The sequence below is a fragment of the Acidovorax sp. NO-1 genome, from assembly GCF_000238595.1.
Lineage (GTDB): Bacteria > Pseudomonadota > Gammaproteobacteria > Burkholderiales > Burkholderiaceae_C > Acidovorax.
The window spans coordinates 1-56,067 of sequence record NZ_AGTS01000145.1 but is presented as its reverse complement, the minus strand read 5'-3'; the positions used below and the strand labels follow the sequence as shown (position 1 = coordinate 56,067).

Below are 56,067 nucleotides of genomic sequence, written 5' to 3'. Positions count from 1 at the left end.
ACCCACCGCCAGCAGCACTGCGCTGCCCAGCCCCCACAAGGTCCAAGTTACGGCCGTAACGCCGCTGGCTACCGAGGGCGCAGCCTGCAGGAATCCGGCCAGCAGGGTCCACGTTTCGGTCAGTGCCACGATCAGGCCCTGAATCGCCTCAACGGGCAAAAACTGCAGCAGCCACGCGGGCATGGGCACGGACGAGAGGTCGGCCGCCGGCCCGGTGAGCGAGGGCGCCACGGTTAGCGCCCAGACCACCACGCCATGAAAGGCCCAGGCCGCGAGCGACCACAGCGCAAACAGCAGCATGACAAGGGTCCAGTTGGCGATGTAAAGCATGTGTTGTTCCTCTTCTTCGAAATAGGTCAGATAGTTGGTGCGAGAACCCGTAGTCTGGCGAGGGAATGGCGCTGGATAAACCAACCCTGCCCGCAACTAAGATGCGGTTTTCCCGAAGCTGATTCGACATGTTGAACTACCGCCACCTCTATTATTTTTGGGTTGTCATCAAGGAAGGTGGTTTTGCGCGGGCCGCCGAACGCCTGGACATGGCGGTGCAGACCATCAGTGCCCAGGTGCGCGAGCTGGAAAAGCAGCTGGGGCACCAGTTGCTCAAGCCGGCGGGCAGGGGGGTTGCGCCCACGCCTGCCGGGCAGGCCGCATTTAAACGTGCCGAGGAAATTTTCACCCTTGGGCAGTCGCTCCCGGACGAGGTGCGCGAGGCCGCCACAGGCCGCGCGGCGCAGCTTTCGGTTGGGCTGTCAGACGGGATTTCGAAGCTGGCCGCGCATGCGCTACTTGCGCCAGTGCTCGAAACCCCCGATCTAAGGCTGGTGTGCCATGAAGGCGAAGTCGAGCAACTGCTGGCGGAACTGGCCCTGCACCAGCTCGATGTCGTGCTGGCCGGCCAGTCGGCACCGCGCAACCCCAACCTGCGGCTGACCAGTGAGCGGCTGGTGGATTCGGGCGTGCATTGGTATGGGCCAGCCAAGCTGGTGGGCAAGGCACAGCGCGAGGGGTTTCCCCTGTCACTGAACAACCTGCCCGTGCTGTTGCCCACAGGTCACTCTGCGCTGCGCATGGCGCTTGACCACTGGTTCGACACGAAGGGTATCCAACCGCGAATCGTCGGCGAATTTGAAGACAGCGCACTGCTGGCGGTGTTTGCCGCGCGGGGTATGGGAGTGTTTCCGGTAAGTCAGCTCGGTGCGGGCGATGTAGGGCAGATGCGCGGCCTCAGGTTGCTGGGACAGTGCGAGGATGTGCGCGAGGAAATCCACGCCATCCGCTCGCGCCGCGGGCTGCACCATCCGCTGGTCAAGCAGATCCTTGCTGCCAGCGCGCAGGCCTGACGCCCGGGCGGCCTTGTGCCCCATGTGCTGCATATGGCGCGTGCGCCGGATCACGGCACGGTCATCGGCTTGGGTGTCCACTGGCGGCTAGCCGACGCCATCACCCGAGCTTCGGCCTCGGCCAAATGGCGATCTGCCTGTGCGGCCGCTGCGGCGAGGCGCAAGACTTTGTGCTGCAAGGGCTTCGCACTGATCGCCGACATCATCGATGTCAGCATATTTTCATCCAGGTGAGCGGTCATGGAGCGGTTGCTGTGTGCGCCCATCAGCAGATCTTCGCAGAGGTCCCTGACCACGCGGGCGAACGCACCAGGCGCGATACCCAGTTCTTGTTCAACTTCCATATCCCTGAGCGTATCGATCTCCGAACGACAGACGTTGCCGTCTGATATCAGGACCAGGGCCACGATGCGGGCCGCGGCCTCAGGACTGTTGTGGGGGTAGTTGCGCATGAAATCCTCCTGTGCAGATTCGGGAGCAATGGCGTGTGGGGAGAGATGGCTAGTCGTAGTGGCGATAGCGGCCGGGCAGGTGGCCGGCCCGCAGGCGGCGTTCGGCCTTCGTCTGGATCCGTACTGGCTGCAGGGCAGACCTGGCCGGTGCAGCTAGAAGAGTCCGTACGGCTTCTAGGACGTGGTGGAATTTGCCCAGCAGCGCGGCGGCGAGCGTGTATCGGATTTTCATGATTGAGTTCTTTCGGGGTCGTGTTGCAGACACTGCAATCTAGGTGCTCCACGCTTGTGGAAAAACCTGTTTAAACCGTAGCTACACGTAGATAAAACCGATGCTTATTTGCTCAGTCCGGTGCGAGGTTAGGCTTCCGAAAAACCTGCTGTTTCCGGCGCTGCCCTCATCCTAGTCTTGAGGCTTCCTTCAACCAGGAGACATGTCATGCAAGTGCTTTTTCTTACACGCGACCCCGAAGGCTCCAACATGCGCGATCAGGCCGAGCGTCGGGTGCGATTTGTGTTCCGCCGCCTCGGCTGGCAAGTGCCCCGTACTGAAGTCCAGCTGTCGGACCTCAACGGTCCGCGCGGTGGGTGCGACAAGCGCTGCCAGCTTTCAGTGAAAACAGAAGGGCGTGGACTGGTGGTGGTTTCCTCGGTGGCCAGGGACTGGCGCACCGCGCTGGACGAGGCGCTCGCACGTGCTGTCCGCACGGTATTTCGCAAGATCAAGCGCACCTCGCCATCCAGGGTACCGCGCTCGGCCGGTTTGCAATAAGCATGACGCAGGCGCCGGGACCCGTTGCGATGTGTCGCGCGCCGCCCTTGGTGCATAAGGCGGTGCGCTCACGTTACGGCAAGGGCATTGGGCACTTGCCGCACGCCCCGGTCATCACGATCTGGTGTTGCCGCGGAAACGTTTTTTTGCCGGGGCAACGCAGTGCAGCGGCGAGAGAGGCGGCGTTGAGGCCGCGGACGTGGGTTATCGCAGGCAGGGGAGCTATGGAATCGATAGCTACGAGTTCACGCGGATAAAGCGATGAAGTCCTATTTGTCTAGAGAGGCCGCTGCCGCTGCCAGCCAGCCGGTGGCTGCCAGGACCGTGCCCAGCCGATGAAGTCGTGCAGGGGCATGGGCCGGGCGATGCAGTAGCCCTGCGCCTGCGCGCAGCCCAACTGCAGCAGCATCTGGCCTTGCTCCACGGTTTCCACACCCTCCGCGATCACCCGGTAGCCGAACGAGCGGGCCAGGCCGATCACGCCCTGCACGATGGCCAGATCGCCGGGGTCGCTCATCATGCCGTGCACAAAACTCTGGTCGATCTTGAGTGTGTCCATGGGCAGGCGGCGCAGGTAGGTCAGCGATGAATAGCCGGTGCCGAAGTCGTCCAGCGAAATGACAAGCCCTTGGGCACGCAGTGCGGTCAGGGTCTGGGCCACCGCGCCCAGGTCGTACAGGGCGGCGCTCTCGGTGATTTCAATTTCGAGCCGATGGGCGGGCACGCCGGGGTGGCGCGCGATGCAGCGGGCCATCCACTCTGAAAACTCGGGGTGCTGCAGGTGGGGCGCAGCAATGTTGATGCCCACGGGCAGATGCAGGCCCTGCGCAGAAAGCTGCTCCAGAGTGGTGAGTGCGGCCTCCACCACCCACTGACCAAAGCTGATTTCCAGTTCGGTACCTTCGAGCAGGGGCAGGAAATCGCCGGGTGGCACCACGCCGCGCTCGGGGTGGTTCCAGCGGGCCAGCGCCTCTGCGCCCACCACTGCGCCGCTGCGCATGTCCACCTTGGGCTGCAGGTACAGCGTGAACTGCGACGCCGTCAGCGCTTCACGCAGGTGGCGGCCCTGTTCGCGCAGCACCTGCAGGGCACGTTCCTGCGCGGCGTCGAACTGGTGAAACCGGTTGCGCCCGGCCTGCTTGGCGGCGTACATGGCCTGGTCGGCGTGGCGCAGCAGGGCGTCGGCGTCGGCGGCGTCTTGCGGAAACACCGTGTAGCCAATGCTGGCCGTGACCACGACGCGCTCGGTATCGAGCGTGTACGGCGCTGAAACGCTTTCCATCACCCGGTGGAGCAGGCGTTCGCAGTCGTCGGCTGTTTCCAGTTCGGGCATGAGGATCACGAATACGTCACCGCCCAGCCGGGCCACGGTATCCAGCGGGCGCAAGGCGCGCGTGAGGCGCCCGGCCACCACCACCAGCAGGCGGTCACCCGCGCCGTGACCCAGGCGGTCGTTCACGGGCTTGAAGCCGTCGAGGTCAAGATAGGCCACGCCCAGTTGCTTGCCGGTCTTGTGTGCCTTGTCCATGCACTCCTGCAGTTTGCGCGCCAGCAGCACCCGGTTGGGCAGGCCGGTGAGGGCATCAAACAGCGCCAGGCGCTGCAGCAACACCTCCTGCTCCCGCTGGGGGGTGACGTCGATGGCCACGCCCAGCATGCGTTCGGGGCGCCCCGCGGCGTCAAAGCCGACGATCTTGCCCAGGTTGCGCACCCAGCGCGCCGGGTCACCGGGCGGGTTGACGCGCCAGGTGGCATCAAACGGTGTGGCCGGGTGTTCGGTATGGCGCGCCAGTTCGGCGGTGATGCGGTCCATATCGTCCGGCGGTACGCCTGCGGTCCACTGCGTCGCGACGGGGCCGGTGGGCGCCTGTTCGTCATCGGCGGCAATCCCGCGCATCGCGCGCCATCGGGTGTCGCCGGTGATTTCGCCAGTTTGCAGGTTCCAGTCCCACAGGCCCAGGGAGGCGGCTGAAATGGTGAGCGACAGCAATTCCTCGCGTTCCCGCACCCGCTCTTCACTGCGCTTGCGGTCGGTGATGTCGTGCACCGAGAAAAGCCAGCAGGGTTCTCCGTCAAATTCGGTGGCCCGCATCGACTGCAGCACCGTGCGCGGCGGTCCGTTGCGCACGTTCAGGATGACTTCGTAGCTGGCAAGGTGGCCCGTGCGCTCCACCTCGGCCACCAGGCGCTCGCGCACGGGCGCGGGGAAGATGCCCAGCTCCACGGCCGTGCGGCCCAGAGCTTCCTCGCGGGGGATGCCCAGCATCTCCACCCAGGCGGCGTTGATGTCCACATAGCGCCCGTCACTGCGGCGGGACAGGCCCATGGGGTAGGGCATGAGGTGAAAGATGCGCGAGAAGCGCTCTTCGGACTGGCGCAGTCGCTGCTCGGCGCGTTTGGTTTCGTCGATGTCCTGCACAACGCCGCGCAACCGGGTTACGCGCCCGTTCTCGACCACCGGCTCGCCCCGGGCACGCACCCACACCAGGCGGCCATCGGTGCGTACGATCTCCATCTCCATGCTCCAGTCGGTGCACGTGAGGATGCTCTGGCGCACGCGCTCCCGCAGGGCGTCCCGGTACGCCGGGGCCACATGGTGGTTGATGTAGTCGTGCGGCACGGGAGAGCCCGGGGGCAGGCCGTGGATGTCCCGGCACACGTCGGACCAGTACACCAGGCCCTTGCCGCGTTCGTCCTCCCAGACACCCAGCCGGGCAAGGCGGCCGGCCTGCTGCAAGAGGCCGTTGAGGGCGCGCAACTCTTCACTCGCGCGGTGGGCTTCGGTCATGTCGTGGAAAACGAAAACAAAACAGTTTTCGCCATCCACAAGCACGGAGCGTGCCGACATCTGGCCGGGTATGCGGACACCGTCGCGCTGCGCCACCAGTGGCAGGCGGTCCACCTTGCCCTCGCGCAGGAAGGTCTCCACCAAGCGGGTGCGCTCGTGTTCGCTGGCCCAGATCCGTAGTTCGGTGGAGGTGCGCCCGATCACCTCCTCACGCGGTCGCCCCAGCAGTTCGCAGAATGCCGGATTCACGTCCAGATACCGGCCGTCAGCGATGCGCGAGATGCCCGCAGGGTCGGGCAGCGTCTGGTAGAACGTGGTGTATTTCAGCTCTGAGGTGCGCAGCGCGTCCTGCACCTCGCGGTGCGCGGTGATGTCCACGTCCATGCCGATCAGGCTGGTGGGCCGGTTGGCTGCATCGCGCGTGGCCACGGTGCCGCGCGACATGAGCCAGTGCCAGCGGCCCTCGTTGTCCATCACCCGGAACTCGGCTTCGTAGCTGTCTTCCAGCCCGTCCATCGCCCGCGCCAGCCTGGCGGCGTTGCGTTCGGCGTCCTGGGGGTGGCGCCGGGCATACCAGCGGTCCCACAGGTCGGGCGCATCGGCATCGGCCGGTGTGATGCCAAAGGTCTCGTAGAAACTGCCATGGCAGCGAAATCGCCGCTCTGCCACGTCCCATTCCCAGCGCCCGCCCGCCATCGAATCGAGCGCCAGCTGCAGTTGCTGCTCCTGCTGCCCGAGCGTGTGCTGGATGTCGGTGCGCGCAAGCTCGGCACGCGCCTTGGTGGCCAGCAGCAGGCGCCCCACGCCCAGCATCAACACACCGGCGCCGTGGTGCCAGGGCAAGGGCAGCAGCGCATCGGCCCCGCCGCTGCTGGCCCACAGGCCGATGGCCACTGCCAGCGGCAAGGTGAGGGTCAGGCCCACCACCGCAGCCCAAGGGGGTACGCCGCTGCGCGCGACCACCATGCGCCACAGCATTCCACTGGTGACCGCCATACCAAGCACCACGGTGGCTGGCAGTGCGCTCTGCGGGTCGGCCCAGACCACCGCGGCCAGGGCCATCAGTGCCGTGACGATGGCGGCCGGTGCGCCGAAAAAAAGTGCCAGAAAGCTGGCCGCAGTAGGGTAGGCCGCCACGCGCAGTTCCGGGGCATTCCAGCGCAAGGCCGCAAAGGCCAGCACCGAGACAATGCCACCGGCCACGCCCAGCAGCAGCAGGGTGCTGCGCGACGGGGTCAGCGCCTCTTTGGGGGGCAGCCATGCCAATACCAGCAGCAGCGACATGACCGCCGTGCCCGCCAAAAGGGTGTTGTTACCCATGAAAGAACGCCCGCACAAGACCTGCCGACAAAACACGCGCAGGCCACCAAGCGCGTGGGGCGCCGCCGTTGGTGTGGGTGGCAGGGCCCCACCCCCTGCCGCAGGCGGACTCGGTCAGATGGCAAACGCCCGGTGAGAAACCCATGCGCCAAGTTTAGGGCCGTTCAGGGGCGGGTCGCAGCAGGGGAAGCGTCCTGATAAGTCCGGTTGACAACAGGGTGCCGCACACGATCACCAGGGCGCAGCCCATCATCCAGGGGGTAATCCGCTCGCCCAGGAAGAGCGCGCCGTACAGCACCGCAAACACCGGGGTGATGAAGGTCACGGCCAGAGCCCGGCTGGGCCCGGCGCTGGCGATCAGGCGGAAGTACAGGATGTACGCAATGCCGGTGCACAGCACGGCTATGGCCAGAATGGCGCCCCAGGCGCGCAAACCGGGCATCTGCGCGGGCCAGAACCACAGCGTGGGCAGGGCCAGGCCCAGCGCCGCACCCAGCTGGCTGCCGGTGGCAGTGGCCAGCGGTGGAATGCCGGTGAGATAGCGCCGCGCAAAGCTGGCCGACAGCCCATAGAACGCCGAGGCCAGCAGGCAGGCGGCGATGGCCCAGTGGGCGCTGTCGGTCTTGAAACCCGTGCCCGATGGCGCCCGCCACGCCAGCAGGGCTACGCCCACAAAACCCAGCGCCAGCCCCAGCCAGCGCAGGCGGTTGATGCGGTCGCCCAGCCACGCCCAGGCCACCAGCGCGCCAAACAGCGGCACCGTGGCGTTGAGGATGGAGGTCAACCCCGTGGCAATGTGCAGCACCGCCCACGAGAACAATGCAAACGGAATGGCCGAGTTGATGACCCCCGCGAACAGAATGGGGCGCCAGTGCTGGCGCAGCGCGCCGCCGTGGCCCTGGCGCAGCATGATCGGCCAGAGGAACACCGTAGCCAGGGCCACGCGCAACCCGGCCGTGGGCAGGGGCCCGAACTCTGAAGCGCCCAGCCGCATGAACAGAAACGATGCGCCCCAGAGCGCCGCCAGCGCAATGAATTCGCCGATCCAGGTGGATACGGGCTGGTTGCCGGGGCTGTTCATGCGAATCCTTGCGGTGGAAAGTTGTAGGCGGTGGCAGGCCCCGCATTCTCCAGCCTCAGCAAGGCCGTCTTCCGGTCGAGGCCACCGGCATAGCCCGTCAGGCTGCCGTCCGAGCCCACCACGCGGTGGCAGGGCACGACCACGCTGAGGGGGTTGCGCCCCACGGCGGCGCCCACGGCGCGCACGGCCAGGGGGCGGCCCAGTTGGCGGCCCAAGGCGCCATAGCTGGTGGTGGCGCCCCGGCCGATCGCCAGCAGGGCCTGCCACACGGCCTGCTGGAAGGGCGTGCCGCCCGAAAAGTCCAGTGGCAGGTCAAACCCCGCCCGTTGACCGGCAAGGTATTGCTCCAGCTGCTGGGCCGCCTCCTTCAGCAGCGCGTGGCCGGGCACGCACGGCCAGGCGGCGGGGCCGTAAAGCTGCATACCGGGTTCGTGCCGCTGGCCCTCAAACCAGACGCCCGCCAGGCCGGTAGGTGATGCCGCCAGGCGCACGGGCCCGAGCAGGGTGGAAGTGCGCAACTGCACGGTGTGGGGATGAAATTGCATGGTTGAAATCTGGATTTTTAGATGAAATTGGCCTCCAGCGCTTGCTGGATATGCGCTGGCAGCTATGTTTTTGATAGTTGTGAAGGCGCTGGCGCAGCTGCACCTGCCGCCCAGGCGCGCAGCACCGCATAGCTGCGCCACGGCCGCCAGGCCTGCGAGGCCTCGGCGGCGGCGCGGGCCGGGTTCTTGTGCCCCTGCACGCCCAGGGCCTTGTGCAGCGCCACATCCCCGGCCGGAAACGCATCCGGCCAGCGCAGCACGCGCATGGCGATGTACTGGGCCGTCCAGTCGCCAATGCCCGGGAGCTGGCACAGCGCGGCCGTGGTGCTGGCCACGTCGGCACCCGCGTGCAAGGCCAGTGTGCCGCCCTCCACAGCGCGGGCCAGGGCCACGATGGCCGCCTGGCGCTGGCGCACGATGCCCAGCTGGCCCAAGGTATCTCCGTCGGCCGCTGCCAGCGTGGCAGCGGTGGGGAACAGGCGGTTCAGGCCGGGCCAGGGCGTTTCGATGGGCTCACCCAGCCGCTCCACCAGCCGCTGGCCCAGGGTGCGAGCAGCGGCCACGGTGATCTGCTGGCCCAGCACGGCGCGCACGGCCAGCTCGAAGCCATCGAACGCACCGGGCACGCGCAAGCCGTCGCCCTGCGGAAAGTGCGCGTGCAGCACGGCGTTGATGGCCGCGGGGTCGGCGTCCAGGTCGAGCATGGCGCGCACGCGGCGGATCACGAGCGGCAGCACGGGGTACAGGCTGTCGCTGGTCTGCAGCAGCACCTGGTGGCGGGCCGTGTCAAAGCGTGCGCTGAACCAGCCCGTGGTTTCGCCCGTCAGGCCGGTGCAGGAGGCGGGCAGACGTACCGTGCGCCGCAGCGTGGCCTCCTGCGGCACCACCCATTCCACGCCGTGGAACTGCCGCCGTTCAAAAAATGCCAGCAGCGCAGGCACATCCAGCGGCGGGCGCCAGGCCAGGCGCAGCGTGCTGGTGGATTGCGCCCCTGCGGTGGTGCCGCTGCGCCGCAGCTGTGTGGGGTTCAGGCCATAGTGGCCCGAAAACGCTGCATTGAAGCGCCGCACACTCGCAAAGCCGCTGGCCAAAGCGACCTGGGTAACGGGCATGGGGGTGTCGGTGAGCAGCTGTTTGGCCGTGAGCAGCCGGCGTGTCTGCAGGTATTGCAAGGGCGACACGCCCAGGGCCGCCTCAAAAATACGGCGCAGGTGCCGGTCGCTCACACCCAGGCGTGCGGCCAGCCGGGCCACGGTGGCGCTGCCTTCGCCCGGCGCGGTCGGCGCGGGCCACAGGTCGGGGGCATCCAGCAGGCGCACGGCCTGCTGCACCAGGATGTTGCTCGCGTCCTGCACCGACCACACCAGCGCCTGCGGGGCGACTTCGGGCCGGCAGCGCAGACAGGGGCGAAACCCGGCGCTTTCCGCCTGCGCGGCCAGCACAAAAAACGGCAGTTCTCGCGCCGGGGCGCACGCACGGCGCACACCGGGCGGCAGTAGATGCCGGTGGAGGTCACGGCCGTGAAGAAATGCCCGTCAAACCGTGCATCACGCGCCAGCACGGCCAGGTAGCGGCCTTCGTCCCGGGCGGTATCGGCGGCAAGGGGCAGGGCAGGCGAGGTCATGCGCCCAATGATAGGAGGCCGGCGGCCGTGCACTGGCCGTTTTCGGACATGTGCCCAGCGGCGGCCAAAGTGCCACGCCTACAATGCTGCGGACTTCAAGACCGTGTCAACCCATCGCGAAAGGCCCCTGCGTGCAGCCCACACCCGCCATTTTCAAAGCCTACGATATCCGCGGCATTGTGCCGTCCACGCTCAACGAAGAAGTTGCTCTCGGCCTGGGCCGGGCCTTTGGCACGGCAGCCCGCGCCGAAGGCCAGACCACCGTGGCAGTGGGGCGCGATGGGCGCCTGTCAGGCCCGGCCATCTCGGGTGCGCTGATCCAGGGGCTGGTGGAGGCGGGCATGGAGGTGATCGATGTGGGCCTGGTGACCACGCCGCTGCTGTACTTTGCAGCCAGCACGCTGTGTGCCAGCGGTATTCAGGTCACGGGCAGCCACAACCCCAGGGACTACAACGGCTTCAAGATGGTGCTGAACGGCCGCGCCATTTATGGCGAAGAAATCCAGCAGCTTCGCCGCACCATGGAGCAGGAAACCTGGCAGCTGCTGCCCGGCGGCTCGGTGCGCCCTGTGGACGTGCTGCCCGCGTACCGCGAACGCATCGTGGGCGATGTGAAACTGGCCCGCCCGATCAAGATCGTGGTGGACTGCGGCAACGGCATTGCCGGTGCCTCGGCGCCGGACATCTTCCGCGCCCTGGGCTGCGAGGTGATCGAGCTGTTCTCCGAGGTGGACGGCAACTTCCCCAACCACCATCCCGACCCGAGCAAGCCCGAGAACCTGCGTGACCTCATCGAGGCCCTGAAGGCCAGCGACGCCGAGCTGGGCCTGGCGTTTGACGGCGACGGCGACCGCCTGGGCATCGTGACCAAGGAAGGCACCAACATCTTCCCCGACCGCCAGATGATGCTGTTTGCGCAAGACGTGCTCTCGCGCGTGCCCGGCGGCGAAATCATCTTCGACGTGAAGTGCACCCAGCGCCTGGCGCCTGCCATTGCGGCCGCGGGCGGCGTGCCGGTGATGTTCAAGACCGGCCACTCGCTCATCAAGGCGCGCATGAAGGAGACAAACTCCCCGCTGGGCGGCGAGATGAGCGGCCACATCTTTTTCAAGGAACGGTGGTACGGCTTTGACGACGGTACGTATGCCGGCTGCCGCCTGCTGGAGATCTTGAGCAAAAGCGCCGACCCGAGCGCGGTGCTCAATGCGCTGCCCACCAGCCACTCCACCCCCGAGCTGAACGTGGCCTGCGCCGAGGGCGAACCACATCGCCTCACGGCTGAATTGCAGGCCCTGGCCGCGGAGACCTTTGCCGCGCCTGCCGCCATCAGCACCATCGACGGTCTGCGCGTGGACTGGCCCGATGGCTTTGGCCTGATCCGCGCCAGCAACACCACGCCGGTGCTGGTGCTGCGTTTTGAAGGCCACACCCCCGAGGCCCTGGCCCGTATCGAAGCGGCCATGCTGGCCCTGCTGCACCGGGTCAAGCCCGATGCGCACGTGGGCGCCGCCAGCCACTGACGCCAAATCGTCGAACCCGTCGCGCCCCTCTTTCTGTATTTGTTGTTGAACCGCCCCGCATGAAACCGTCACTGTCCACCCCCTTGCGTGTTGCCGCTGCCCAGTCGCCCTCGGCGCCGGGTGATGTGGCGCGCAACGTGCAAACGCACCTGGCCTTTGTGCGGGCGGCGGTGCACGAGCGTGTGCTGGTGCTGGTGTTTCCCGAGCTGTCGCTCACAGGGTATGAACCGAACCTGCTGGCGGCCAACGTGCTGTCGGCCGACCATGCCGCTCTGGCTCCCTTGCGGCAGTCTGCCCAGCAACATGGCATCACCCTGGTGGTGGGCGCCCCGGCTGCGCCGGTGGTGGCGGGCGCCTTGCCCGCCATTGGCGCCTGGGTGCTCGGGGCCGACGGCAGTGTGGCGCTGTACCGCAAGCGCCACCTGCACCCCAGCGAGGAGCAGTTCGCCAGTGCTGGCACCGACGACGCCCAGGTGCTGCTGCTGGCCAGTGAACCCACGGCGCTGGCCGTGTGTGCCGACATCACCCACCCCGAACACGCCCTGGCCGCCAGCAATGCGGGCGCTGCGCTCTACGCGGCGGGCGTGCTGATTTCCGAGAAGGCCTATGGGACCGAATCGGCCCTGCTGCAAGGCTATGCCCACGACCACGACATGGCGGTGCTGGTGGCCAACTACAGCGGGCCCTCTGGCGGCTACGTGAGCGCGGGACGCAGTGCCTTCTGGTCACCCGGTGGCCACTGCGTGGCAGCCGCGCCCGATGACAGCCCCAGCCTGGTGTGGGCGGCACGGGGCGACAGCGGCTGGATGGGCGGGGTGGTGGAGCTGGTCGGCTGATCTGCTGGTCGATCCCCCGCATGAACGCTGCCCGCGCCCTGTATTCACTGGTGACCTGGTGCGCGCAGCCCTTGCTGCGCCGCAAGCTGCGCCGCCGCGCCGTGGCCGAACCTGGCTACGCCCATGCGGTGGACGAGCGTTTTGGCCGCTATCCAGTGCCCATGGACAGCATGGTGTCGCACCACAGCGTCGATCCGATAGGCCAGTTTGTCTGGGTCCACGCCGTATCGCTGGGCGAAACCCGTGCCGCCGCCATCTTGCTGGCCCAGCTGCGCGAGCAGCTTCCGGGCATGCGCCTGCTGCTCACCCATGGCACGGCCACCGGGCGGGCCGAGGGCGAAAAGCTTCTGCTGCCCGGCGACGTGCAAGTGTGGCAGCCCTGGGATACACCGGGCGCCGTGGCGCGCTTTCTGCGCACCTTTCGCCCGGCCATCGGCATCCTCATGGAAACCGAGGTCTGGCCCAACCTGGTGGCGGGCTGCCAGCAGCGTGGCGTGCCGCTGGTGCTGGCCAATGCGCGTTTCAACGCCCAATCGCTGCACAAGGCCCAGCGCCTGGCAGCGCTGGCCCGGCCCGCCTATGGGGGGTTGACCGCTGCCTGGGCCCAGACCGAAGACGACGCCACCCGCCTGCGGGCCATCGGCGCCCCGGTGCGCGGCGTGTTTGGCAACCTCAAGTTTGACGTGGTGCCCGACACCCGCCAGATCGCCCAGGGTCGGGCCTGGCACGCCCACACCGGGCGCCCCGTGGTGCTGCTGGCCAGCAGCCGGGAGGGCGAGGAGGCGATGTGGCTCGAAAACTTCAAGCCAAAACAGGCGTCAGCGCTTGATGGACAAGCGCAAATAGCTATTAATAATATAGCGAACGGCGTGCAGTGGCTCATCGTGCCGCGCCACCCCCAGCGGTTTGACGAGGTGCAACAGCTGCTCCAGCGCGCTGGGCTCACCGTATCGCGCCGCAGCCACTGGGCGGCAGAACCCGAGGCGGCCGATGTGTGGCTGGGGGATTCACTGGGCGAAATGGCGCTGTACTACGGTCTGGCCGATGTGGCCTTGCTGGGTGGCAGTTTTGCGCCCCTGGGCGGCCAGAACCTGATCGAGGCCGCCGCCTGCGGCCGCCCCGTGGTGCTGGGGCCGCATACCTTCAACTTTGCCGAGGCGGCCGAGCTGGCCTGCGCGGCAGGTGCCGCGCAGCGTGTGCCCGACATGGCCGCAGGCATGGCGCTCGCGGCCCATTTGGCGACGGATGCCCCGGAGCAGGCCGCGGCCAGCGAACGTGCCAGCCGTTTTGCCACGGCGCACCGGGGAGCGGCCCGGGCTACGGCGCAGGCGGTGCAGGCCGTGCTGCAAGCCGCCGGGTAGCTCCGCGCGGCCCGTCCGCCAACCCCGTCAGGGCTTGATGAGCAAGGCGTTGATCGCCTCAATGTCCTGCTGCGTCAGCGTGCCCGCCGCCTGGCGCAATTTCAGCGTGCCGAGCAGCACGTTGTAGCGGGCCTGGGCCAGATCGCGCTTGGTCTGAAAGAGCTGGCTTTGCGCGTTGAGCACGTCAATGTTGATGCGCACACCCACCTGGTAGCCGAGCTTGTTGGCATCCAGCGCACTCTGGCTGGAGGCCTCGGCGGCTTCCAGGGCCTTCACCTGGCCCAGCCCCGACTGCACACCAAAGAACGCGGCGCGGGTGGCCTGGGCCACGTTGCGGCGGGTGGTTTCGAGGTCGGCGGCGGCTTTTTCTTCGAGCGCCAGCGTTTCCTTGACGCGGTTTTGCACCGCAAAGCCCGCAAACAGGGGAAGGTTGAGCGCCACGCCCACGCTCGCGCTGTTGGTGCGGCTGTTCAGCCCTGGCGACTGCACCGTGCCGTTGGGATTGCGCGTGACGTTGTAGCCCACCTGCAGATCCACCGTGGGCAGGTGGCCGGTTTCGGCCTTCTTCGTTTCGAGCCGGGCAATGTCGAGCGCGATTGCGGCCTGGCGCACGCCGGGTTGCTGGTCGCGCGCAGTGTCCACCCAGGTGGTGACGTTGTCGGGCTGTACCGTGGGCAATGGCACGGGCAGCGCAAGGGGGCGGGGGTCGGCGCCGCTGATGCCCACCAGCTGATCGAGCGCCAGGCGCTTGACGCGCAGGTCGTTCTCGGCGGCGATCTCCTGGGCAATCACCAGGTCGTAGCGGGCCTGGGCTTCACGCGAATCGGTGACGGTGGTGGTACCCACCTCGAAGTTGCGCTTGGCGAACGACAGCTGCTCGGACACCGCCACCTTCTGTGCGCGCACGAAGGCCAGGGTGTCCTGCGCCGCCAGCACGTCAAAGTAGGCCTGGCTCACGCGCACCAGCAGGTCTTGTGTGGCGGCGTCCAGCTGGGCCTGGGCCACATCGATGCCGCGCTGGCCCTGCTCGAAGCCGATACGGTTGGCCGGGCGGAACAGGGGCTGCGATGCCTGCACGCCCAGGGTCTGCTGGGTACCGGTGTTCTCCACCGGTGGGCGGCTCAGCTCCACATTGGCGCGGCTGAGCCCGGCCGTGAGCCCGGCACTGGGCAAGAGGCCCGCGCGGGCCTGGTCGGCACGGCGCGCTGCGGCATCGAGCTGGGCGCGGGCGGACTGCCAGGTGGTGTCATAGGTGCGGGCCGATTCCACCAGCTCCAGCAGGCTCTGGGCATGCGCCGGAGCGCACAGCGCGGCGCCAAGCGCCAGCGACAGAAGGGACAGGAAAAGGGGCCGATGCGGGGTCATGGAGGTCCTTCGGAAGAGTCTGCGGATCGAATGGGGGCCAAACGGGTGGTGAGCGCGTGGTGAGCGGCGTGGTCAGAGGCGGCGAATGGCTGCGCTTCAATAGCGCGGCACAGCGGGGTCGCTTTCCTGCGACCAGGCATCGATGCCGCCCGAGATATTGGCCACTGTCTCAAACCCGTGGTGCTGCAGGAACCCGGCCACCCGCAGGCTGCGGGCGCCGTGGTGGCACAGGCAGGCGATGGGGCGCTGGGCCTGGCGGGCGGGCTCCAGCTCGGCCAGCCGCGCAGTGAGCTCGCCCATGGGGATGGCCACCAGCTCAAAGCCGTCGGGGCGCACGCTGGCGGTCTGCAGCTCCCAGGGTTCGCGCACGTCCAGCACCAGGGGCTGGCTGCCGTCGGATGCGGCGGCAAACCAGGCCAACAACTGTGCGGGGCGGACGTGATCGATCATGCAAAACTCCGAAGGGGCGGAACCAGACTCAGAATGTGAAGCCGGAAGGCTCGGGGAAGTTCACCAGACGCGGCGCGATGGTGTCCCACGGGGAAGTGGTCTCAAAGCGGTCGCCGGTGCGGCGGGTCAGGGTGAAGCGCATCACGGGCTCGCCGCCCACGATGGCACCCAGGCGGCCACCGTCGCGCAGCAGCGCAAGCAGGGCGGTCGGCACTTCGGCCACCGAGCCGCTCAGCACGATCACATCGAACGGGCCGTCGGGAATGGCATCACGGGCGCCGTCGTTCAGGCGCACATCGGCGTTGTGCACGCCCGCGTCGCGCAGGTTCTCGCGGGCCATTTCGGCCAGGACGGGGTGGATTTCGAGCGACACCACACGCTCGGCGCGGGCGGCCAGCAGGGCTGCCATGTAGCCCGAACCTGCGCCAATCTCCAGGACACGGTCTGTCGGCTGGATCTGCAGGTCTTGCAGGATGCGCGCTTCGACGCGCGGCTGCAGCATGCTCAGGCCCAGCCGCACGGCCTCTTCGGCGTCGTTGCCGAGCAGGGGGATTTCAATGTCCATGAACGCCATGCTGCGGTAGGCCGGAGGGACAAAATCCTCGCGGCGCACCACCGCCAGCAGGTCCAGCACATCCGCGTCCAGAACGTTCCAGGGACGGATCTGCTGCTCGATCATGTTGTAGCGCGCCTGGGCAACCGGATCGTTGATGTTGGCAAGCGAGTTCAGGGGCAGGTTCATGGTTTCTCCGTGGGGCAGGTGCAGGGCCGATCGGGGCGATCAGGACAAACCTTCGATTTTAGGCGCTGCCGGGGCGCGTCCCATCTTGCGTAGCGCCCACTGGGCCAGGTCGTCCATGTAGCAGTACACCACCGGCACCACCACCAGGGTCAGCAGCGACGAGGTGATCACCCCGCCGATCACCGCCTGGCCCATGGGCGCGCGCTGCTCGGACCCTTCCGACAACGCGAATGCCAGCGGCACCATGCCGAAAATCATGGCCAGCGTGGTCATGAGAATGGGGCGCAGCCGCACCCGGGCGGCCAGCAGCAGGGCGTCGGCACGGGGCAGGCCAGGCACGAGGCGGCCCTGGTCATCCGGGTGCTCTTCGCGGGCGCGGATGGCAAAGTCCACCAGCAAGATGGCGTTCTTGGTGACCAGGCCCATCAGCATCACCACGCCGATGATCGAGAACATGGACAGCGTGGAGCGGAACATCAGAAGCGCCAGCACCACGCCAATCAGCGTGAGCGGAAGCGATGTCATGAGCGCCAGCGGCTGCAAGAAGCTCTTGAACTGGCTGGCCAGGATCATGTAGATGAAGATGATGGCCATGACCAGCGCCGAAATGGCATAGCCAAACGATTCGGCCATGTTCTTGGTGGAGCCGCCAAACTGGTAGCGGTAGCCGGGCGGGAAAGCCACGGTATCCAGCGCCGTCTTGATGTCTGCCGATACCTCGCCCGCAGAGCGCTGCGCGACATTGGCGTTCACCGCCACTTCGCGCGTCAGGTCGCGCCGGTTGATCTGGTTGGCACCGGTGGACTCGGTCACGCTGGCGACCTGGTTCAGGCGCACGATGCGTGTGCTGCCGTCGGCAGCGGTCAGCGCAAAGGGCAGGCGCTCCAGGTCGGCCGGCTGGGTGCGCGCCTCGGGCGCCAGACGCACATTCACGTCGTAGGTCTGGTCGTCGGGCGCACGCCAGTTGCCCACGGTGGTGCCCGCCACCAGGGTGCGCAGCGATGCGGCCATGGGCGCCACCGACAGCCCCAGATCGAAGGCCGCATCGCGTTTGATTTCCAGCGCGATCACGGGCTTGTCAGGCTTGGCGCTGGTGTCCAGGTCCACCAGGCCGGGGATGTCGCGGATCTTCTCGGTGACGATCTTTGTAAGGCGCTCGAGCTCCTGCAGGTCGGGGCCCTGCAGCGAAAACTCCACCTGCTTCTGGCCGCCCACTGCATCCAGCAGCCCCACGTGGGTGACGGTGATGCCGGGCACGGTCTTGAGGCGTTCGCGCAGCACGTCGGACATCTGGTCCACGCTGCGGCTGCGGTCCTTGCGGTCCACCAGGCGCACGTAGATATTGGCGTAGATCTTGCCCTGGGCGCTGCCGGTGTTGATGGTGGCGAGCGTGTAGCGCACCTCGGGCATCTCGCGCAGGATGCCTTCGACCTGTTTGGCCTTGGCCTCGGTGGCTTCGAGCGACGAGCCCACAGGGGTGTAGAAGTTGAGCGAGGTTTCCGAAAAGTCCGCCTTGGGCACGAACTCGGTCCCCAGCAGCGGCACCATGAAGATGCTCAGCACAAAAATGGCCAGCGCAATGGCCATGGTGCTCAGCTTGTGCACCAGAGACCAGCGCAGGATGTGCTGGTAGCCCTCGGCCAGCGCATCCGTAGCGCGGTCGAACCAGCCCGTGACGCGGCCAATGGTCTTGTCGTAGAAGGTGACGGGCACCGCCCTCTGGCCGTGGGCGTGGATGCTCGGGTCGTGCCAGATGCTCGACAGCATGGGGTCGAGCGTGAAGCTCACAAACATCGAGATCATCACCGCCGCGACGATGGTGATGCCAAACTCGTGGAAAAACTTGCCGATGATGCCGCCCATGAAGCCGATGGGCATGAACACCGCCACGATGGACAGCGTGGTGGCCAGCACCGCCAGGCCAATCTCCTGCGTGCCGTCCATGGCGGCCGCGTAGGCGCCTTTGCCCATCTGCACGTGGCGCACGATGTTCTCGCGCACCACGATGGCGTCGTCGATCAGCAGCCCCACGCACAGGCTCAGCGCCATCAGCGTGATCATGTTGATGGTGAAGCCGAACATGTTCATGAACAGGAACGTGCCGATCAGCGCAATCGGCAGCGTCAGCCCGGTGATCACGGTGGAGCGCCAGGAGTTCAGGAACAGGAACACGATGAGCACCGTGAGGATCGCCCCCTCGATCAGCGTCTGGCGTACGTTGTTCACCGCCACGCGGATGGGGCGGGAGCTGTCGCCAATGGTCTCCAGCCGCACGCCGGGGGGCAGCTGGTTCTTCAGCTCGACGACCGCAGCGTTCAGGCCGTCCACCACCTCGATGGTGTTTTCGCCCTGCGACTTCTGCACCGACAGCAGCAGCGTGCGCTGGCCGTTGTACAGGGCCAAGCTCTCCACTTCCTGCGCGCCGTCGTTGACGCGCGCGACCTGGTCCAGGCGGACCGGCGCGCCATTCTTGCGGGCGACGATGATCTTGCCGAAGTCCTCGGGCCGCTCCATGCGGGCGTCGATCTGCACCACGCGCTCCTGCGCGAGGGACCGGATGGAGCCCACGGGCAGGTCCTGGTTCTCGTTGCGCACGGCCTGCGCCACCTGGTCGGGGGTCACGCCAAACGCTTCGAGCGCCTGCGGGTTGAGGTAGATGTTGATCTCGCGCTTGGTGGCGCCCACCAGGTTCACCGCGCCCACACCGCGCACGTTTTCCAGGCGCTTTTTCAGCACCTGCTCGGACCAGGTGGTCAGCTCCACCGCGCTGCGGCCGGAGTTCTCGTCCGGCAGCACGGCCAGGGACCAGACGGGCCGGCTGGCCGGGTCAAAGCGCAGCACGCGCGGCTCCTTGACCTCGGTGCGCAGCATGGGGCGCACAGTGGCCACCTTCTCGCGCACATCCTCGGCGGCCTTGCGGCCGTCGATGTGGAGCTGAAACTCGATGATGACCACCGCCGTGCCTTCGTAGCTGCGCGAGGTCAGGGCGTTGATGCCTGCGATCGAGTTGACGCCTTCCTCGATCTTCTTGGTGACTTCGCTCTCGACGATTTCCGGCGACGCACCGGGGTAGTCCACGGTGACCACCACCACCGGGAAGTCGATGTTGGGGAACTGGTCGACCTTGAGGCGCTGGTACGAGAACAAGCCCAGCACGACGATGGCAAGCATCACCATCGTGGCGAACACGGGGTTTTGGAGGCTGACTTTGGTGAACCACATGGCGGGTCGGGGTCGTCAGGGCAATCAGGGCGCGGCGCGGGATGCTGCTGCCATAGCAGGTGCGGGCGCAGCAGCGGGCGCGGCCGTGGATGCCGCCACTGCGACCGCCGTGCCCTCACGCAGCTGGCCGATGCGGCCCGCGATCACCGCCGTGCCTTCGGGTATGCCCTCTACCGCCACCAGGGTCTGGCCGTCCACCACCGCACGGTTGCCGGTCTTGACCTCGGCATAGGCCACGCGGCCGTCTTTGAGGACTTGCAGATAGGGGGCGGGCTTGTCGGTGCGCACGGCGTCCAGCGGCACGGCCAGCACATCGGCCCGCCCGGTATCGAGCGTGCCCTGCACGAACAGGCCTTGCCGCAGCGGCGTTGCGCTGGCGGGCTGCCCCACCCGCAGGTACACGGGCACCGTGCGGCTGCCAGCCTGTGCGCTGGGATTGATGCGCACCACGGTGGCCGGCACCGGAGCGCCAACGCCCTCGATGGTGAGTTGCGCCTTCTGGCCCACGCGCACCGCCACGGAGTCAGCGGGGTTGAGCAGCGCTTCGAGCTCCAGCCGCGACAGGTCCACCACCTCGATGATGCGCGCGTCCACCGCCACACGCTCGCCCGGCTGGGCCAGGCGCTGCGCCACCATCCCGCTGATGGGGCTTCTGAGCACGGTGTCTTCCAGGGCCTTGCGGGCCACGTCAGCCGCCGCCACGGCGGCCTGGTAGCTGGACTGGGCCGCCTCCAGGCTGGCCTGCGAGTTGACGAGTGCCGTGGCGGAGATGAAGCCCTGGTCCACCAGTGCACGGTTGTTGGCGTACTGGCGCTGGTTGATGTCTACCTGGGATTTGGCAGCCTCGGCCTGCTGTTGTGCCTGGCGCAGGCGCGCGCGGGCTTCGGTGGGGTCGATGCGGGCCACTTCCTGGCCGGCTTTGACGCTGTCGCCCTCGCGCAGGGTGAGGCCTTGCAGTTCGCCACCAGCGCGCGCCTTCACCATGGCCGAATCCACCGCACGCAAGGCCCCAGACACCGGAACCCCTACCGCCAGATTCTGGCGCCGCACCTGCAACACCTCGTCCGCTGCCAGCTGCAGCGGCGCCTGGGCCCGCTGCGCCGTGGCATCGGCCAGCGCCTTTTGCTGCACCTGCCGCGCGGCCATGGCGCGCCAGACGCCGCCGCCCAGCAACACAACAACAACGGCCGCCACCAGCCAGGGAATCCAGCGTTTCATGATCAGGAGCCGCGGGAGGGCGGCACAGAGGAAGAGAGAGGGGAGGGCAAGGGAGGCGGCTCTGCGGAGCGCACCAGCAACCCGTGGAGCACGTTGTCGATCTGCGCGGTGATGTACAGCTCGGGCCGCAGGCCCAGTGAATCAGGAATGCACGCCCCAAGGGAGTGCTTCCACATCATGAGGAAGATCATGGGCGCCAGCACCACATGCACGATGTAGTCGAGCGGCACGGGGCGGAACTCGCCGCGCTCGATGCCACGCTCGATGATGCGCCGTATCAGCATCTGCCCCGGCAGGATCACCTCCTGCTGGTAGAACACGGTGATCTCCGGGAAATTCTGGGCTTCGCTGAACATCAGCTTGGTGATGCCCGATGCCTTGGTGCAGCCAATGCGCTCCCACCACACCTGATAGCAGTAGCGCAGAAGCTCGCTGGTGGTGCCCTCGAAAGCTTCAAGCTCTTCCCGCCACTCGTCAAAGCGCCCCGCGATGTTGTGGCGCACCACTGCCTTGAACAACTCTTCCTTGCTGGGGAAATACAGAAACAGCGTGCCCTTGGACACCCCTGCGCGCGCCGCCACCTCATCCACCCGCGTTGCGGCGAAACCCTTTTCGACAAAAAGGTCCAGCGCAGCCTCCAGCAGCTCGCCAGGGCGGGCTTCCTTGCGGCGCTCGCGTTTGGTGCCTGGGGGGGCGGTGGAGGGTGGGGAGGTGGGAGACAAGGGATCGCTTTGTTAATGACTGACCGGTTAGTAATGTAGCAAGCGCCGGATGGGGCGTCAATTCATAATGACCCCGTTTGAACCCCAAGGACCACCATGACATTGCAAACCATCACCCTGGGCGGCGGCTGCTTCTGGTGCACCGAAGCCGTTTTTGACCGCGTGCGCGGCATCACCGATGTGGAAAGCGGCTACACCAACGGGCACACGCTGAACCCCACTTACGAGCAGATCTGCCGGGGCGACACCGGCCATGCCGAGGTGGTACGCCTGACGTTTGATGCCGATGAGATCAGCCTGGAAGAAATCCTGGAAATCTTCTTCCACACTCACGACCCGACCACCCTCAACCGCCAGGGCAACGACGTGGGCACGCAGTACCGCAGCGGCATCTACTACGACAACCCCGGGCACGGCGAGATCGCGAACGACATGATCCGCCAGATGTCGCAGGACAAGCTGTTCGGTGCGCCCATCACCACCGAGGTCAAGCCACTCGCCAACTACAGCACGGCCGAGGCGTACCACCAGGATTATTTTGCGAACAACCCGAATGCCGGGTACTGCGCGTTTGTGGTGGGGCCGAAGGTGGAAAAGTTCAGGAAGACGTTTGTGAAGTACCTGAAGGCTTGAGCGGGCACGGCGCGAACGTCCGTGCCGCCTGTAAATTCCTGTAGGGGAAAGTTGGGGTGTGAGCGCCTGATTCTGAAAGGCGCAACTTGAGAGGGCATAATGCAACCCGTTTGCGTTAATTCCGTTTTAGCCTATCGCAACACCTGATGCCTGCACCATCACCGCCATCCCCGCAAAGCCCTGCATGGGCACTCCCCCCAAGCATGCGCGCCACCCGTGCCACGCGGGCGTTGGCGGCGTTGTATGAGTCAAGGCCGGATGCGACCCTGTCCGAACCCGAGGTTGAAGCGGCCCTTGCCGAAGCAGGCGTTGCCGTCAACAAGGTCACCGTCTACCGCATGCTCGACCGCTTCGCCGCCGCTGGCCTGCTGCACAAGCAAGTCGATGCCGCCCGTGTGACCCGGTATGCACTGGCGCCACAAGGCGAAGAGGGCGACGCACCGCGTTTTGAATGCGACGATTGCCACCGCCAGTTCCGCCTGTCGAAGGGTTCGGCCAAGGTGCAAAAAGCCCTCCAGCAGGTGCTGCAGGCACTGGCCACGGCGGGGCATGAGAGCCTGGCGGTAGACATTGCGGTGCACGGGCGCTGTGCAGACTGCGCCCACCCAGCCGAGGGCGCTGCCGCATGATCCGCACACGAGGCCTTTCCTACACCTATGCCACGGGCGGCGCCGCGCCGCTGCGCTTCCCCGATGTGGACCTGCGCCAGGGCGGCACCTTGCTGCTGCGCGGGCGCTCGGGCTCGGGCAAGTCGACCTGGCTGTCGTTGATGGCCGGGCTGCGCGGGGCCAGCGGGGGCGACCTGTTTGTGGCGGGCACGCAGCTGGGCACGCAGCGCGGGGCCGAGATTGATGCCTGGCGCGCGCGCAGAATTGGTTTTTTGCCGCAAAAGCTCTACCTCAGCAGCGCGCTCACGGTGGCCGAGAACCTGGCGCTGGTCTACTTTGCGGCCGGGCTGCCGCGCGACGATGCAGCCATCATGCGCGCGCTGGCGCAGGTGGGTGTGGCCGAGCTGGCCGCCCGCAAGCCGCACCAGCTCTCGGGCGGGCAGGCGCAGCGCGTGGCGCTGGCGCGGGCCGTGTTGCTGGCACCTCAGGTGTTGCTGGCCGACGAGCCTACGGCCAGCCTGGACGACGAGGCCGCCGCCGATGCTCTGGCGCTGCTGCAGCACAGCGCCGCCGCCTGCGATGCCAGCCTGGTGATCGCCACGCACGACCAGCGTGTGGTGCAGGCCCTGGCGGGCGTGCAAACGCTGGATTTGAATGAAATTGGCGTCCAGCGCCTGATGGATAAGCGCGAGCAGCTATGAATTCAGGAGTATTCAAACTCGCCCGCCTGTCGTGGAGCTACCTGTGGTCCCGGCCCTTGGCGGCTGTGCTGAACCTGTTGGTGCTCACGCTGGGCCTGGCCGCCATCACGCTGGTGCTGCTGGTGGCCACGCAGCTCGACAAGGCGTTCGAGCGTGATCTGAGCGGCATCGACCTGGTAGTGGGCGCAAAGGGCAGCCCGCTGCAGCTGATCCTGGCGGGCGTGTTCCACATCGACGTGCCCACGGGCAACATCCCGCTGCAAGAGGTGCAGGCACTGCATAAAAATCCGCTGGTGGCGCAGGTCATCCCGCTCAGCCTGGGTGACAGCTACCAGGGGTTTCGCATCGTGGGCACCACGCCCGACTACGTGGCGCACTACGACGCAAGGTTTGCTGAGGGCGCACTGTGGCAGCAACCCATGGACGCGGTGTTGGGCGCCAGCGTGGCGCGCGGCATTGTCAAAAGCAGCCATGCGGGCGCGCCGCTGGTGGGCGCCACCTTTGTCGGCAGCCACGGCCTGGGTGGGGGAGGGCATGCGCATGGCAACCACCCCTACCGTGTGAGCGGCGTGCTGGCGCCCTGCGGCTGCGTGCTCGACCGGCTGATCCTGACCAGCACCGAATCCGTCTGGATGGTGCACGAGACGGCCACGGCCAACGACGCCGAAGACCTGGAGATATTGAAAGAAGAGCGCGAAGTGACCGTGGCCCTGGTGCGCTACCGCACGCCCATGGCCGCCATCACGCTGCCGCGCCAGATCAACAGCGACACATCAATGCAGGCGGCAGCGCCCGCCATCGAGGTCACGCGCCTGCTGCGCCTGCTGGGCGTGGGGGCCGATGTGCTGCGCGCCTTTGGCGGCGTGCTGCTGGCGGTGGCGGCGCTCAGCGTGTTCATTGCCCTGTGGAATGCCGTGCGCGAGCGCCGCGCCGACCTGGCCATGCTGCGCATGCTGGGCGCGCCCCCGGGCCGCGTGGCCGGGCTGGTGCTGTGGGAGGCCCTGTGGCTGGCTGCGATGGCGTCTGTTCTGGGCCTGCTGCTGGGCCACGGCCTGGCCCATGGCCTGGGTTGGGCACTGCAGGCGCAGGGGCTGCTGCCCGTCACCGGCTGGATCTGGCTGCCCGCCGAGGCCGGTGTGCCCCTGCTGGCGGCGGGTGTGGCGGCGCTGGCGTCGTTGTTGCCTGCCATGCAGGCTTACCGCACCGAAGTGGCAGATTTGCTCAGCGAAGCATGAAAGCGCCCCTGTGCCGCTTCGCGTCTTCCCCGGTGGGGGACGCCCGGGGCCTGGCAAAGCCAGTTCCCCGGCGGCGCTGACTTTGGCCGCGCCAGTTTTATCACCCTTTTTCTCACCACCACCTGAAAGGACACACCATGAAAGAGCTCCTCACTGCACTGGCCCTGGCCCCCATGCTGCTCGTTGGCTCCCTGGCACACGCCCAGGCCCACAGCGACAAGGAAACCAAGGCCGACGCAGAGCGCCACCGCGCCATGGCTGCTGCACACGAGGCCGCAGCCAAGTGCCTTGAATCCGGCAAGGGCCACGATGTGTGCCAGAAGGAGCTCCAGGCCGCGTGCAAGGGTTTGGGCATCGGCAAGTACTGCGGCATGCGCCACGCGCACTGATCGCCGGTCCCGAGCTTTTGATTGTGTGCAGAGGTTGCCCACCATGTCCCATACCGTGATCCCCCCATCCGTTGCCGGCCGAGCGCACCGCCTGGCTTGCTGGGCCGCCGCGCTGGCGCTTGCAGGCGGCGCCCACGCGCAGCAGGGCAGTTCTGCCCAGCCGCTACCGGGCGCTGCCGAGCGCACCAAGGAGGGTGCGACGGCAGCGCCTGCGGTACTCTCGTCGCCGCTGCCCCAAGGCGCGGGCAGGGTGGTGACGCCGGGTGCACCCGGTGCCGGATCGGGCGCGGGCTACCACAGCCCCGACAGCCCCATTGCGCCTCTGCCGCAGCGCAGCGACGTGGTGCCCTGGTCGGTGCTGGCAGACCTCACCAAGAAAACCACCAAGGATCGCGTCCTGCCCGTGTTCAACGACACACAAAAAGGCATGGACCAAACCATCCAGCGCATCCAGGGCTTCATGATGCCGCTGGACGCCAAGGCCACGCAGACGCACTTTCTGCTGACCTCGGTGCCGCTGACCTGTTCCTTTTGCATCCCCGGCGGGCCCGAGAGCATGGTTGAGGTCAAGGCCAGGACGCCCGTGCGCTACTCGCTCGAGCCCGTGGTGGTAGAGGGCAGGTTCACCCTGCTTGCCAATGACCAATACGGTCTGTACTACCGCATGGTGGATGCTGTGCCGGTGAAGTGAACCGGGCTGCTACCTGACCCGCTGATTGGCAGATGCCACCCGCCCCATGACCCGCGACCACCGACCCAGCCCCATGGCATGGCTTGCCCCCTTGCACGCCACAGCCTGCAGGGCAGGGCTGCGTGCGCGGGGCAGGGCCAGCACAGGCAGCAGGCTATGGGCACAGGCCGCACTGGCGTGGCTGCTGCTGGCGCTGGTGGTGGTGCCCACGCTGGGGCGCCTGCACCAGGTCATGCACGCCCCGGCGCTACAGGCGCATGCGCTGTCGGCCCCGGGTGCACTGTCCTTTGCAGCACCTGGCCTGGCGGCTGGCGCCATAGCCGGGCAGGGCTCGGCCCCCGCCCACGCGCACGGGCTGATCGACACCTTGCTGGCGCACCACGCGCCGGTGGACTGCCTGTTGCTGGACCAGCTGGCTCTGGGCGACGCATTGCACAGTGCCCCGGTGGCTTTGACCGCGGCAGTGCCAGCGCAGGCGCCGCCGGGGCAACCGGGCGCCACCGCTGCGGCCGGGCCTGTTGCGTTTTTTCAGGCCCGCGGCCCACCCGGGCCGGGGTGACGGGTAGAGCCGGTAGCGGCAGCTGCCGCCGCCGTCTGCAGCCATTGCGCTGCGTCGCGGCCGGATGAATTGGCATCGTTTCGTTCACCGAACCCGCGCGGCGTGACCTCCGCACGGTCAGCCTCTTTACCGCCGCTTCTCCAGCAACGGGCTCAACCCGTTGCGCACGCTGCTGCGCTGGGCTGTCACGCAAAAACTCCTGATTTCATAGCTGCCAGCGCTTGATGGATAAGCGCTGGAGCCACTTTGTATTCATATTTTTGTGGGTGATTTGTGTTGGCCGCCTTGCGCAGCCCACCGCATGCCGCACGGCACACCCACGCATTTCTCATTCAGCCATGACACACCAAAGTAGCAATACCACCCGTAGCGCCCGTCACCTTCCAGCCCTGCAACCGGTGGCTCTGGCCGCCATCCTCGCGCTATCGGGCACCGGCCCGGCGCATTCGCAGGCAACGCTCTCGTCCGCCGCCAGCCTGCCCCCGATCACCGTTTCTGCCAGCGGCCTGCAACTGGGCGTCAACGATATGACCGCGCCCGTCACTGTGCTCGAAGGCAATGAACTCGTGCGCCGCCGCGAGGCCACACTGGGCGAGACGCTGAACAGCGAGCCTGGTATCACCAGCAGCCACTTCGGCGCCGGTGCCAGCCGCCCCATCATCCGTGGCATGGACGGCCCGCGCGTCAAGGTGCTGAGCGACGGCGCCGAGCTGCACGACGCCTCCACCATCAGCCCCGACCACGCCGTGGTGGCCGAGCCCCTGCTCGCCACCCAGATCGAAGTGCTGCGCGGCCCATCGGCCCTGGTGCATGGCGACGGCGCCGTGGGCGGCGTGGTCAACGTGCTCGACGGCAAGATCCCCACTGCCGTCCCGCAAAAGGGCTACGAGGGCAGCGCCGAGTTGCGCGCCAACACCGGCGCGAGTGAAGCGGCAGGTGCCTTCTCGCTGACCGGCGGCGCCGGCAACCTGGCCGTGCATGTGGAAGGCGTGGCGCGCGATGCGGGCGACTACCGCGTCGGCAAGGGCTGGGCGCCCGAGAGCGAACCCACCCGCAAGGTGCTGGGCAGCTTCAACCGCACCGACACCGGCAGCGTCGGCCTGTCGTGGGTGGGAAGCAGCGGCTACCTGGGCGCCGCCTACACCCGCCAGACCGCGCGCTACGGCCTGCCCGGCCACAACCACGGCTTTGAAGGCTGCCACACCCACGGCAACCACCTGCACTGCGGCAGCCACGGCGAAGACGACGGCCACGACCACGGCCATGAAGACGAACATGGCGACGTGCCCGTGGTTCAACTCGCCAGCGAACGCCTGGACATCCGGGGCGAGCTGCGCAACCCCTTTGCCGGCTTTTCGGCTCTGCGCCTGCGCGCGGGCATTACGGACTATGTGCACGACGAAGTCGAAGACGGCGCCATCAGCACCACCTTCAAGAACAAGGCCTACGACACCCGGATCGAGCTGCAGCACGAGCCCATCGCTGGTTTCAAAGGCGTGATTGGCCTGCAGACCTCGCAGCGCAAGTTCAGCGCCGACGGCGAGGAGGCCTATGTGCAGCCCACCGTGACCCGCAAGACGGGCCTCTTCGTGCTGGAGGAATACCTTTGGGGCGACTGGCGCTTCGAAGCCGCCCTGCGCCACGACCGCCAGACTGCCGAGGCCCAGACCAGCGGCATCGAACGCAGCCACAACGGCACGTCCGCATCGCTGGGCGCGGTGTGGAGGTTCACGCCCGGCTACCAGGTCGGCACTTCGTTCACCCGCGCCAGCCGCGCCCCGTCGGCCGAAGAGCTGTATGCCAAGGGCCTGCACATGGCCACCAGCACGTATGAACGCGGCAACGCCAACCTGAAGTCCGAGATCTCGCAGAACATCGACGTGAGCCTGAAGAAAACCAGCGGCGACACCACCTTTGGCGTCAGCATCTTCCGCAACCGCATCAACAACTACATCTACGGCCGCACGCTCGATGAAGTCGATGGCCTGCAACTGCTGCAATACAGCCAGGCCGACGCCACCTTCACCGGCATCGAAGGCCAGGTGCGCCAGCGCCTGAACCGCCACGTGGGCATCACGCTGTTCGGCGACACCGTGCGCGCCAGGCTGGACGGCGGTGGATTGCTACCGCGCATCCCGGCAACCCGCGCCGGTGTGCGGCTGGACGCCAACTGGCGGGCCTGGGAAGGCCGGGTCGAATGGGTGCAAGTGGCCCGCCAGAACCGCGTGGCCGAGTTTGAAAGCGCCACCCCTGGCTACGGCATGCTGAACCTGGGCGTGAGCTACAACGGCCAGTTCAGCAGCGGCACCCCCTGGCAGGTGTACCTGAAGGCCAACAACCTGACGGACCGCCTGGCGTACGCGCACACCTCGTTCATCAAGAACGCAGCGCCGTTGATGGGGCGCAATGTGACCCTGGGGGTGAAAGTGGCGTTCTGACGGGTGATGCCGTCGTGATGTGAGCGAGCCAGCGGCGGGGGAGGGCGTTGCTGGCTTGCGCAGCCGTTGACAATCATTTGTGGATGGCCAGGCAATGCGATTGGGCCGCTATCGACCCAGTGCAGCCGATCGATGCTCCTCAGGCAATGACCGGCTTGCAGCGTTTGCTGTCATTGGTCACTGGCTGCTTTCTGGAAGTTCAACTTCAAAGTTTTGCCGACTCGTTGAGGGCCATTTTTGGCGACGAATCAGTTTTGATGACTTGGCAAACCTTGCAAGAGCCCGATACCGGGGTGAGCCTTCAGTTTCGCTTTTTGTACGCCAGATATTGCCGAAAAAAGCTTTGATCTGTCGCTACTTCCGATTGAGATTCCTTTCAGAGCACTCAATAAAACTACGTAGAGTAGGTGGGTAGTAAGCTGGATTCCATATCAACATTGCAGATGCCAACACTTTTTCGCCTGTAATTCTTATGAATTTCACACCGTAAACGCGCGAGCGAGCCAATGTGCTGGGGACAACAGAAACGCCAAGACCATTTGCGACCATTGCCACAATAGTCAACCACTGACGGGTCGCATGAGCAATTTGCGGGTGTATCCCGGCACGAGAGAAGATGGCAATCACGTTGTCATAGTTTGCGGGAGCAACATCCCTGGAAAACATCACAAAACGTTCATGGGCCAGTTGTTTCAGTTCAACTGAATCGCACTGCGCCTTGGGATGATCTTCCGGCAAGCAGATTACAAATTCATCTTCTCCCATGGGCAGAGATGCCAACTGAGGCGGAACCGTCGAGGCATTCACAAACCCGGCATGAATTTGGCCACGCAGTAGCTCATTGACCTGGTCTGCACTGGACATCTCTCTGAGCACCACATCCACATCAGGCATTTCCGCATTGAATTGCCGAACAATGCCCGGAACCTCCCGGTAGATCAGCGAACCAGTCACACCAATCTCAAGTCGTCCACGCATCCCCCTGGCGACGATTTTTGCCACATTCGAAGCCCGAGCCACTTGTTCCAAAATCTGGCGCGCTTCCTCCAAGAAGGCCTCGCCGGCCTGGGTCAGCTCGACATGCTTGCTATCGCGAATCAAAAGCCGAACATCTAACTCCTCTTCCAGCGACTTGATGGCGCTGCTCAACGGCGGTTGAGTAATCGCAAGCTTGCTGGCTGCGCGCCCGAAATGCAACTCTTCGGCCAGGACGACAAAGTAGCGAAGAAAGTGAAGCTTCATGGGTACAGCAAAGTGATGATGAATGAGGCTGATTGTCCCTCAATGATTCATTAAATGTATTGCTCTAGCCAAAAATAGGATTGGACGCGAATGATTGCGCCGGGGAAGATTGGGGTGCATTGATTGACTCGACGATGCACATTCCAATTACAACCGGAGACGCCTCATGAAAATTTTTCCTCGTGTCTTGACCCTGGCGGCCAGCTTGTTGGCTGCTTCAGCGGCGATAAGCCAGACATACCCTTCTGCTCCGATCACGATGGTCGTGCCTTTTGCTGCCGGCAGCGGCACGGATTCCGTAGCGCGCATTGTTGCCAAGAAGCTCGGTGAGCGCCTGAAGCAACCTGTGCTGATCGACAACCGGGCTGGCGCCAACGCGCAGATTGGCGCCCAGTTCGTGGCCAAAGCCAAGCCTGACGGTTACACCTTGTTCATGACGACCAATACGTCGCACTCAGCCAATCCCAGTCTGGTCCTCAATCTTAAATACGACCCGATCAAGGATTTCACACCGGTCGCCCGTGTGGGCGAACTGCCGTTCGCGTTGGTTGTGAACAAAAACGACCCCGCCAAGTCCCTCAAAGGGTGGATTGATCAGGTGAAGGCAAACCCCGGAAAGTTTTCTTACGCCACACCGAACAGCACCTCGCTGGTGGCCTCTGAAACCATCAAGCGGATTGCCGGCCTGGATGTTGTTGCGATCCCCTATAAATCGAGTCCCCAGGCCCTCACCGATCTGATCGGTGGGTCCGTGCAAATGTATGTCGTAGATCTGGGCTCGGGCATGGGCATGATCAATGCGGGCAGCGTCCGGGTTTTGGGCGTCACCACCAAGGAACCGCTGAAGTCGATGCCTGATGCGGTACCCATCGCCAAGGAAGTCCCGGGATTTGACTTGACATCCTGGAACGGAATCTTCGGACCTGCTGGCATGCCCAAGCCTGTCGTGGACAAGCTGAACCTGGAGCTGCAAGAGGTCTTGTCAGACAAGGAAGTGCAAAAAGCACTGAGCCAGCTGGGCTTTGAAACCTGGCCGACCAAGACGCCAGAGGAGTTTGCCAAATACGTGGCTGACCAGCTGACTCACTGGAGCACCCTCATCAAGCAGGCCGGTATCCGTCCTGAATAAACATGACTGCTCAGTATTCAGTTTCCACCTCCGGTCCGCTGGCAGGTGTGAAGATTCTCGACCTGACCTCTGTCGTCATGGGGCCTTTTGCGACCCAGATCCTGGCGCAACTGGGCGCAGAGGTCATCAAGGTGGAGACCCCGGAAGGCGACAACATGCGCCATGTCGGCCCCATGAACCATGCTGGGATGGGGCATATCTTCTTGCATGCCAACGCAGGCAAGAGAAGTATCGTTCTCAATCTCAAGCATCCTGACGGCCGTGAGGCCGTCTTGAAGATGGCCGAGAGTTGCGACGTGTTCATCAGCAACGTGCGGCCACAGGCTCTGGCCAGGTTGGGATTGGACTATGAGGCGGTGCGTCAGCGCAACCCACGCATCATCCATGTGAGTTGCTGTGGATTTGATCAAGACGGGCCCGATGCCGCCCGGCCCGCCTACGACGATCTGATCCAGGGCGCCACCGGCGTTCCGTGGCTGATGGGGCAATACGGATCACCCGAGCCCGCCTATGTCCCCACCACGCTGGCGGACCGCGTGACGGGCTTGCACACTGTTTACGCTGTCACGGCTGCGCTATATGCCCGCAGCCAATCAGGCGTGGGGCAGGCCGTGGTGGTGCCGATGTTTGAAGCCATGGCGCAGTTCATTCTGGGGGATCACATGGCCGGCCTGACCTTCGAGCCGCCGATTGGAAAACCCGGCTACGCACGATTGCTGACGCCACACCGCAAGCCGTATCTCACCAGCGATGGCATGTTGTGTGTCCTGATCTACAACGACAAACACTGGAAAAGTTTTTTTGAAGCCATCGGCGAGGCCGAAGGGCTGGCGCGTGATCCACGTTTTTCAACGCACAGCGCTCGGGCGGCCAACATCGATGAGGTTTATGCCGAAGTCGCTCGCCTCATGCGTACCCGCACCACCGCGCAATGGCGCGCACTGCTCGACGCTGCCGACGTACCCAATATGCCGATGAACAGTCCGGAAGACCTGCTGGTCAATCCACAACTTCGTGCCACGGGGTTTGTCAGCGACACGGTGCATCCGACAGAGGGGCCCATGCACACGCTTGCTCATCCAACGAAGTGGTCGGCCACGCCACCAGCGAGGAGCTTTTCACCCGCGCCACGGTTAGGTGAACACACCCGGCAACTCCTGGAAGAGGCCGGCTACACACCGGAGCGCATCAACACCCTGCTCGAGCAAGGCGCTTGCCAGACTGACACCTGAAAGGAATACCAACATGCAACCAAGTTACCTGGTCCGCACTGCCGATGTGCCGGCCTATCAGCCCGCCAATCACCATCACACCCACAATCAACGACTGATTGGACCCGAAACCGTCGGCGCCAAACAGATGGAAGTGTTGATGGGAACGCTGCACAAGGGTGGTGGCGCCCTGCCCCATGCCCACCCCGGTATTGAACAGGCATGCTACCTGCTGGAAGGCACCGCCCATGTCGAGGTGGCCGGTCAGTCTTTCGAGATGGTGCCAGGCGATACCTGTTTTTTTCCGGCCGACCAGATGCATGTCTTCACCGTCACCAGTGACACCCCGGTGAAGCTGCTGGTGATTTACAGCCCACCCTACGGCGAATCGCCTGACAAGGTGATTCGCCCCGGCAATACCATTTCGAACGGATCCGCCCAATGAACTTCGCCCGTACCCCTGATCAGGAACAGATCCGCGACGCCATTGAGCGTGTCTGCGCGCCCTTCGATGCAGACTACTGGCTGCGCAAGGACCAGGAAGGCGGTTTTCCGGATGATTTTCACCATGCGCTGGCCGAGTCTGGCTGGCTGGGTATCGCTATGCCCGAGGCGTACGGCGGTGCAGGCCTGGGCATCAGTGAAGCGGCGCTCATGATGCATACGATTTCTGCAACAGGTGCCGGTTTGTCCGGTGCCTCTGCGGTCCACATGAATATTTTTGGCCTGCACCCCGTGGTGGTATTCGGCACTGACGAACAAAAGCAGCGCTGGTTGCCCCCGCTGATTGCAGGTACGGACCGGGCTTGCTTCGGGGTGACCGAACCCAATACCGGGCTGAACACCCTGAAGCTCAAGACGCGTGCGGTGCGTGAGGGCGACCACTATGTCGTGCACGGCCAGAAAGTCTGGATCAGCACGGCCCAGGTGGCCAACAAGATATTGTTGCTCGCACGCACGACACCGATCGAAGAATGCAAGGGCACGGAAGGCTTGAGCCTGTTCTATACCGACATGGATCGCAGCAAGGTTGAAGTCCGTGAAATTGAAAAGCTGGGTCGCAAGTGCGTTGACTCCAACCAGGTGTTCATTGATGGTCTGCGTATTCCCGTGGAAGACCGTGTCGGAGAAGAAGGCAAAGGCTTCAGCTACATCCTGCACGGCCTGAATCCGGAGCGCATCCTGATTGCCAGTGAAGCAGTAGGCTTGGGTCGCGCGGCACTCAAACGCGCTGCAGGTTATGCCAATGAGCGCGAAGTGTTTGGTCGCCCGATTGGTCAAAACCAGGGTATTCAGCACCCTTTGGCCAAGTCCTGGATGGAGCTGGAAGCAGCCGACTTGATGGTCCAGAAAGCAGCGTGGCTTTATGACCAGCATTTGCCGTGCGCTGCCGAAGCCAACAGCGCCAAGTACCTTGCCGCAGAAGCTTGCTACCACGCTTGCGAAAACGCCATCTTCACCCACGGCGGCATGGGCTATGCCAAGGAATACCACGTGGAGCGCTATCTGCGCGAGTCCTGGATTCCCCGCCTGGCACCCGTGAGCCCCCAGCTCATCTTGTGCTTCATCGCCGAAAAAGTGTTGGGTCTGCCCAAGTCCTACTGAGTCCGGGAGAACCACATGCCAATGAGCTTTCAAAACCTGGAAGTGGAAATCCAAGGTCCTGTGGCCACGGTGTGGCTGAATCGGCCGACCGTTCGCAATGCGCTGGACGAAGTGCTGCTGTCTGAAATCACTCAAGCGGTTAAACGTCTGGAACAGGATGATGCCGTTCGTGTGCTGGTGCTGGGCGGTCGAGGCAAGGTCTTTTGTGCTGGCGCGGACCTGAACTGGATGAAGCGCATGGCGGGGTACAGCGACGAGCAAAACCAGGCCGACGCCATGGGTCTGGCCACCATGCTGAAAACACTCCATCGGGTGAGCAAACCCACCATCGCCCGCGTCCACGGCGCCGCCGTTGCAGGAGGCATGGGCCTGGCGGCCGCTTGCGATGTGGTGGTGGCAGAACCCACGGCCGAATTTTGTCTCTCCGAAGTGCGCATCGGATTGATTCCATCGACTATTTCACCCTACGTCATCCAGGCCCTGGGCGTCCAGGCGTCCAAACGCTACATGCTGACGGCAGAGAGCATCAGCGCCCAAGAAGCCCATCGACTGGGGTTTGTGCAGGCCTTGTGCGAAGAGGGCTCCATCGACGCCGCCGTCGCGCAGATCTCGCAGGCCTTGGTCGCCGGGGGGCCACGGGCGCTGGATCAGACCAAGGCCTTGATCAATACAGTCGCCAACCGCTCGCTGAATGACGAACTGATCAAGGAAACCGCTGGTTTGATCGCCAAGGTCAGGGCATCCAGCGAGGGCCGCGAAGGTGTGTCGTCTTTCCTGGAAAAGCGTAAACCCGCTTGGGTGAGTTGAATCGATTGATGCAGTGATATTGGGGACATACTGATTTATGAAACCACGTGTGAAGATCGTGGAGGTCGGCCCCCGTGACGGCCTCCAAAATGAGGGCAAGATCGTCCCGACAGCGATGAAGCTGGACCTGATAGAGCGTCTGGTCAAGGCGGGATTGAAAAATATCGAGGCCACCTCGTTCGTATCCCCAAAGTGGGTTCCGCAGATGGGGGATCACCTCCAGATCATGAGTGGGCTCCCGCAGTATCCGGGTGTTTTCTATTCGGTGTTGACCCCCAACCTGAAGGGCTTTGAGGCTGCCGCGCAAAGCGGCGCAACAGAAGTGGCCGTCTTTGCTGCGGCCTCCGAGGCTTTTTCAGCGCGGAACATCAACTGCTCCATCGCCGAGTCACTTGAACGCTTTGAACCTGTGATGCAAAGCGCTCAGAGTCTTGGCATCAAGGTGCGGGGTTATGTGTCTTGTGTGGTGGGGTGCCCGTATGAAGGAAAAGTAGACCCTGAACGTGTGGCCGACGTGGCCGAGCGTCTGTTCAACATGGGGTGCTACGAAGTCTCCTTGGGCGACACGATTGGCATCGGTACTCCCGTGGACGTGCAGAAGGTGCTCGAATCTGTGGCGAGGCGGGTTCCTGTTCACGCATTGGCTGGTCATTTTCACGACACTTACGGCAGGGCGTTAATGAACATCTATGCCTCCTACCAGTTCGGCGTCAGGGTGTTTGACAGTTCGGTGAGTGGTTTAGGCGGCTGCCCTTATGCCAAAGGAGCCAGCGGCAATGTTGCCACTGAAGACGTTGTGTTCCTGATGAACAGTCTTGGTGCCCATACTGGGGTTGATCTGGAAAAGCTTGTCGATGTTTCGGCATGGATTTCCACGTTGCTACATAGGACTCCGAACTCAAAGGTAATCGGTCCCGTGTTGGCCAAGCGCGCATCCGAAGTGCTGTGCATTTCCTGAGGAATGCCGCTGGTAATGCCCTGCGGCCATCGCAAGAATTCGTTTTTTTACGATGAGCGACCAGTATCCATAATTTGGCCCGACGACGGGCGTTTTGGACTTGATCTCCCATAGCCAGCCGTCCGCACTGACCGGTATGGAGCAAGCAGTTTTGGATCACTCTACAGCCGCTATCAGACTGAAGCGGGCGGCCGTCCCGGCACTTCGAAAGTCAGCTCCTGGCCGATACCCGACAGCGATCAGTCGCACACCTTCTTCATCTAGGGATGTCCTGCATAACCCTCGCGAGTCGGTGGTAGTGCGGATCGGGATAGGCCGCAAGGCGTCTTTTTGCAGCCAATAGCCGGGCTATTGGCAAGAAATGCAACGCAGCGGATTGCCCGAGGCCGCGCTATCACAGACCGCAGGGAGTTATGCAGGACATCCCTAGACGGTCGCGCCTTTTATGGGGCGCAATGTGACGATGGGGGGGGTGTAGGTGACGTTCTGAGGGGGCTGATGCCGTGATGTGGGCGGGCCAGCGGCGGGGGGCGGCGTCGCTGGCTTGCACACTTTCGCCACCCCAAACCAACGAAACCAAGGGGGGCTCAGGTGCCCGAAACCCATGACATACTTGGTCATCACGTGGATGATTTTGCTATCCGTCGGATGTATCTGACCCCTTTTCGCGACAGCCCTGCATGCCCACCCCTCCCACGCCGTCCGAAAAACTGCTGCAACTGCTACCCGAGGCGGTGGTGCAAACCGATGCGCTGTGGGAGATCACTTATCTGAACCCGGCGTGGCACAAGCTCACCGGCCATTCGGTGGAGGCGGCGCTCGGCAGGTCTCTGCTGGAGTTCGTGCATCCCGACGACATCGGCACCATGCGCTCGGGCATGCCTGTGTTCCGCTTGCGCTTTGCCGACGCGGACTATCGCTGGGTGCGTCTGCAGCTCCACCCGGAGACAGATGCGGCGGAGCGGGTGATCAGCCGCCAGGGTGTGCTGATCGAGATCACCGAGGTCACCGAGCAGGTGCTGGTGGAGGTTCGCCAGCGCTTTCTGCGCTTGCTGGAAACCATTGATGGCGTGGTGTGGGAGGCTGAAATCGGCGTGGGCAACACCTTCCTGAGCCCGCAGGTCGAACGCTTGTTCGGTTATTCCGTGGAGGAATGGCGGGCCGACCCGGGCTTCTGGCGCGCGCATGTGCATCCGGATGATCTCGAGCAGGCCCTGGAGATCGACGATGCCGCCTACAACGCCACGCACAGCCATGCCTACGAGATGAGCTACCGGCTGATTGCCAAGTCTGGCAAGGTTGTGTGGGTGCGCGATCTGTGCCGCGCGGTGGTCGAGCCGGGGCGGCCGAACCGCATGATCGGCCTGATGATCGACGTGACCCAGCAGAAGAACACCGAACTGGAGTTGGTGCGCTCGGAAAACCGCTATTTGCTGGCGACGCGCGGATCCAATGACGGCATCTGGTATTGGAACTTGCGCACGGACGCCCTGCATGTGTCCGGGCGTTTTGTCCAGATCGTCGGGATGGGTAGCCGCGATCACGTGTTTGACGGTGGCTGGCGCTTTCTCGAGCAACTCATCGATCCCGAAGACCGCGTGCGCGTGCAGGCGACCTACCGCAGGCACCTGTCAGGGTTCAGCCCGAACTTTTCGGTGGATTTCCGCGCGTTCCACGGGGCGGGGCGGCTGGTGTGGGTCAATTGGCGCGGGCTCGCCGAGTTCGAGGATGGTGTTCCCGTTCGCATGGCGGGGTCGTTGAGTGATCTGGCCGAGCGGGGCAGCTCCTACGACGCGCTGACCAACTTGCCCGGTCGGCCGTTGTTCCGCGATCGCCTCGCGCATCTCATAGCGCTGCACCAGAACGAGGCGGTGAACGGCGATGGCGTGCCGGTCCGCGATGGCGCCACGATGTTCGCCGTGCTCCTGCTGGATCTCAACGGGTTCAAGGCCGTCAATGACAGCTACGGGCACCATGTGGGCGACCAGCTGTTGCAACAGGTGGCGCGGCGGCTCGAATCCTGCGTGCGCGCGGTGGATCTGGTCGCCCGCATGAGTGGCGACGAGTTCAATGTGCTGCTGGAGTCCATTGATTCCGCTGAAGCCAGCCAACGCGCGGAGCAGATCGCCGTCGCCCTCGCAGCGCCTTATGTGATCGGCGAACACACCGTGATCAGTGGCGCGAGTGTGGGGCTGGTCAGCAGCGCAGCCAGGCTGGCAACGGTGGACGACTACCTGCGCGCTGCAGATACCGCCATGTACAGGGCCAAAAGCCAGTCATTGGGCGTGTGTGTGGCGCAATAAAGCTGTGTGCGGGGGATAAGGCTTGCTCGGGGAGCGGCGCCCCGTACTTCAGGGGTTTGGGCAGGCCACGGTGCACAAAAAATGCGCACTGTTGTAAAATCCCCGGTTAGCCGAAAGAACCGTCATGGCCGCAGTCATGAAAGGCTTTCATTCTTGAAACCACAGGTGGTGAAGATGAACAAGCCTTTTATAGCTCTGTGCCCAGAGATTACCCGCGCCAACGCGCTGACCCTGATGGACTGGTTGGAAGACGAGGATGTGACCCGCTACCTCAGCGATTCGCGCCATGTCTCCCGTTTCATCGAACAGGTCATCGGCCGGGTGCAACTTCCCATCCTCACACACCTGTTCAACCAGGGCGGCCGATTTTTCATGGCCTACGACGAGCGTGACGTGCCCGTCGGCTTTGTGCGCCTCGTCAAGGCGGGTACAGACTGTGAAATGGTGCTGGTCATCGGCAACCGCGACAACTGGGGCCGCAAGCTCGGCGCCAGTGCCATCCGCGAAGGCATGAAGCTGGCCTTTTTCGACATGCGGGCCGAAAGGCTCATCGCCAAAATCCATCCCGACAACGCACGATCGCTCAAAGCCTTCCTGCACAGCGGCTTTGTGCTGCACAGCGAAACGCCTTCGGTGAAGTCGCTTTCCATGAGTTCGCAACGCTATCTACGGCTGTTGCGCGAAAGCCCGGCGGTCCATACCGCAGACATCTACATCACCGAAGTCGACAAGGCCCGGCTCAGAAGCCTCGTCGCGGTGGAAAACGGCCCGGACGTGTTTGAGCTGGAGCACGAGATCGAACGCGCCATCGTGGTGGACCCGTTCAACGTGGCGCAAGATGTCGTCACCATGAACTCCAAGGCCTTGCTGCAAGTCGATGATGAGGCCCTGGAAGTTGCGCTGGTGTACCCCGAAGACGCAGACGACCGTGCCGGCAAACTGTCGGTGTGCTCCGGTATCGGCACGGCGATCCTGGGCTACAAGGAGGGCGATGCCTTCACCTGGCGGATCCCCAACCGGACGTGCCACATCCGCATCGAAAAAGTGCTGTACCAGCCGGAAGCGGCTGGCGATTTCCATCTGTAAGTTATCTACGCGGCAGTCAGGGACTTCCAGATTTCATGTTGTTTCCATCCACCACGCTCCACCATACAGGCCCGCTGAGCGGCAGCCTGTGTCTGGCCTTTGCCGGAAGGAATGCGGTGCGTGAGATCTGGCGTTTGTACAAGCCGGTCGCACATTCCTCCGCCCGGCGATAAACCTTTTTCCCCTCATTTGCGCAAACCATCCATCGCCGGGCAACTCGCTCAGCGCGATGGCGACCGGCCGGCGGATGGAATCCGCCGCAATGGGTTGATGGACCGTTCGATCGTTCACGTCCATTCAATCCGCGTGGCCGGGCCGCTCCACCCAGGAGATGCCCCATGCACACCATTGAACCCCAGGGGTCCACACCCATCGGGTCCCATCCCGTTCATCTACCGTCTGCGCACCCGCGCCAGGAGTGAGCGGCCATGGAATTCACCAAAAAGTTCTTGCGGGCCAAGAGCCCGTGCGCCGACGGGTTCCGCTGGTTCAGCCGCCATGTGGAAGACGGCAGCGGCTACCAGGATGCGCTGGACACGCTGGTCCAGGCCGGCCGGGTGGACGATGCCTGCTGGCTGCTGGGCCAGTTCGGGCCGACGAATGCGGTGCTGGTGCTGGACGCGCTGGAGACCGAGGCCGTGGTGTTTGCCGGCACGGTGGAGGTGCGCGGCTCCATCGACGTGGCCACGGTGATCCATGCCGGCCGCTCCATCCGTGCGGGCGGTGGGCTGCGGGCTGGGCGGGTGGTGGCCGGGGAGGATATCCGTGTGGCGGGCAGCATCATCGTGAGCGAAGGGCAGCTGCAGGCGGGTGGCGATGTGCGGGCGGACTGGGGGGTGGATGTGCAGGGCGACATCACTTCTGCGGGCGACCTGCGCGCCGGGTGGGACGTGGTGTGCCAAGGCAGGCTGTCGCTCAAGGGCGGTGCTTTCGTGGGCCAGGACCTGATCGTGAACGGGCCGGTGGACTGCGACAAGGGCCTGCGCGTAGGCGGCCACCTGACCGGCGCGCAGCACAGCCTGCGGGTGGGGCAAGGGATCGTGGTGGCGGGCGCCATCACCGGCGTGCAGCACCTTGAAGCCGGCTGGGGCATCAAGGCGGGTGCGTGCATCCACGCCCACGGATCGATCAAGGCCGGCGAAAGCCTGAGTGCGGGCGAAGACATCCAGGCGGGCCAGGGCTATGGCGTGTTTGCCGGCCTGAGTGTGCAGATGGACACCTGGGAGGCCAGCGGCCAGGTGTGGTCGCCGCACCCGCCGGAGCGCCTGCGCAGCGGCGTGTGGCTGGGGCCGTGCCCAGGGTGACATGACATCGTTGCAACGCTGTTACGTCGCGGATACGCGCGGTTCCTCGATGGGGTGGGGGTTTGAGCCGCATCAATGAAAAACACCCCGCATTTTTGGCTGATGGCCGTAGTTGCGGGGTGTCGGCTGCATGCGGCTTCAGGGCCGCATGCAACGGCAACGTCTGTAGCCGATTACTTCACGTCGAACCGATTGCGATTGGTGAAGGTGGTAGCGTTGAGATAGGACCCTTTTACGTAGATGTAGTAGTGCCCCAGTGCCTGGCTGGTGGACGGCGGCTGGTAGCTAGCCCATCCCATGCCGTTTTCATCAGTGGTTGTGCGCGTAGTCCAACGCAGACCGTTGGGCCCTTCGATAGACAAGTCCACCGTCGCACCGCGCTGGGGCCGTCCATTGAGTTTGACGGCAGCGCCGATTTTGATGGTCTCGCCCAGTCTGTAGACCCCCTTGTCTGTAACCACCCCGCCACTCAGCACACCCCCAGAGTTGTCTGAAGGACGCACCTGAACGACGCCGGTAGCGTCGGCGGCGTGGACGGCACCCTGCTGGCTGGTACTGCGCACAGGGATGTTGTAAACCCCCGATGCGGTCGTCGGGCTTTTCATTGTCAGCGACGCCGTCGCCTGAGCGCCAGGCGCCAAACTCAGCGCACCGGTACTGAATTCTCCTGACCAGCCCTGGGGTGCGGTGTGGGCGAGCTGGAAGTTTGTCGGGCCGCACGCTGCGATATCGTTGTTTTTCAACGTAACGGTCAAGGTTACCGAAGCCCCCGGCACGATCGGCGATGTGGGTTGGCGCAGATCCATCGTCGGTTGAGCCCGGGTGCAGACAGGCGTGTCCGTGACCGGCTGGGTTTCAACGGCGCCTATATCTGCTGCCGGGCCATAGACGCGCTTGCGATTGAAGAAGTCCGTGTTGATGCCCACAATCGGAGCGACCTTGTCGTGCGCCGGGCTGCCGGGCTTCAGGCGTGGATCAAAACCGCGCATCTCGGACACCGTGAGCAGAGGGTCGGCACAAATGCTTCCAGCCGGGCACTGGTTGCTCTTGACGTTGAAAAAGATATTGCCTGCATACGTGGTGCTGGCCTTGGTGTTTTCCCAATAGTGCCCAGCCACCAGTTCGTCCCCGTACCCCGTAAAGTCTTTTTGACCTCTCAAGATATTGTTGCGGATCAGCAGCTTCGCGCCGGTGTCATCCATGGGGACACCTGCGCGGTCTGTTTTTGCGCCGTGGAAAATCAGGATGTCACCCTCGCCCGTGATGGTGTTGTGCGTTACATCCACTTGATTGTTCGTCAGTAGAGCCAGCGACAGGGCGGTACCACCAGCTCGGCAGTGGTCGCCGCTACCCAGGTAGGGATACTTCTGACCTTCCCTGTAGAAGTATCCGCAGTCTCCAACGAGTACGGAATTGCGAACGGTTGCGTTCCCGGCGACCTTCACTTGATTGCCGGCATTGGAATACGCATGAACGCGGTTGAGGGTAATGCTGGTGTCAGCCTTGCCATCCAGGTACAGCATGTCCAAGCCGTCAGAAGTGTTGTGATGGATGGAGACATCCTCAAACAGCCACTTGCCGCCGGTCAAAGCGGTGCCAATACCATCGCCATAACCACCGTTCTTTTGTGCGTAGCAACCCTTCGCTTCGCCCGTGTTGGGGTCTTCAGCGCAACCATTCCAAGCAATTTCGACATTCCGGAAAGTGAGCTCGCCGCTGTTGGAACTGGTTTCGACCTTGGGGATTCCGGCCATATCACCATCCCAGCCAGCATATCCGTTGCGCAGAAGGCGAACGCGTTCTACCGTCCAATTGGAGATGCCTCCTGCATGAATACCATGGTATGCGAGCCCGTGGATATTCAGATCCCTGAGTTTCACGTTGTTGGAGCGATATGCGCGAATCCCCGCATCGGCATAGGCGCCATATACTGCCGCGTCACCCCTTACGCAGCGCAGAGCATCACTGGCGTGGTTGCCTACGCAAATACTCTTGTCCGTAATTTCCAGACACGCAATCTCCACATTGGAGCTGTCGGCCATGTTCAGCACTGCCGGTACGCGTTCATTCCCCCAGAGTTTGGGCGGAGCGTTGCAAACACCGTCGTGCCCTTTACCCAGAATGCGGGTTGGCTGCTCTGGGCTGGGGCCACTGGGTATGGCGGCGAGATGACAGCCGTATCTCCAGCTCTTACCGCAACGCCCACCGTCTTCTGCCCCGGGAGCGCCCCAGCCGACCTGGTATTCACCTGCGCCTATGATCAGCGTGTCGCCACCGGCGATGCGGGGCTTGTCGGTCGTTGGCAGGGCGTCATGCGGTGACTGCCATGCGCAGTTTTGCAGCGACCCACTGCCCGGGTAGGGCAGATCTGCCTTGCCATTGCACTGTGCGGCACTGCCTCCGTCCGCACGAATAAAGTAAGTGTTGCCAATATTGCCAACGCCAAGAGTTTTTGGATTTCCAGAAACTGCTGCGGTTTGCTGCCCGGATTTGGCAGCGGATTCCATCGAGTCTGAACCACCACCACACGCTGATATCAGCATCGCGGCAGCGATTCCGAATAATATTCTCATGCTGTTTTCTCCTCGGTGATAAATAGAAATAATTGTGAAATCCCATGCACGTCCAGACCACCAGGCACCATGGCACGCACATGGGACAGTCATTCTTGAAGGCCCATACCTTCATTTGTGCAAGCACCTGTTTCTCGGTCTGAACGGAAACAGCAAAGCGTTACAGCATTAAGAAGAACTTTTATCCCTGTAGCGATGCTACTTTTTGCCCGTAACTCGTCGGAAAATAAATGAACATCGCGTTATTTGGTTTCACAAGATAACCTGATGCTTTATCAACGGCGGGGTAGCAGCCGTTTGATCGCACGTTGACCGCGCGGGGTTGGCGTTGCTTTGAGCTATCACTTGTATAGCTGTCTGCGCACGCTGTACTTGACGAAGAGCCACAATAGGCACCTTCCCTCGCCAGATTGCCTATTCACCTTGAACTCGCCCGTCTTCACCTCACTGATCCCCGTGATCCTGTTCATCGCCATCGGCTTTTACGTGGGGCGGCGCGGCTGGATTCGGGCCCCAGCGGTGAAGGACCTGGCCAACCTCGTGTTCATGGTGCTCACGCCTGCGCTGCTGTTTCGCACCATGAGCACGGTGCACATCGAAGACCTCAACTTCGGCCCGGTGGGCATTTACTTTGTGGCGTTTGGCGTGGTGTATGCGGCCACGCTGGCGGTGCTGGGCTTTAGCAGCCTGGGCGCGGCGCGGGCGCTGGCCAATACCTTCAGCAACACGCTGATGATCGGCGTACCACTGGTGGGTCTGGTGTTCGGTGATGCGGGGCTGGTGACGCTGTTCACTTTGATCTCCGTGCACTCGCTCATCCTGCTGACCGCTGCCACCGTCGTTTTCGAGCTGGCGGCTGCGCGTGAACACGCCGGGCGCTCAGGCGGGGTGCAGCAGCCCATGTGGCGCACGGTGCTGCAGGCCGTGCGCAACGGTATCGTGCACCCGGTGCCGCTGCCCATCATTGCCGGGCTGCTGTTCGCGCAGACCGGGCTGGTGGTGCCGCAGGTGGTGGACAAACCCCTGCTGCTGCTGGGGCAGGCACTGGGGCCGATTGCGCTGCTGCTGGTGGGGGTGACGCTGGCCTTTACCAAGGTGGGCCACCATTTCAAGGCCGCCTTGCGCATTGCGCTGGTCAAGTGCGTGGTGCACCCCATCGTGCTGGCCACCCTGGGCTGGGCGCTGGGCCTGTCGGGCATGCCGCTGGCGGTGATGATCGTGGCGGCATCGCTGCCCGTGGGGGCCAACGTGTTCCTGTTTGCACAGCGTTATGCGGTGGCCGAGGATGAGGTGACGGCCAGTGTGGCGGTGTCCACCGCGCTGGCATTGATGACCATGCCCCTGGTGATTCTGGCGGTGACGCGCTGGGTGGTGTAGGGCGGTTGTTCACCGCTGCCCGGCGCCACGGCTGAAGCTGCGCTGGCGCAGAACCTTGGCTCAGGGCGCCAACCGTTCCCGCAGCCAGTTGCCGTCCTCCAGCCGATAGCGCAGGCGGTCATGCAGACGGCTCTTGCGGCCCTGCCAGAACTCCCATTGATCGGGCTTGAGCCGGTACCCACCCCAGTGTGGCGGGCGGGGAGGCTTCAGCAAAAACTGCGCACCGTACTTGGCCGCATTGGCCACCAGCACGCCGCGGCCAGAGATGACCTGGCTTTGCGGGCTGGCCCAGGCGCCGATGCGCGAATCGAGCGGGCGGCTGTGGAAGTATTCGTCGCTTTCTTCATTGCTCACCTTTTCCACCACGCCCTCGATGCGCACCACGCGTTCGAGCTCCACCCAGTGGAACTGCAGCGCCGCATAGGGGTTACCGGCAATCTGGCGGCCCTTGCGGCTGTCGTAGTTGGTAAACCAGACGATGCCGCGCTCGTCATAGCCCTTGATCAGCACCACCCGGGTGCTGGGGCGCAGGTCGCTGCCCACGGTGGCCACGGTCATGGCGTTGGGCTCGGGCACCTGGGTGCTGATGGCTTCTTTCAGCCACTGGTCAAACTGCTGCAGGGGGGCGGCGTGGGAGGCGTCTTCGTTGAGTTCGGCGCGCTCGTAGCTTTTGCGAAGGTCGGCGATGGAGGTCGAGGTCATGGCGACGATTGTGCACGCTCCACCCAGCCCGGTGCGGCCCCGGGCCATGCAGAAAGCCCGGTTGCGCGCGTCTGCGCCACCCTGGGGTGGGGGCGATTAACCCGTCGCGGGTGCAGGGATGCGCTGTGGGCGTATCGTGCCCGGCTACCCGACCGTGCAGCGAGGCATGAGAGGGTCCGGATTGCGCCGTCTTCAAGGAGAACCCACGATGCCCACCCTGAACATCAATGGCCAAGACACGGCTGTGGATGCCGATGAATCCACCCCCATCCTCTGGGCCCTGCGCGACACACTGGGCCTGACCGGCACCAAGTTCGGCTGCGGCCAGGCTTTGTGCGGCGCCTGCACGGTGCACCTGAAGGGCGCGCCCATTCGCTCTTGCATCACGCCGATCTCGGCGGCGGCCGGGCAAAAGATCACCACCATCGAGGCAGTGACGACCAATGACAAGGTGGGCAAGGCAGTGCATGCAGCGTGGGTGAAACACGACGTGGCGCAATGCGGTTACTGCCAGAGCGGCCAGATCATGAGCGCCACCGCACTGCTGCAGGGCAAAAAGAAGCCAACCGACGCGGACATCGACGCCGCCATGGCCGGCAACGTGTGCCGCTGCGGCACCTATGTGCGCATTCGCGCGGCCATCCACGACGCTGCCAAAGCGCTGGCCTGATTGAAGGGGAACACCATGCATTTCGACGCACAGGCCCTGCAGGGCCAAGCCCATGTTTTTATGCCAAAACACCTTCTGGGGCTTATGGGTAAAGCGCAAGTAGCTACTATTTCAGGAGCATCCGATGCGCAGGACGGCGTGGCGCGCCGCACCTTCCTCAAGGTGGCTGCCGCGTCCGGCTTTGCGCTGGGGGCCTACCCGATGGGGGCCATGGCGCAGGGCGCGGCTGCAGCACCTGCGGGCCTGAAACCGTTCGAGCAGCCTTCAGCCTTCGTCCGTATCGACGCCGATGGCACGGTCACCGTCACCATCAACCGCCTGGACTTTGGCCAGGGCGTGCAAACCGGCTTGCCGATGATCCTGGCCGAGGAGCTGGATGCCGACTGGAGCAAGGTGCGCAGCGTGCACGGAGACGCCAGTGCGGCCTATGCCGACCCCAAGATGGGCATGCACCTCACGGGCGGCTCCAACTCCATCAAGAACTCCTACACCCAGTACCGCGAACTGGGCGCCCGCACCAGGGCCATGCTGGTCTCGGCCGCTGCGGCGCAGTGGGGCGTGGATGCTTCGGCACTGCGCACCAGCAACGGCTTTGTCGTCGGCCCCGGTGGCAAGAAGCTGGGCTACGGCGCGCTGGCCGAAGCGGCCATGAAGCAGCCGGTGCCCGAAAAGGTCACCCTGAAAGACCCCAGGCAGTTCCGCCTGATCGGCAAGCCCAAGGGCCGGCTCGATGCCAAGGCCAAATCGAGCGGCCAGCAGGACTACGGCATCGACGTGCGCCTGCCCGGCATGCTCACGGCCGTGGTGGCCCGCCCGCCCGTGTTCGGTGCCAAGGTGAAGTCGCTGGACGACTCTGCAGCCAAAGCCATCAACGGCGTGAAAGCCGTGCTGCGCGTACCCACCGACCGGGGCGGCGAGGGTGTGGCCATCGTGGCCGACGGCTACTGGCCCGCCAAGCTGGGACGCGACGCGCTGAAGGTGGAATGGGACACCAGCGCGGTGGGCAAGCCCGACACCACGGCGCTGCTGGCGCAGTACCGCGAGCTGGCTGCCCAACCCGGCAACGTGGCCCTGCAGGCCGACATGGCGCCGCTGGCGGGCGCTGCCCACAAGATCAGCGCCGAGTTCGTGTTCCCGTACCTGGCGCACGCGCCCATGGAGCCGCTCAACTGCACCGTCAAGCTCGACGGTGACAAGGCCGAGCTGTGGATGGGCACCCAGATGCCCGGCCTGGACGCCATGGCCGCCGCCAAGACGCTGGGCCTGCAGCCGCAATACATCAAGGTGCACACGCAGATGGCCGGTGGCGGCTTTGGCCGCCGCGCCATCCCCAGCAGCGACTATGTGGTGGAGGCCTGCGGCGTGGCCAAGGCGGCGCGCACGGCAGGCATCACCGCGCCGGTCCGCACCCTGTGGAGCCGCGAGGACGACATCAAGGGCGGCTACTACCGCCCCATGCATGTGCACCGCGCCGAGATCGGGTTTGACGCAAAGGGCCGCATCCTGGCGTGGGACCACACCATCGTGGGCCAGTCCATCGCCAAGGGCTCACCATTCGAGGCCTTCATGGTCAAGAACGGTGTGGACGCCACCGCCGTGGAGGGCATGAAGGAGCCATACGACGTGCCCATGAGGCTCTCGGTGCACCACCCCGACGTGAATGTGCCGGTGCTGTGGTGGCGCAGCGTGGGCTCTACCCACACGGCCTATGTCATGGAAACCCTCATCGACGAAGTGGCCCGCGCCAGCAAGCTGGACCCGGTGGCCTACCGCATGCAGCTGATGGGCGACAAGCACCCGCGTCACAAGGCTGCGCTGCAACTGGCCGTGGCCCAGTCGGGCTACGGCAAGAAAAAGCTGGCCGAAGGCCGCGCCTGGGGCGTAGCGGTGCATGAGTCGTTCGAATCGGTGGTGGCCTATGTGGTGGAAGCGTCCGTGAAAGACGGCACACCCAGGCTGCACCGCGTGACGGCGGGCGTGCACTGCAACCTGGTGGTCAACCCGAAGAGCGTGGAGGCGCAGGTGGAAGGCTCCGCGCTGATGGGTTTGTCGATGTGCCTGCCGGGCGCCGCCATCACGCTCAAGGACGGCGTGGTGGAGCAGAGCAACTTTGGCGACTACGCCGTGCCACGCATCACCGACATGCCGCAGGTGACCGTGCACATCGTGCCCAGCGCCGACCCACCCAAGGGCATGGGCGAGCCCGGGTTGCCGCCGCTGGCGCCAGCGTTTGCGAACGCGATTGCCCAGATCACGGGCAAGACGCCGCGCGAGCTGCCCTTCAAGCTGGCGTGATGGAAGCTGAAATCCACCCCGCTTCGGCTGCACAACCCGTGGTGCTGGTGCTGGCCTCGGGCCGGGGACTGCGTTTTGCCGCGTCAGGTGGCACGGTGCACAAGCTGCGTGCACCCCTGGGCGGCACCACGGTGCTGGAGCACACCCTGGCCGCCGTGCGCGCCAGCGGCTTGCCCTGGCACGTGGAGGATGTCGGGCACCCGGGCATGGGCGATTCGATAGCAGCGGCCGTGCATGCCACAGCGGGTGCGGCTGGCTGGCTGGTGCTGCCGGGCGACCTGCCGCTGATACGCCCCGAAACCCTGCGTACCATTGCCGCCGCATTGGCGGACCCGCACTGCGCCGTCGCCATGCCCGTGTACCGGGGCGAGCGCGGTCATCCCGTGGGATTTGCTGCGCAATGCCTTCAGGGCCTTCTGGCTTTGACAGGCGAGCAGGGCGCTGCCCGCCTGGTGCGCGCGCAGGCGCAGCAGGGCAGGGTGCGCTGGCTGGATGTGGAGGACGAAGGCGCGGTGACCGACATCGACACCATGACGGACCTGGAACGCGCCGCGCTGTTATTGGCGGCGCGCTCCTGACGCGGCCGGGTCTGAGTCAGCTGGCGGCAATCACCGCGCAGGCCAGGCGCGGGCCTGCGTTGCCGGTGGGTTGGGTCTTGTAGTCGTCCGGGTCGCGGTGAACGATCAGGCCCTTGCCGATGATGTCGTTGGACGTGCTGCCCACCCTGATGGTGCGAGATTCGAAGTTGAACGCAGCCACGCCGTTGGCATCGGCTTTGAGGCTGGGCAGGTCGCCCGTGTGGTGCTCGCCCATGCCATGGCTGCCGTGGGGTTTGCCGCCCGGGTTGAAGTGCCCGCCGGTGCTCATGCCGTCGCCGCTGGAGCAGTCGCCTTTTTCGTGTACATGAAAGCCGTGTTCGGCGCCTGGCTTGAGGCCTTTGACCGAGCCCGACACCTTCACCACGTCACCCGCCTGCACAAAGGTGACCGTTCCGGCCGCAGTGTTGCCCCGTGTGGGCTCCAGCGTGGCTGTGGCGCGGGGCCCGGCGGAATACGCGGCACAGCCCGCGAGCAAGGCCACCGCGGCAGCCGATAAAAAGAACTGGGGGAAGAACATGCCTTGACTCCTGAAAAGGTGGGGATTGGCACTGGCATTACAGGGCTGCAATTGCAAGGGATGTCGCCGGTCGGCCCTGTGTGCCGACACATTCTCCACCTGCCGCGCAGGGATCACAACAGCTGTGTGCGCCCCGGGCCCGGGCGCCGGGCTCAGACCGAAACCAGCACGTCGCACTGGGACTGGGCCAGCGCATAGCGGGTGACGCTGCCCAAAAGCATGTCTTCCACCGCGTTGTCGCCCTGCTTGCCCATCACGATCAGGTCGCAGTCGAGCTCCTGCTCCTGCTGAACGAGCAGCAGCGAGGGGTCGCCATGCAGGATCAGCGTGGGGGTTGATTCCAGGGGCAGGCCTGCTTGCACGCGCAGCTCTTCCATGCTCTGCTGCGCCTCGCGGCGTGCGTTGGTGCGGTAGTGCTGGATCTGGTCGGTCTGCACACCCGCGTACTCCATCATGCCCTCAAAGGGCACTTCAAAGGCATGCAGCAGGATGAGTCTGGCCCCCGGCGCCACGGCCTGGGCGAGGCGGATGGAGCGCAGCGAGTTCGCAGAAAAATCGACCGGAATCAGCACCGTCCGGTAGCGTTCGTGCGGCGCCTGCTTGACGACCAGCATGGGGCGGGTGGCCTTGCTCACCATGCGGTCGGCGGTGGAGCCCAGCAGCATGTGCCGCATGAAACTGGCGCCGCGCGCGCCCAGCACCACCAGGTCGGCGTCCACGGTGTCGGCGTGCTCGCGCAGCTGCTGCAGCAGCGGGCCACTGGCAAGGTGCACCTGGGCGGTCAGGCCATGGCGTTGCTGCACGGCATGTGCCAGCCCGTTCAGCGCACCGCCGGGTTCATCCCGCATGAGTTTTTCCAGGTCGGGGGGGATCTGGCCAGCCAGGCGCCGCAACCTCTCGATGGGCGCGGGCGTGGCGACGTGCAACAGGTGCAGTGCGGCGCCCGTGGCCAGCGCCACGCTGGCGGCACGGTCCACCGCATGGCGCGCGGGTGCAGAGAGATCGGTGGCGGCAACAAGCCGGTTCAGGGTCGCCATGGGGTTCCTCCGGGGTGCGTACGATGGCTCGAACGGATCATTGTCCACCAGTGTCAACGCTTGCCGCCCGACAGTGCGATCAGCCGCGCCAGCGCCCGGTCGTGGATGCCGTGCTTGCGCAGTTCGTCGTATGTGGACTGGGCGTAGTCGCGCGTGGTGCCATAGCGCCCGCTGGCCTGCTCAAAAATGCGGCACACCTCGTGGTCGGGCAGCTCGCCCGTGTGGTTGGGACTTTTGCGCGACAGGGTGAAAGCCAGGGCGCGCACGGGGCCGTGCGGGGTGTGGCAGGTGAGCCAGCGCGGGTCGTACACAGCGGTGGGCATCTCGCGCTGCCAGAGGTTGATGAGCACCTGGCGGGCATGCGCCTTGTCTACCCGGAACACCATGCCCCGGCAACTGCCGCCCGAGAGCATGCCGAACACCAGGCCGGGGCACTCTGGCGTGCCGCGGTTGATGCGGCTCCACATCTTGAGCGCGCGGTGCCAGCCATGCACCTTGGCCGGACGGCGCTCGGCATACTCAAAATCCGGGCGCCAGATGAGCGAGCCATACCCGAAGATCCACAGGTCCTCATGGCCACCCCATTCGTGCAGCGCGCGTTCGAGCATCGGTGCAGGATCGCGCAGGGGAGCGGGAAGATTCGTCATGGCTTCACTCTACAATCAAAGGCTTTGCGGTATGCGGCCAGGCACCCGTTTTTGTGGTGCCCAGCGCGGCCCCCGCACCCTGTTTTTCTTTCCAACCACTACAGAGGTCTTCCATGTCCAGCTCCGATGACGATAGCCAACAACGTTTTGCCCTGGGTTTCATGTTTGCGCTGATTGCGCTGGTGATCTCGGTCGTGGTGGGCACGGTGGTGGTCAAACGGGTGGGCGCATCGGGCGCCGCGGCCCAGCCTGTGCCCGCAGTGGCGGCAGATGCTGCCGCTCCCGCGGCCGCAGCGATGGCAGATGAGGCCAGCGTGCGGGTGGAAAACGGTGTGGTGAAGTTCTTCTTTGCATCCGGCAAGGCCGAACTTGCAGCGGGCGCCAACGAAGCGCTGGCCGATGTGGTCAAGGGCGTTGCTGAGGGCAAGACGGCAGTGGTCTCGGGGTTTCATGACGCCACGGGCGACGCCGCCATGAACGCCGAGCTGGCCAAGCAGCGCGCCTTTGCCGTGCGCGACGCGCTCAAGGGCTTGGGCGTGGCAGAAGACAAGATCGAGCTGAAGAAGCCCGAAGAAACCACCGCCAGCGGCAGCAACGCCGAAGCGCGTCGTGTGGAAGTGGCCCTGAGCGGTCAGTGATCAGATTGGCGGTGAACGTAAAAAACCCGGCATTGCCGGGTTTTTTATGGGTCAAATATGCCGCTGACGCTTTTCTGTAAAGCGCAAGCAGCTATATTATCGATAGCAAAACTTTACCGCAGGCCCTGGCCGCTTGCACCTTCGGCGCGCTGGATCAACTCGATCTTGTAGCCGTCCGGGTCGGTCACAAAGGCAATGACGGTGGTACCGCCTTTGACCGGGCCCGCTTCACGCGTCACGTTGCCGCCCGCAGCCTTGATCTTTTCGCACGCGGCGTACGCATCGGGCACACCCAGGGCAATGTGGCCGTAGGCATTGCCGTGGTCGTAGCTTTCGGTGCCCCAGTTGTAGGTCAGCTCGATCTCGGCCTGGCCGGGGTTACCGCCTTCAAACCCCAGAAAGGCCAGCGAGTATTTGTACTCGGGGTTCTCGGACTGGCGCAGCAGTTGCATGCCCAGAACGTTGGTATAGAAATCAATCGAGCGTTGAAGGTTGCCAACGCGCAGCATCGTGTGGAGGAATTTCATGCCTTCGATTGTGCAGGCAAGTCGAAAACCAGGCAGGTGGTGGTGGCGTGGGCGTACAGCGTGCCGTCCGGGCCCACCAGGCGTGCTTCGGCCGTGGCCAACTGGCGCCCGCTGTGGATCACGCGGCCTTCGGCACGCACACGCTGCACCTTGGGCGTGATGGCCTTGACCAGGTTGATGCCCAGCTCGGCCGTGGTGTAGCCGCGCCCGGGCTCCATGCGCGTGTGCACGGCGCAGCCCAGGGCGGAATCGAGCAGGGTGGCAAACAAGCCGCCATGCACGGTGCCCATGGGATTCATGTGCTCTGCGCGCGGCGTGCCCTGGAAGATGGCCGTGCCGTCGCCCACTTCCACGATCAGAAAATCCAGCGTCTTGGCAATGGCGGCGTAGGGCAGCTCGCCACGCAACATGGCCTGCATCTGCTGCAGCCCGTTGAGGTGGGCGATCTGCTCGCGTGTCGCCACGCCGGGGCCAGGGCCGTCGTCCAGCAGCGCCAGAATGTCGCGCTCCTGCGCCAGCCAGTGTTCAAGGTGGTTGTGTTGGGTCATGGTGTATCCGGGTGGTAGGGGATTGGACGAAAATAGTTGCGTATGCAATTATTGCAGATACAATCAAATCCATGCAAGCCGATACGACCACCCCCGCACCCACGCTGCTTCAGGGCTGTACCAACTTCAAGCTGCGCCAGCTGATGCGCCGCGTGGCCACCCACTACGACGCCGAGATGGCGAAATGCGGGCTCAAGACCACGCAGTATTCGCTGCTATCACATGTGCTCAAGCTGGGCCCGATCCGCCCCGGGGATCTGGCCGCCGCCATGAAGATGGATGCCTCCACGCTCACACGCAACCTGCGCCCTCTGGTCGATGCAGGCTGGGTGGCGCTGGAGGCGGGCGCTGATGCCCGCAGCCGCCTGGTGCACATCACGGATGCAGGCCGCGACAAACGTGCCGAGGCACAGCGCCACTGGAAGGCCGCGCAGCTCGCGTTGAACGAAGCGCTGGGCGTGCAGCGCGTGATGGCGCTCCATACGCTGGTGGACGAAACGCTGGATGTGCTGGCGGCATGGCCCCAGCAGGACCCAGGCGATGCCGGTTGAGTCCCGCTTGCGCTGCAGCGTTGCCACGGTCATCCATGACTGAAGGCCTCAATCCCCGCACCCGCATGCTGCTGGAGGCGCCGATTGCGCCCACGCTGCTGCGCCTGGCGGCGCCCAATGTGCTGGTGATGCTGGCGCAGGCGGGTGTCGGGCTGATCGAAACCTACTTTGTCGGCAAGCTGGGCACCGATGCGCTGGCGGGCATGGCGCTCGTCTTTCCGGTGGTCATGCTGATGCAGATGACCTCGGCGGGGGCCATGGGGGGCGGCATTGCGTCGGCCATTGCCCGCGCTCTGGGCGCGCGGCGCCGGGACGATGCCGACGCGCTGGTGCTGCACGCGCTGGTGATTGCGGCGGTGTTTTCGCTGATCTTCACGGTGGGCGTGGTGGGAGGAGGGCGCTGGCTTTACACCCGTATGGGTGGCGCCGGTGGCGCGCTGGATGCGGCGCTGGTCTATTCCAACTGGGTGTTTGCGGGCGCGTTTCTGGTGTGGCTGTTCAACACGCTGTCGGCCGTGATCCGGGGCACAGGGAACATGGCCGTGCCTGCCTATGTGACGGTGCTGGGCGCCGTCGTGCTGGTGCCGTTGTCACCTTTGTTGATCTTTGGCTGGGGCCCCGTGCCCGGTCTGGGCATTGCCGGCGGGGCTATTGCGCTGATGGCGTACTACCTGTTCGGCAGCATGGTGCTGGCTGCGTACCTGTGGTCGCCGCGCAGCCTGCTGCAGCCATCGTTCACGCACATCCGGTTTCGCTGGGTGCTGTTCAAGGACATCCTGCGGGTAGGCCTGGTGGGCACGGTTTCTACCGTCGCTACCAACCTGGCGATTGGCGTCACGACCGCGCTGGTGGGTGGTTTTGGCACCGCGGCCATTGCGGGCTACGGCACGGCATCGCGGCTCGAATACTTGCTGGTGCCGCTGGTGTTTGGCCTGGGCGCACCGCTGGTGGCCATGGTGGGAACCTGTATGGGCGCAGGCCAGCGCGAACGGGCCTTGCGCGCCACCTGGATCGGCGCGGGCATGGCGTTTGTCATGACGCAGGCGATTGGCCTCTGGGCGGCGGCGTTTCCCCACTCCTGGCTGCGGCTCTTCAACAGCGACCCCGCCATGCTGGAATCGGGAGCGCTCTATCTGCGCACTGTGGGGCCGGTGTACGGCTTTTTTGGCCTGGGGCTGGCGCTGTACTTTTCATCGCAGGGGGCAGGGCGCCTGCTCTGGCCGGTGGTGGGCAACATCGTGCGCCTGGTGGTGGCGGTTACCGGTGGTTGGCTGGCGCTGCGCTGGGGCGGTGGTTTGGCCGCCGTGTTTGCGGCGCAGGCTGGGGCACTGGTGCTGTACGGCGCGGTGAACGCCTGGGCGATTGCGGGTGGCGCCTGGTTTGGCCGGGTCGGCTGGCCGCGCAGCACGGCGGGGTTGCTGCGGCGTATGACGCAGGCTTAAAAATATGAACAAAATTGGCTGCTAACGCTTATCCATCATGCGCTAGCAGCTATCAATTTAATAGTATTTGTGATTGTCAGACCGGCACGGTGTAGTTCAGCGTCATGCGCCCACCGTCCACGGTCACAATCTCGCCGGTCACATAGCTGGCCGCATCGCTGGCCAGCCAGGCCACCACATCGGCAATCTCCGACGGCTCGCCCAGCCGCTTCATGGGCGTGCGGCTCATGATCTTGTTCTTGGCCTCGTCGCTGGTCAACACGGCCTTGGCAGCCAGCTCGGTGGCGATGGTGCCCGGCGCCACGGCGTTCACGCGGATGTTCTTGTCGGCCAGCGCCAGCGCCATCACGCGCGTGAGCTGGTTCACGCCGCCTTTGCTCACGTTGTAGCTGGAGATGTTGGGAATGGCCAGCACGCCGTTGACCGAGCTCATGTTGACGATGGCGCCGCCACCCAAGTCCACCATGGCCTGCGCCACGGCCTGACCCACCAGAAATGAGCCCTTGAGATTGACGCGCAGCACGGCGTCAAAGTCGGCCTCGGTCACTTCCAGAAAGTCTGCCGCCCGGAAGATGCCCGCGTTGTTCACCAGCACGTCAATGCGTCCATGGGCCGCCAGGGTCTCGGCCACCAGAGCATCCACCTGCGCCTTGTCACCCACATCGCAACGCACATACAGCGCCCCGAGTTCCTGCGCCAGCGCCTGCCCACGCGCATCGTCCACATCGACGATCACTGGCTTCGCACCATCAGCCGCAAAGCGGCGGACACAGGCCTCGCCAATGCCTTGGGCACCTCCAGTGACGATGCAGACGCGGTCACGATGACCGAAGTGGATGTGGGATGTGGAAGGGGCTTGAGTGGGAAGTGTCATGGGCGGTGATGTTAGCGGTATGGGCACAGGCAAACGCCGAGAGCGCAGATTGCCGTTTACTAAACAGAAGTTGTAGCTATCTGCGCTCTGAAAAATTGTCTGTTGAACACGCAGCATGGCCTCAATTCAATTGATTCGCCATCTTGTAACGTAAGACAAGTTGTAGTTCAATTACCGAAAAAAGTGAAGTTGTAAAAATTTTGCAACCCACCGTCCAGCGGAAGATCTTCTGGACTCGGAGGCGTATATGCCAAAAAAGCCGCGTATCGGTTCCAGGGCTTGGGCTGGTCATATCCAACTCAATAGCCAAGCTGGAGAGCTTGTCGATCCTTCAACTTGGCGCCAAGTGGATGAGGACGCTCTCTCAGAAGAGAGACGTGAGCTTTTCCTACGCCGAAAAAAAGCTGTGCTCGACTATTTCGACGGGGCCTCTGCTAAGGAAATAAAGCAGCGTTGGGGCATGGGCCGCTCACAGGTCTATAGGCTCATCAGTGAACGCTGTCTTAAAACGGCACACGACGGTCACCTTTTCGGGTGGAGAGGGCTGATTCCTCACATGCGGATCACGCCTTGGACAAGACAAACAACTCCTGAAATTATTGCGGGAAGCGGCGCTGGTAGCTCCGGTAGTCTGCAATGGTTGTTTTCTTCTCCGGAAAACAGGATGTTAGAGCAAAAGTTTCGCGAAAGAATTCTAAAAACACCATCAGGTCTCGAGGGCACGAGGAGATCTAAGCAAGTACTTTTACGATGGTTTTATTCAAAACTTCGAGAAAACGGAGTTGAGCGTCGAGGTGAATGGCCCTTTAA

At 64.5% G+C, this 56,067-nt stretch carries 50 protein-coding genes and 2 pseudogenes (1 of these 52 only partly in view); 30 read left to right on the top strand and 22 right to left on the bottom strand.

What is annotated here, in order from left to right:
- On the bottom strand, nucleotides 1-330 hold the 5' portion of the coding sequence (locus tag KYG_RS20700; protein WP_008906887.1) for a hypothetical protein. Its footprint begins 69 nt before the window's first position; only the first 330 of its 399 coding nucleotides appear in the window; its start codon is at nucleotides 328-330; its stop codon lies off the left edge, out of view.
- Nucleotides 331-458: 128 nt separating this feature from the next.
- Here KYG_RS20700 and KYG_RS20695 point away from each other — a divergent pair, with 128 nt between their 5' ends.
- Complete coding sequence (locus tag KYG_RS20695; RefSeq protein ID WP_008906886.1) at nucleotides 459-1,343, top strand: LysR family transcriptional regulator; 885 nt, start codon at nucleotides 459-461, stop codon at nucleotides 1,341-1,343.
- 50 nt (nucleotides 1,344-1,393) lie between these two features.
- On the opposite strand, the gene KYG_RS20690 is transcribed toward KYG_RS20695, so the two are convergent.
- Nucleotides 1,394-1,795 carry a hypothetical protein gene (locus tag KYG_RS20690; protein WP_008906885.1) on the bottom strand — a complete coding sequence of 134 codons (402 nt, stop codon included), beginning with the start codon at nucleotides 1,793-1,795 and terminating at the stop codon, nucleotides 1,394-1,396.
- A gap of 49 nt (nucleotides 1,796-1,844) precedes the next feature.
- Complete coding sequence (locus tag KYG_RS20685; protein WP_008906884.1) at nucleotides 1,845-2,027, bottom strand: hypothetical protein; 183 nt, start codon at nucleotides 2,025-2,027, stop codon at nucleotides 1,845-1,847.
- 207 nt (nucleotides 2,028-2,234) lie between these two features.
- Between KYG_RS20685 and KYG_RS20680 the strand changes: the two genes are divergently transcribed.
- Complete coding sequence (locus KYG_RS20680) at nucleotides 2,235-2,567, top strand: hypothetical protein (RefSeq protein ID WP_008906883.1); 333 nt, start codon at nucleotides 2,235-2,237, stop codon at nucleotides 2,565-2,567.
- 277 nt (nucleotides 2,568-2,844) lie between these two features.
- Here the strand turns inward: KYG_RS20680 and KYG_RS20675 are convergent, their stop codons facing one another.
- The 4 genes and pseudogenes from KYG_RS20675 to KYG_RS20660 form a co-directional block, all read right to left on the bottom strand.
- Nucleotides 2,845-6,675, bottom strand: a complete 3,831-nt coding sequence (locus KYG_RS20675) for an EAL domain-containing protein (protein ID WP_008906882.1) — start codon at nucleotides 6,673-6,675, stop codon at nucleotides 2,845-2,847.
- 154 nt (nucleotides 6,676-6,829) lie between these two features.
- Nucleotides 6,830-7,756: a DMT family transporter gene (locus KYG_RS20670; protein ID WP_008906881.1), complete on the bottom strand. Its 927-nt coding sequence runs from the start codon at nucleotides 7,754-7,756 to the stop codon at nucleotides 6,830-6,832.
- Complete coding sequence (locus tag KYG_RS20665) at nucleotides 7,753-8,301, bottom strand: methylated-DNA--[protein]-cysteine S-methyltransferase (RefSeq protein ID WP_008906880.1); 549 nt, start codon at nucleotides 8,299-8,301, stop codon at nucleotides 7,753-7,755. The genes KYG_RS20670 and KYG_RS20665 overlap by 4 nt, the downstream gene beginning before the upstream one ends.
- Before the next feature lie 62 nt (nucleotides 8,302-8,363).
- Nucleotides 8,364-9,925, bottom strand: a pseudogene (locus KYG_RS20660) (DNA-3-methyladenine glycosylase 2 family protein).
- A gap of 131 nt (nucleotides 9,926-10,056) precedes the next feature.
- On the opposite strand from KYG_RS20660, the gene KYG_RS20655 reads away from it, so the two are divergent.
- The 3 genes from KYG_RS20655 to KYG_RS20645 are packed head-to-tail and all read left to right on the top strand — an operon-like array spanning nucleotide 10,057 to nucleotide 13,642.
- Nucleotides 10,057-11,445, top strand: coding sequence for a phosphomannomutase/phosphoglucomutase (locus KYG_RS20655; protein WP_008906878.1), 1,389 nt, complete (start codon nucleotides 10,057-10,059; stop codon nucleotides 11,443-11,445).
- 59 nt (nucleotides 11,446-11,504) lie between these two features.
- Nucleotides 11,505-12,281, top strand: coding sequence for a carbon-nitrogen hydrolase family protein (locus KYG_RS20650; protein WP_008906877.1), 777 nt, complete (start codon nucleotides 11,505-11,507; stop codon nucleotides 12,279-12,281).
- 20 nt (nucleotides 12,282-12,301) lie between these two features.
- On the top strand, nucleotides 12,302-13,642 hold the full coding sequence (locus tag KYG_RS20645) for a 3-deoxy-D-manno-octulosonic acid transferase (protein ID WP_008906876.1): 1,341 nt from the start codon (nucleotides 12,302-12,304) through the stop codon (nucleotides 13,640-13,642).
- A 27-nt stretch (nucleotides 13,643-13,669) separates the two neighbouring features.
- On the opposite strand, the gene KYG_RS20640 is transcribed toward KYG_RS20645, so the two are convergent.
- From KYG_RS20640 to KYG_RS20615, 6 genes are all read right to left on the bottom strand, one after another.
- Nucleotides 13,670-15,007 (bottom strand): TolC family outer membrane protein, encoded by a 1,338-nt coding sequence (locus KYG_RS20640; RefSeq protein ID WP_008906875.1) that lies wholly within the window; start codon nucleotides 15,005-15,007, stop codon nucleotides 13,670-13,672.
- A gap of 96 nt (nucleotides 15,008-15,103) precedes the next feature.
- Nucleotides 15,104-15,457 (bottom strand): rhodanese-like domain-containing protein, encoded by a 354-nt coding sequence (locus KYG_RS20635; RefSeq protein WP_008906874.1) that lies wholly within the window; start codon nucleotides 15,455-15,457, stop codon nucleotides 15,104-15,106.
- 28 nt (nucleotides 15,458-15,485) lie between these two features.
- Nucleotides 15,486-16,199, bottom strand: a complete 714-nt coding sequence (locus KYG_RS20630; RefSeq protein WP_008906873.1) for a protein-L-isoaspartate O-methyltransferase — start codon at nucleotides 16,197-16,199, stop codon at nucleotides 15,486-15,488.
- A gap of 39 nt (nucleotides 16,200-16,238) precedes the next feature.
- Nucleotides 16,239-19,421 (bottom strand): efflux RND transporter permease subunit, encoded by a 3,183-nt coding sequence (locus KYG_RS20625; protein WP_008906872.1) that lies wholly within the window; start codon nucleotides 19,419-19,421, stop codon nucleotides 16,239-16,241.
- Between the two features lie 24 nt (nucleotides 19,422-19,445).
- Entirely contained in the window at nucleotides 19,446-20,639 is a 1,194-nt protein-coding gene (locus tag KYG_RS20620; RefSeq protein WP_008906871.1) for an efflux RND transporter periplasmic adaptor subunit, read from the bottom strand.
- A 2-nt stretch (nucleotides 20,640-20,641) separates the two neighbouring features.
- Nucleotides 20,642-21,361: a TetR/AcrR family transcriptional regulator gene (locus KYG_RS20615; protein WP_008906870.1), complete on the bottom strand. Its 720-nt coding sequence runs from the start codon at nucleotides 21,359-21,361 to the stop codon at nucleotides 20,642-20,644.
- 96 nt (nucleotides 21,362-21,457) lie between these two features.
- On the opposite strand from KYG_RS20615, the gene msrA reads away from it, so the two are divergent.
- The 8 genes from msrA to KYG_RS20575 all read left to right on the top strand — a co-directional run bounded on the left by msrA (nucleotide 21,458) and on the right by KYG_RS20575 (nucleotide 28,615).
- A complete protein-coding gene (msrA, locus tag KYG_RS20610; RefSeq protein ID WP_008906869.1) occupies nucleotides 21,458-21,994 on the top strand; it encodes a peptide-methionine (S)-S-oxide reductase MsrA in 537 nt (178 codons plus the stop codon).
- Between the two features lie 203 nt (nucleotides 21,995-22,197).
- On the top strand, nucleotides 22,198-22,623 hold the full coding sequence (locus KYG_RS20605; protein WP_008906868.1) for a transcriptional repressor: 426 nt from the start codon (nucleotides 22,198-22,200) through the stop codon (nucleotides 22,621-22,623).
- On the top strand, nucleotides 22,620-23,303 hold the full coding sequence (locus tag KYG_RS20600; protein WP_008906867.1) for an ABC transporter ATP-binding protein: 684 nt from the start codon (nucleotides 22,620-22,622) through the stop codon (nucleotides 23,301-23,303). The genes KYG_RS20605 and KYG_RS20600 overlap by 4 nt, the downstream gene beginning before the upstream one ends.
- Complete coding sequence (locus KYG_RS20595) at nucleotides 23,300-24,538, top strand: ABC transporter permease (protein ID WP_008906866.1); 1,239 nt, start codon at nucleotides 23,300-23,302, stop codon at nucleotides 24,536-24,538. The genes KYG_RS20600 and KYG_RS20595 overlap by 4 nt, the downstream gene beginning before the upstream one ends.
- Before the next feature lie 137 nt (nucleotides 24,539-24,675).
- Nucleotides 24,676-24,927: a hypothetical protein gene (locus KYG_RS20590; protein ID WP_008906865.1), complete on the top strand. Its 252-nt coding sequence runs from the start codon at nucleotides 24,676-24,678 to the stop codon at nucleotides 24,925-24,927.
- A 43-nt stretch (nucleotides 24,928-24,970) separates the two neighbouring features.
- On the top strand, nucleotides 24,971-25,618 hold the full coding sequence (locus tag KYG_RS20585; RefSeq protein ID WP_008906864.1) for a DUF3299 domain-containing protein: 648 nt from the start codon (nucleotides 24,971-24,973) through the stop codon (nucleotides 25,616-25,618).
- A 73-nt stretch (nucleotides 25,619-25,691) separates the two neighbouring features.
- Nucleotides 25,692-26,177 carry a hypothetical protein gene (locus tag KYG_RS20580; RefSeq protein WP_237707307.1) on the top strand — a complete coding sequence of 162 codons (486 nt, stop codon included), beginning with the start codon at nucleotides 25,692-25,694 and terminating at the stop codon, nucleotides 26,175-26,177.
- Nucleotides 26,178-26,515: 338 nt separating this feature from the next.
- Nucleotides 26,516-28,615 carry a TonB-dependent receptor domain-containing protein gene (locus KYG_RS20575; protein ID WP_034695623.1) on the top strand — a complete coding sequence of 700 codons (2,100 nt, stop codon included), beginning with the start codon at nucleotides 26,516-26,518 and terminating at the stop codon, nucleotides 28,613-28,615.
- A 354-nt stretch (nucleotides 28,616-28,969) separates the two neighbouring features.
- On the opposite strand, the gene KYG_RS20565 is transcribed toward KYG_RS20575, so the two are convergent.
- Nucleotides 28,970-29,857, bottom strand: a complete 888-nt coding sequence (locus KYG_RS20565) for a LysR family transcriptional regulator (RefSeq protein WP_008906860.1) — start codon at nucleotides 29,855-29,857, stop codon at nucleotides 28,970-28,972.
- 166 nt (nucleotides 29,858-30,023) lie between these two features.
- On the opposite strand from KYG_RS20565, the gene KYG_RS20560 reads away from it, so the two are divergent.
- The 9 genes from KYG_RS20560 (at nucleotide 30,024) to KYG_RS20520 (ending at nucleotide 40,260) form a co-directional block, all read left to right on the top strand.
- Nucleotides 30,024-30,986, top strand: a complete 963-nt coding sequence (locus KYG_RS20560; RefSeq protein ID WP_034695619.1) for a tripartite tricarboxylate transporter substrate binding protein — start codon at nucleotides 30,024-30,026, stop codon at nucleotides 30,984-30,986.
- A gap of 2 nt (nucleotides 30,987-30,988) precedes the next feature.
- The gene (locus KYG_RS20555) at nucleotides 30,989-32,218 is read left to right on the top strand and encodes a CaiB/BaiF CoA-transferase family protein (protein ID WP_034695616.1); all 1,230 of its coding nucleotides are present in this window, start codon (nucleotides 30,989-30,991) and stop codon (nucleotides 32,216-32,218) included.
- 13 nt (nucleotides 32,219-32,231) lie between these two features.
- A complete protein-coding gene (locus tag KYG_RS20550; protein WP_008906857.1) occupies nucleotides 32,232-32,642 on the top strand; it encodes a cupin domain-containing protein in 411 nt (136 codons plus the stop codon).
- Nucleotides 32,639-33,802 (top strand): acyl-CoA dehydrogenase family protein, encoded by a 1,164-nt coding sequence (locus tag KYG_RS20545; protein ID WP_008906856.1) that lies wholly within the window; start codon nucleotides 32,639-32,641, stop codon nucleotides 33,800-33,802. Before KYG_RS20550 ends, KYG_RS20545 begins: the two co-directional genes overlap by 4 nt.
- A 21-nt stretch (nucleotides 33,803-33,823) precedes the next feature.
- Complete coding sequence (locus KYG_RS20540) at nucleotides 33,824-34,609, top strand: enoyl-CoA hydratase/isomerase family protein (RefSeq protein WP_008906855.1); 786 nt, start codon at nucleotides 33,824-33,826, stop codon at nucleotides 34,607-34,609.
- Nucleotides 34,610-34,646: 37 nt separating this feature from the next.
- Complete coding sequence (locus KYG_RS20535; RefSeq protein ID WP_034695615.1) at nucleotides 34,647-35,567, top strand: hydroxymethylglutaryl-CoA lyase; 921 nt, start codon at nucleotides 34,647-34,649, stop codon at nucleotides 35,565-35,567.
- Between the two features lie 680 nt (nucleotides 35,568-36,247).
- Nucleotides 36,248-37,870: a sensor domain-containing diguanylate cyclase gene (locus KYG_RS20530; RefSeq protein ID WP_008906853.1), complete on the top strand. Its 1,623-nt coding sequence runs from the start codon at nucleotides 36,248-36,250 to the stop codon at nucleotides 37,868-37,870.
- Nucleotides 37,871-38,044: 174 nt separating this feature from the next.
- Complete coding sequence (locus KYG_RS20525; RefSeq protein WP_034695648.1) at nucleotides 38,045-38,956, top strand: bifunctional GNAT family N-acetyltransferase/nucleoside diphosphate kinase regulator; 912 nt, start codon at nucleotides 38,045-38,047, stop codon at nucleotides 38,954-38,956.
- 428 nt (nucleotides 38,957-39,384) lie between these two features.
- Entirely contained in the window at nucleotides 39,385-40,260 is an 876-nt protein-coding gene (locus KYG_RS20520; RefSeq protein ID WP_008906851.1) for a hypothetical protein, read from the top strand.
- Nucleotides 40,261-40,433: 173 nt separating this feature from the next.
- Here KYG_RS20520 and KYG_RS24095 read toward each other — a convergent pair whose 3' ends face one another.
- On the bottom strand, nucleotides 40,434-42,833 hold the full coding sequence (locus KYG_RS24095; protein WP_160165357.1) for an NEW3 domain-containing protein: 2,400 nt from the start codon (nucleotides 42,831-42,833) through the stop codon (nucleotides 40,434-40,436).
- Nucleotides 42,834-43,256: 423 nt separating this feature from the next.
- Between KYG_RS24095 and KYG_RS20505 the strand changes: the two genes are divergently transcribed.
- Nucleotides 43,257-44,210 (top strand): AEC family transporter, encoded by a 954-nt coding sequence (locus KYG_RS20505; RefSeq protein ID WP_008906848.1) that lies wholly within the window; start codon nucleotides 43,257-43,259, stop codon nucleotides 44,208-44,210.
- 60 nt (nucleotides 44,211-44,270) lie between these two features.
- On the opposite strand, the gene pdxH is transcribed toward KYG_RS20505, so the two are convergent.
- Complete coding sequence (gene pdxH, locus KYG_RS20500) at nucleotides 44,271-44,912, bottom strand: pyridoxamine 5'-phosphate oxidase (RefSeq protein WP_008906847.1); 642 nt, start codon at nucleotides 44,910-44,912, stop codon at nucleotides 44,271-44,273.
- Between the two features lie 208 nt (nucleotides 44,913-45,120).
- On the opposite strand from pdxH, the gene KYG_RS20495 reads away from it, so the two are divergent.
- The 3 genes from KYG_RS20495 to KYG_RS20485 are packed head-to-tail and all read left to right on the top strand — an operon-like array spanning nucleotide 45,121 to nucleotide 48,455.
- Nucleotides 45,121-45,582: a (2Fe-2S)-binding protein gene (locus KYG_RS20495; RefSeq protein WP_008906846.1), complete on the top strand. Its 462-nt coding sequence runs from the start codon at nucleotides 45,121-45,123 to the stop codon at nucleotides 45,580-45,582.
- 15 nt (nucleotides 45,583-45,597) lie between these two features.
- On the top strand, nucleotides 45,598-47,877 hold the full coding sequence (locus KYG_RS20490) for a xanthine dehydrogenase family protein molybdopterin-binding subunit (RefSeq protein ID WP_034695614.1): 2,280 nt from the start codon (nucleotides 45,598-45,600) through the stop codon (nucleotides 47,875-47,877).
- Nucleotides 47,877-48,455: an NTP transferase domain-containing protein gene (locus KYG_RS20485; RefSeq protein ID WP_008906844.1), complete on the top strand. Its 579-nt coding sequence runs from the start codon at nucleotides 47,877-47,879 to the stop codon at nucleotides 48,453-48,455. Before KYG_RS20490 ends, KYG_RS20485 begins: the two co-directional genes overlap by 1 nt.
- Nucleotides 48,456-48,471: 16 nt before the next feature.
- Here KYG_RS20485 and KYG_RS20480 read toward each other — a convergent pair whose 3' ends face one another.
- The 3 genes from KYG_RS20480 to KYG_RS20470 all read right to left on the bottom strand — a co-directional run bounded on the left by KYG_RS20480 (nucleotide 48,472) and on the right by KYG_RS20470 (nucleotide 50,677).
- A complete protein-coding gene (locus KYG_RS20480; RefSeq protein ID WP_008906843.1) occupies nucleotides 48,472-48,993 on the bottom strand; it encodes a superoxide dismutase family protein in 522 nt (173 codons plus the stop codon).
- A 152-nt stretch (nucleotides 48,994-49,145) separates the two neighbouring features.
- Entirely contained in the window at nucleotides 49,146-50,030 is an 885-nt protein-coding gene (locus KYG_RS20475) for a universal stress protein (RefSeq protein WP_008906842.1), read from the bottom strand.
- Between the two features lie 53 nt (nucleotides 50,031-50,083).
- Nucleotides 50,084-50,677: a gamma-glutamylcyclotransferase gene (locus KYG_RS20470; protein ID WP_034695613.1), complete on the bottom strand. Its 594-nt coding sequence runs from the start codon at nucleotides 50,675-50,677 to the stop codon at nucleotides 50,084-50,086.
- A 113-nt stretch (nucleotides 50,678-50,790) separates the two neighbouring features.
- On the opposite strand from KYG_RS20470, the gene KYG_RS20465 reads away from it, so the two are divergent.
- Nucleotides 50,791-51,315 (top strand): OmpA family protein, encoded by a 525-nt coding sequence (locus tag KYG_RS20465; RefSeq protein WP_008906840.1) that lies wholly within the window; start codon nucleotides 50,791-50,793, stop codon nucleotides 51,313-51,315.
- 113 nt (nucleotides 51,316-51,428) lie between these two features.
- Here KYG_RS20465 and gloA read toward each other — a convergent pair whose 3' ends face one another.
- Together gloA and KYG_RS20455 are read right to left on the bottom strand one after the other, a co-directional pair.
- On the bottom strand, nucleotides 51,429-51,842 hold the full coding sequence (gene gloA / locus KYG_RS20460; protein WP_008906839.1) for a lactoylglutathione lyase: 414 nt from the start codon (nucleotides 51,840-51,842) through the stop codon (nucleotides 51,429-51,431).
- The gene (locus tag KYG_RS20455; RefSeq protein WP_008906838.1) at nucleotides 51,839-52,390 is read right to left on the bottom strand and encodes a PaaI family thioesterase; all 552 of its coding nucleotides are present in this window, start codon (nucleotides 52,388-52,390) and stop codon (nucleotides 51,839-51,841) included. Before KYG_RS20455 ends, gloA begins: the two co-directional genes overlap by 4 nt.
- 71 nt (nucleotides 52,391-52,461) lie before the next feature.
- Between KYG_RS20455 and KYG_RS20450 the strand changes: the two genes are divergently transcribed.
- Together KYG_RS20450 and KYG_RS20445 are read left to right on the top strand one after the other, a co-directional pair.
- Nucleotides 52,462-52,941: a MarR family winged helix-turn-helix transcriptional regulator gene (locus KYG_RS20450; RefSeq protein ID WP_008906837.1), complete on the top strand. Its 480-nt coding sequence runs from the start codon at nucleotides 52,462-52,464 to the stop codon at nucleotides 52,939-52,941.
- Between the two features lie 35 nt (nucleotides 52,942-52,976).
- Entirely contained in the window at nucleotides 52,977-54,383 is a 1,407-nt protein-coding gene (locus KYG_RS20445; RefSeq protein ID WP_008906836.1) for an MATE family efflux transporter, read from the top strand.
- 76 nt (nucleotides 54,384-54,459) lie between these two features.
- Here the strand turns inward: KYG_RS20445 and KYG_RS20440 are convergent, their stop codons facing one another.
- Nucleotides 54,460-55,257, bottom strand: coding sequence for an SDR family NAD(P)-dependent oxidoreductase (locus KYG_RS20440; RefSeq protein WP_034695612.1), 798 nt, complete (start codon nucleotides 55,255-55,257; stop codon nucleotides 54,460-54,462).
- 247 nt (nucleotides 55,258-55,504) lie between these two features.
- Here KYG_RS20440 and KYG_RS24555 point away from each other — a divergent pair.
- Nucleotides 55,505-56,067: pseudogene (locus tag KYG_RS24555) on the top strand (hypothetical protein); the annotation flags it as partial.

Coding starts and splice junctions, on each gene's coding strand:
- pdxH (WP_008906847.1), bottom strand. CDS start 44,912: ATGACCTCGACCTCCATCGCCGACCTTCGCAAAAGCTACGAGCGCGCC.
- KYG_RS20695 (WP_008906886.1), top strand. CDS start 459: ATGTTGAACTACCGCCACCTCTATTATTTTTGGGTTGTCATCAAGGAA.
- KYG_RS20620 (WP_008906871.1), bottom strand. CDS start 20,639: ATGAAACGCTGGATTCCCTGGCTGGTGGCGGCCGTTGTTGTTGTGTTG.
- msrA (WP_008906869.1), top strand. CDS start 21,458: ATGACATTGCAAACCATCACCCTGGGCGGCGGCTGCTTCTGGTGCACC.
- KYG_RS20665 (WP_008906880.1), bottom strand. CDS start 8,301: ATGCAATTTCATCCCCACACCGTGCAGTTGCGCACTTCCACCCTGCTC.
- KYG_RS20480 (WP_008906843.1), bottom strand. CDS start 48,993: ATGTTCTTCCCCCAGTTCTTTTTATCGGCTGCCGCGGTGGCCTTGCTC.
- KYG_RS20565 (WP_008906860.1), bottom strand. CDS start 29,857: ATGAAGCTTCACTTTCTTCGCTACTTTGTCGTCCTGGCCGAAGAGTTG.
- KYG_RS20530 (WP_008906853.1), top strand. CDS start 36,248: ATGCCCACCCCTCCCACGCCGTCCGAAAAACTGCTGCAACTGCTACCC.
- KYG_RS20590 (WP_008906865.1), top strand. CDS start 24,676: ATGAAAGAGCTCCTCACTGCACTGGCCCTGGCCCCCATGCTGCTCGTT.
- KYG_RS20495 (WP_008906846.1), top strand. CDS start 45,121: ATGCCCACCCTGAACATCAATGGCCAAGACACGGCTGTGGATGCCGAT.
- KYG_RS20630 (WP_008906873.1), bottom strand. CDS start 16,199: ATGAACCTGCCCCTGAACTCGCTTGCCAACATCAACGATCCGGTTGCC.
- KYG_RS20450 (WP_008906837.1), top strand. CDS start 52,462: ATGCAAGCCGATACGACCACCCCCGCACCCACGCTGCTTCAGGGCTGT.
- KYG_RS20685 (WP_008906884.1), bottom strand. CDS start 2,027: ATGAAAATCCGATACACGCTCGCCGCCGCGCTGCTGGGCAAATTCCAC.
- KYG_RS20670 (WP_008906881.1), bottom strand. CDS start 7,756: ATGAACAGCCCCGGCAACCAGCCCGTATCCACCTGGATCGGCGAATTC.
- KYG_RS20605 (WP_008906868.1), top strand. CDS start 22,198: ATGCGCGCCACCCGTGCCACGCGGGCGTTGGCGGCGTTGTATGAGTCA.
- KYG_RS20680 (WP_008906883.1), top strand. CDS start 2,235: ATGCAAGTGCTTTTTCTTACACGCGACCCCGAAGGCTCCAACATGCGC.
- KYG_RS20645 (WP_008906876.1), top strand. CDS start 12,302: ATGAACGCTGCCCGCGCCCTGTATTCACTGGTGACCTGGTGCGCGCAG.
- KYG_RS20445 (WP_008906836.1), top strand. CDS start 52,977: ATGACTGAAGGCCTCAATCCCCGCACCCGCATGCTGCTGGAGGCGCCG.
- KYG_RS20485 (WP_008906844.1), top strand. CDS start 47,877: ATGGAAGCTGAAATCCACCCCGCTTCGGCTGCACAACCCGTGGTGCTG.
- KYG_RS20540 (WP_008906855.1), top strand. CDS start 33,824: ATGAGCTTTCAAAACCTGGAAGTGGAAATCCAAGGTCCTGTGGCCACG.
- KYG_RS20490 (WP_034695614.1), top strand. CDS start 45,598: ATGCATTTCGACGCACAGGCCCTGCAGGGCCAAGCCCATGTTTTTATG.
- KYG_RS20535 (WP_034695615.1), top strand. CDS start 34,647: ATGAAACCACGTGTGAAGATCGTGGAGGTCGGCCCCCGTGACGGCCTC.
- KYG_RS20635 (WP_008906874.1), bottom strand. CDS start 15,457: ATGATCGATCACGTCCGCCCCGCACAGTTGTTGGCCTGGTTTGCCGCC.
- KYG_RS20470 (WP_034695613.1), bottom strand. CDS start 50,677: ATGACGAATCTTCCCGCTCCCCTGCGCGATCCTGCACCGATGCTCGAA.
- KYG_RS20455 (WP_008906838.1), bottom strand. CDS start 52,390: ATGACCCAACACAACCACCTTGAACACTGGCTGGCGCAGGAGCGCGAC.
- KYG_RS20600 (WP_008906867.1), top strand. CDS start 22,620: ATGATCCGCACACGAGGCCTTTCCTACACCTATGCCACGGGCGGCGCC.
- KYG_RS20650 (WP_008906877.1), top strand. CDS start 11,505: ATGAAACCGTCACTGTCCACCCCCTTGCGTGTTGCCGCTGCCCAGTCG.
- KYG_RS20640 (WP_008906875.1), bottom strand. CDS start 15,007: ATGACCCCGCATCGGCCCCTTTTCCTGTCCCTTCTGTCGCTGGCGCTT.
- KYG_RS20580 (WP_237707307.1), top strand. CDS start 25,692: ATGGCATGGCTTGCCCCCTTGCACGCCACAGCCTGCAGGGCAGGGCTG.
- KYG_RS20625 (WP_008906872.1), bottom strand. CDS start 19,421: ATGTGGTTCACCAAAGTCAGCCTCCAAAACCCCGTGTTCGCCACGATG.
- KYG_RS20465 (WP_008906840.1), top strand. CDS start 50,791: ATGTCCAGCTCCGATGACGATAGCCAACAACGTTTTGCCCTGGGTTTC.
- KYG_RS20555 (WP_034695616.1), top strand. CDS start 30,989: ATGACTGCTCAGTATTCAGTTTCCACCTCCGGTCCGCTGGCAGGTGTG.
- KYG_RS20475 (WP_008906842.1), bottom strand. CDS start 50,030: ATGGCGACCCTGAACCGGCTTGTTGCCGCCACCGATCTCTCTGCACCC.
- KYG_RS20585 (WP_008906864.1), top strand. CDS start 24,971: ATGTCCCATACCGTGATCCCCCCATCCGTTGCCGGCCGAGCGCACCGC.
- gloA (WP_008906839.1), bottom strand. CDS start 51,842: ATGAAATTCCTCCACACGATGCTGCGCGTTGGCAACCTTCAACGCTCG.
- KYG_RS20440 (WP_034695612.1), bottom strand. CDS start 55,257: ATGACACTTCCCACTCAAGCCCCTTCCACATCCCACATCCACTTCGGT.
- KYG_RS20550 (WP_008906857.1), top strand. CDS start 32,232: ATGCAACCAAGTTACCTGGTCCGCACTGCCGATGTGCCGGCCTATCAG.
- KYG_RS20525 (WP_034695648.1), top strand. CDS start 38,045: ATGAACAAGCCTTTTATAGCTCTGTGCCCAGAGATTACCCGCGCCAAC.
- KYG_RS20545 (WP_008906856.1), top strand. CDS start 32,639: ATGAACTTCGCCCGTACCCCTGATCAGGAACAGATCCGCGACGCCATT.
- KYG_RS20575 (WP_034695623.1), top strand. CDS start 26,516: ATGACACACCAAAGTAGCAATACCACCCGTAGCGCCCGTCACCTTCCA.
- KYG_RS20675 (WP_008906882.1), bottom strand. CDS start 6,675: ATGGGTAACAACACCCTTTTGGCGGGCACGGCGGTCATGTCGCTGCTG.
- KYG_RS20560 (WP_034695619.1), top strand. CDS start 30,024: ATGAAAATTTTTCCTCGTGTCTTGACCCTGGCGGCCAGCTTGTTGGCT.
- KYG_RS20595 (WP_008906866.1), top strand. CDS start 23,300: ATGAATTCAGGAGTATTCAAACTCGCCCGCCTGTCGTGGAGCTACCTG.
- KYG_RS20520 (WP_008906851.1), top strand. CDS start 39,385: ATGGAATTCACCAAAAAGTTCTTGCGGGCCAAGAGCCCGTGCGCCGAC.
- KYG_RS20690 (WP_008906885.1), bottom strand. CDS start 1,795: ATGCGCAACTACCCCCACAACAGTCCTGAGGCCGCGGCCCGCATCGTG.
- KYG_RS24095 (WP_160165357.1), bottom strand. CDS start 42,833: ATGAGAATATTATTCGGAATCGCTGCCGCGATGCTGATATCAGCGTGT.